A 57671-nucleotide genomic window follows, 5' to 3' on the forward strand; every position below is an offset into this window, starting at 1 on the left:
GTGCTTGATTTTAATAAAAATGTGACGCCCTATTTTGATATAGAGGCGGAACAAGGCCAAACCGTACATATCGATTCGAATATGCGACTTAACACCATAGAGACCGAGTACACGACAAAAGAAGGTCGGCAGCAGTTTGAGTCGTATTCATGGTTTAACGCCCGCACCATAGAATATAGCTTTCCAAAAGGTGTGACAGTGCATGGCTTAAAATACCGCTGGACTGGGGTTGGCTCAACGCCTGGACATTTTGAAGCAGATGATACTTGGTTTACGCGTATTTGGCAGATGGCTGAAAATACCTTGTACATTTGTGCCCGCGATAACTTTATGGATACCCCTGACAGAGAACGTGGTTTATGGATTGGCGATGTAGCTGACCAAGCAAGCTACCTATTTTATTCAATGGATAAACCTGGCCGAGACTTACTTAAAAAGGCGATTAAAGTAACACTTGCCTTCAGCGATAGTGAAACCGGTATTTTCGCAGGTTTAGGGCCTGGTCGATTTAGAGAATTGCCTGCACAGAGTTTACAGTTTATTGAGCAAGGAATTTGGCACTACTACTATAATACCGGCGATCGTGAGACGCTTGAGTTTGCCTATCCTTATGTGCTTAAGTACCTCACATTGTGGGGCACCCGTGAAAACGGCCTCGCCACATTCAGAAGTGGCGCCTGGAAATGGACAGACTGGGGACCACAAGACACCATAGATTATGACGTTATTCAAAATGCACTGTATTACAGTGCGCTGGTATCTGCGCGCAAGATGGCCAGGGCGATAGGTAACGATACTCACCTTAGTTTCTATGATAGCCGCATTGCCGCGCTAAAAAACGCGTTTAGGGCTACATTTTGGCAAAACGGCTTTTACAGCAGTAACCCCCAACAGTTTAAAGATGACCGAGCTAATGCGGTTGCAATCTTGTTCGGTTTAGCCGAGGAGTCGCAATACAACTCAATAGTCGACAACGTATTAGTACCCAACCACTTTGCCAGCCCTCATTTTGAATGGATGGTTTATAACGCCATGGCAATGGCCGGGCGTTACGATGAAGCGCTCTCTAGAATGAAAGAACGATATGGCAAGCAGGTAGCTAACCCAGTTAGGTCTACGTTAACCGAATACATGAACGGCGGAGGTACTGAAAATCATGCATGGAACGCACCTAGCACGGTACTGAGCAAATATATTGCCGGCATAGCGCCAACTTCTGTGGCCTGGAAGACATATCAGATTATGCCTAACATGGCGCACATGAAACGCATTGAACAACGCGTGCCTAGTGTGCAAGGCGATATTGATTTTGTAATCAGTCGCACCTCGGAAAACCTTACGCTTGAACTCACCTCCCCAGTTAATACAGTGGCTATGGTCGGAGTGCCCAAAGAGTATTTTGATATCAGTAAAATATCCGTTAACGGCAAAGTAGTGTGGCAAAACGGGCAAGCTAGAAACAATGTGAGCGGTGTGAAGTTTGTGTCAGAGACTTCAAAATACATCAATTTTGAAGTTGACCCAGGCACCTGGGAAATAAATGCAACTTAAGTTTTAGAGGTAGAAATGAGATTAATATTTAACTACTTAGCTGCGCTTATGCTTGTGTTTTCAGGTGTATTATTCAGCGTAATGACTCATGCCAGTCAATCTGAGCAATCTCCTAACATTGTGGTGTTCTTGATTGATGATCTTCGACCTGACTTGGGCGTTTATGGTCACAATCAGGTGCATAGCCCCAATATCGATCAGCTGGCCAGCGAGGGCGTGACGTTTACTCGGGCCTATGCGCAACAAGCGATATGCGGCCCTTCTCGGGTAAGCATTATGACAGGCTTGAGACCAGAGACTACGGGCCTGTATACCATTAGAAAAAATGGGCGACTTAGACCTAATCAGCCAAATGTGGTGTCGATGCCCCAATTGTTTAAAGCCAATGGCTACAAAACCATTAGTATTGGTAAGGTTTACCACAGTACAGTCGACGATGCGGAAAACTGGTCTACTCATATTAAAAAGCTCGATAATTTTTACGCCATTGACGGTAATAAAGAGAAACGATTTGCTTATGAGGCTGGTGAAGTAGAAGACGACTTTTATAAAGATGGAAAAGTAGCCAGCGATGCCATACGTGCGTTAAAAGAGCTGAAAGACGATAAGTTTTTAATGTTCGTTGGCCTCAGTAAGCCGCATTTGCCTTTTAACGCCCCCAAACGTTATTGGGACCTTTATGACAGCGACGAGTTTGCTGTGCCAAGTCGAAATAAGCCAAAGGACATGTATCGCCTTGCGCTCACAAACTGGGGCGAGCTTCGAATGTATGGCGGTATTCCCAAAGAAGGCGACGTTGATGATGAACTTACCAAAAAGCTCAGGCATGGATATTACGCATCGGTAAGCTACATGGACGCGCAAATGGGCAGAGTAATGCAGGCACTGAACGAAATGGACCTGCGAGAAAATACCATGGTTGTGTTGATGAGCGATCATGGTTACAAGCTTGGTGAGTACGGTGCGTGGAACAAGCATACCAATATGGAGCTAGATACTCGGGTGCCTTTGATTGTCAGTCGAGAGCTTTCTCATAGCGCGCGCGTAGCGAATCGAACTTCGTCTGCACTGGTTGAAAATATCGATATTTTCCCGACACTCGCCGAGGCGGCAGGCCTCACTATGCCTGAAGTAGATGGCGAAAGTATGCTGTCTCTTGTCGACAGTCCCGACCATTCATTCAAACAGGCTGCCTATAGCTTGTTTAATCGCGGCAAGATTATGGGCGTAACAGTAACAGACGGGCAGTGGCGATATACACAATGGCGAGATGCGGCCACGCAGGAAATAAAGTTTACAGAATTATACAATCACACAGTATCTGATATTGCACGGATCAATGAGTCTGGAAAGCCCGCTTTGCAAAACATGGAAGAAAAGTTACGTAAACTTCTGCATGCAAAATTCCCCCTTGATGCTCCCTCTTTTTATCAACAGCGAAACGTCAATAACAAGCAAATGCCGGTCACACTGGTTTCAGATTTTACGGATAATCATGCTCAAATAGGCGAGGTATATGATTTTTTCGACGTTGCGGTGAGAACAGAAAGAGGCAGCCCAAAATCTATACCCGCGACGTTCGGACGAAGGCCTAAGGTAAATACAGTTAGATTGTTAGGGGGTTGGTTTAATCGGGATTTATCGGGCGATACCTATTTATGGGACGGTGAGCAGTATATCTATAACTTTGAGGCTGCATTCGCCAAGCTTGATAGTTGGTTAAAGGGCGACTGGGATATATTTCAGATCGTATTAGATAATCCACCCTGGGCCTTTCAGCGAGGCTATAAATTAGTAGAAGAGCCCGATGGTGAGCACTATTTATTGAAGGATAAAGTGGGCGTGTATGGAAATGGGCTACCGCCGAACGACGCAACAGCATGGAACAATTACATTCGCGCCTTTATTACCGAACTGGTTGAACGTTATGGCAAAGAGCGAGTGCTTAAATGGCGATTTAGAGTGGGATCTGAAATAGATACCCGGCCACAGCACTGGGCGGCCACGCGAGAGGAATTTTTTGATCACTACAGCAATACAGTAGCAGCAATTAAGACTGTGCTACCTCGTGCAAAGGTAGGCGCTCACTTCAGAGAAGCCTCTCATAAAAGCCGGTATATTGATTACACTGGTAACAAAGAAGATGCCTATGCACCGCATTTTGTCTCCTGGGCAAAAGAAAATAACGTGCCCTATGATTTCTTAGCGATTTCTTACTACCCCCATATAACCCATCCTCACGAAATGGATATGGAAAAGGTTTATGCTAATCAGATAGCCCCGATTTTGGAGCATGCAGATTATAACCCGGAAGCTAGCTTTGAAATTCATGAGTATAAATTCATTGTGAAAATGAAGCGAGCAGGTTTTGTGAGTGTTGCGACTTCACATAATTCAGCATTTTTTGCCATGCTCGGTAAAATGATGCTAACCCACAACATTAAAGAAGTTTTTCAATGGGGTAACGTTCAAGAAGGGTCTTACAGTCCTGAAGCAATGACACAGCTAGCACTGTTTTCAATGGTGGGTAACACGCTCTACGAAAATACCTCGAGTGTTTCTAAAACGCTTAAGGGAAACACGGTGAACGGAATATTTACGAAAAGAGAAGCTGATGAGGGAATTGACGTGCTTACCTTCAGCTTTAATAACAAAAACGTGGAAGCTCTCGAACCAGAATTACTTCAAATACAAGTTCGTGTTGATAAACCTGCTGGCACTCAGTTTCAATATCGCATGGCACAAATTGATAGCGAAACAAATATTGAGCAGCAATTCTTCAATGGCTTTCCTAAAGCCATGATTATTGAGAGTGAAGGCGGGTGGCGAAAAGCCGATGCTCATCTTACAGCATCTGTTCGCGATGCGTTAAACCAAACAGGGCAGGACACGTTTCGTGTGCATAGAGAAAAATATGGAAAAGTGACCTCCTTGAAATGGCGTGGCTGGATTGAGGGACGCACTCAACAAGCAAGTAGTGAAGCGTCGACAGTGTCAATTGAAGCGTCTATTCCTTCTTTCTCGGTGCAGAAGTACGAAGTGCGATGGGTGAAGGAATAAATATAAGAATCGTGTCGCACGTTTTACGCACGGTATTATGGAAATGTTAACAGCTTCTCAATCAGTACAAATAAAGCAGCAAGTTTAATAGTTGTTAGAGACGGGCTTGTAGTTTGAAATGGCTAAACTGGGCTAGATAGCATGTAAAGGTTGCCGTATTTTCTTTAGAAAGCATTTTTTTTGGATTACTAATGACCTAATATGATTGTTTTTGATGAAATTGGGTGGGTTATTGTTTATCCTGTAAAACTAAATTAGTTACAACGGTATGTATTGGATGAACAAAAAACAGCAAACTATTACCTCCATTTTAGCGGCTTGTATTTTATCTGCTTGCAGCGCGACAGATGAGCAAGCTAGCGCTCCGGTAGCAAAAGAAACAGTACCTAACACAGTCACTTATTCAAAGAAAATTGATTGGCCGGAAAATAATGCTAAGTTTTGTGCAGCAGTATTAGATCACGCGACGATTCAGTACGACGGTTTTAGAAAAGCTTATACCGACACTAAAAATGTGCCCAGATCGTATAGCCAAGGAAAAGCAAGGCTAGAACCAATGCTAGGTTGGACTACCGGTTTTGTTGCTGGGAGTTTTTGGAATTTGTATGAACATAATCAAAATCAAAGTTGGTTAGACACGGCAACTGAATGGACAACTGCGCTAGAGAAGAATCAATACAATCGCAAAACCCATGATATTGGTTTTATCATCTATGACAGCTTTGGAAATGGCCTGCGATTAACCGACAATAAAGAGTACGAGGCGGTTATTGTAAATGCGGCTAAAACCTTGATGGAACGTTACAACCCTAAAATTGGTGTTACCTATTCTTGGAGTTGGGGAACATGGGAATTTCCGGTTATTATCGACAACATGATGAATCTAGAGTTGTTGTATCGCGCATCTGAAATAACTGGTGACCCAGTTTACCGCGATGCTGCTATCAGCCATGCAACTATCACGATGGAACACCATTTCCGTGATGACTACAGTTCATTTCACTTAGTTAATTACGACAGAGAAACGGGTAAGCCTAACTGGAAACAAACATTCCAAGGTATTGCTGACGATTCGTCATGGTCTCGGGGACAAGGTTGGGGACTGTATGGTTACACCATGTCATATCGATTTACTCAAGATGAAAAGTTCTTAGAACATGCAAAGGGTATCGCAAACTATATTCTTAACCACCCGAATATGCCCGATGATTTAGTGCCTTATTTTGACTACGATGCGCCAAAACACGAGGGAACAACGTTGTACCGAGATTCGTCGGCAGCGTCGTTGGTTGCAAGTGCGTTGCTTGAGCTATCAACGTTTGTTGAAGGAGCCGAGTCAGAGCGTTATTACGATGCTGCTATGAAAATGCTGCGGACACTATCGTCACCAGCCTATCTTGCCAATATAGGTGAAAACGGCCACTTCTTGTTGAAACAGGCAACGGGTAATTTTCCTGCCAATGATGAGTTAAATTCAGCATTAAATTATGGAGATTACTATTACCTTCAGGCATTGAACCGCTGTAAGGCGATTTAAGACAAAGAGTTTTGATTAATGCTACCCAACCCGTGCATTTAGCACGGGTTGTACAATGCCTATTTAGTTTAACCAGCCTTGATTAAAAGAGCTCTATCAAAGCAGAGCGTCCATTAGTGCCAGTAGCTGCCGTTCACGCGCTGGCATTGAAATGGCAGCAGTGTACGCAGGCCGTGTGAAAACTATTGGTCACCTTTTGGTCTAAGCAGATTTTTTATATGATTAATCGGTCTTAGGTATCGATCCTCAATTGATATCTGAATTGGTACAATAATACTAACAAAAAATTTATATTTTTCAATCATATGCCTTGATTTATCGAAGGCCAAAGCCGAACACAAAGCACGCTATTCCCCGAAGTTTTAGATGACTACATCCATGGAGATAATCCGATTCGTGCAGTCGATATGTTTATCAATTCATTGGATTTATTTGAGTTGGGTTTTGCACGTTGCCAACCAGCCAAAATAGGTAGGCCAAGCTATTCTCCGGCAACCATGCTCAAGATTTACCTTTATGGTTATCTTAATCGCATTCAATCAAGTAGACGCTTAGAAAAAGAAACGCAGCGTAATGTCGAGTTGATGTGGCTGGTTGAGCGTCTTACCCCAGAATTTAGAACGATTGCTGGATTTCAGACGTGACAACGGCAACGCGATACAACAAGTCTGTAGGCGCTTTGTGTTGATATGCCGTGAACTCAATACGTTTACGGATGCCATCGTGGCTATTGACGGCACCAAGTTCAAAGCGGTTAACAATATCGCTAAGAACTACTCACGTGGTTTGATAAAGACGTGTATCGAAATGACCGAAAAAGATATTGCCAATTATCTTATGGAGCTCGATAGAGCAGGTCGCCAGTCCCGCACTGAAGACGCAGAAAAAGTGAAAGGCAAGCTCGCTAAACTGCAAGCGCGTCTGGTAAGCGAAAAAACAATAAAGCAAGAATTGGAAACCTTACCCGACAATCAAATCTTCTATACCGACCCCGACAGCAGGCGAATGGCACTCAAGCATAAAGGCGTATTAGTTGACTGTAATATTCAAGCGGCTGTCGACACCAAACACCACTTGATACTTGCCCATTACGTGACGAATACCCCAAGTGACAGACATCAGCTTGTCCCGATGAGCCAGCATGTGCAACAAGCGTTAGGTAAACAAGACATTACCATTCTTGCTGATAGAGATTATGACGACAGCACGAGCTTTAAGACTGTTCATCAGGCAGGCGCTACTGCAATTGTTCCGAAGATCCGTACTTCGGCTAATCGAAAAAAAGGACTGTTTACCAAAGAAGACTCTGTCTATAACAAAGAAAAAGACGTCTACGAATGTCCTGCTGGCAAAGATATCCCGTTTAGCTTTGTTTCAACGGATAAAGGAAAACCGCTACGCGCTTACATGTCGGTCATGACCTGCAAAGGTTGTACTATGAAATCGCGGTGCACAACATCACCAGCAGGAAGACGGATCCGAAGACTCGATGATGAAGAGCATGTTGAACGCGTGGCACAAGCTTATAAAAACATGCCAAACGCAATGACATTGAGGCATCAAACCGTCGAGCATCCCTTTGGCACAATAAAGCAATGGGCAAGAACGCAACAACTACTGACAAGAACATTAAAACATGTAAAAACAGAGGTAAGCTTGCAGGTTTTGGCATACAACTTCAAAAGAATGATGAATATCATGGGCGTTAGCGGTCTCATATCTGCAATGAAGACATGAGAGTTGTGGAAACACTCATTCAAAAACGATAGTGGCCTCAGAATTACTGTATTATTCAATTTAAAACAGCAACCATAAGTATGAGTTTTCACACGGCCTGCGTAGTCTTCTGCCGTTTAATTACAAATGTTTGAACGGCAGCTTCTGGCACAACTCGGAAGTTTGAAGCCTAACCCTGAGTGACTATATCTTGTCTCATTGGGCCGTTGGGGCTCAAAATGCGTAAGCGGCTATTGGAACGACGGATTTACCTAGGTCTATTCTGGATTTGGTAGCTGGCTTTATTAGGGCGAATTGCTTTCCGTTTTAACGGAATTATCCAGTGTCATTTAATTGCGGGGTGATTAAAGTGAAGCCTTGTATCGCAGGTAAGTGAAACGACTGACTCGGTTAATATAATTTCGCCAATTTCTTGCCATTTAGCTCCGTCTATCCCAGCGTCACTAAAAGCAGCGGCAGATATAACCCAAGACAGTTTATGGTTTGGGTAGTGTTGTAATGACAGCTCATCCCGAAAGTCATCTTTATTTACCAGTGATGTATCTGGTTTTAAAGATGCTTTCAGCAAACGAGGGCCTTGTTTTACGGTTTTTATTTCAGCTCCGCTTTTTTTATCAGCTTCGCGCTCTATTTCGATTTCTTTCGAAGTAATTGGCGCTGAAATGCTCTGTTCTAACATACTTTCTTCTGTATGCCGTGTCAGTCTTGGGTGTGCATCACCAACCTTTACCGCGGCTAAATGAGAAACGGGTCTAAACCGCGCATTGGCTTTTTTGCCGCTCAACGCTTTATCGGCTTTCTTAAGGTCGCTTTCCAATCGATAGGCGGTAAGCAATTGACTAAAGGGCGGCAGTTCACCAAGCGCTGGTTCGTTAGTCATAGGCAAGTTTGCAACATGCTGGGTTTTAGTTCCCCCCAGCGAGTGCATTAAAAATATGTTCTCAGTAAGTGCACTATGGGCATTGGGGAAGAGCTTAATTGCCATACCAAAAGCACGCTTATCTCGCTGCTTTGTTCCGCTTAAACTGACCGAAGCCCTAACAATAATAGGTACCTCCGTACCCGGTTGAAACAGCCCAGAGTAGGAGCTGCTTTGATTTATCTTCCATGTACCAGCAAAGCATATTCCGTTGGCTTGAAGTAGCTTATGTTTGGTACCTAATTCGATAAAATTTGCATCAGATGAAAGGGTTCTTTGAGCGTGTTTTAGCAGTATGTTTTCGCCGTTAACATCAAAGTGTTTGCGCGACACTTCATATTGCGGAAGGCTTGAGTAAGGGTCAGAAAAAACAAGACTTTTCACTTGCTCGAACGGGCTCAACGGCGTAGCTAAACCCAACTGGTTTCCACCAGTTTCAGCATAAGCTGTTACACAATTAAATAATGTGGTCAGTGCAAAAAAACGGCATGCCTTGAAAGTATTTTTAAATTTAAAAGGTCTTTGTTGATACTGAGTAGTTTGAAAAAGGCACATTAAAATGTCATGCTCCCCTGGTACCACAAGAAATCAACAACTTGCCTCAACACGAAAGCGAATGGGCGAACATTTTACTCCCAATCAACTTTTGGGGCGAACACATACCATTGGCTGTGTTGCTGTTGAAATCACGCAAAAATGTAATCTTGATTGTACCTTATGCTATTTGTCAGAGCATTCGCAAGCAGTTCGTGATATTCCCATCCAAGAAGTCTTCAAGCGATTAGACAACGTGCTTAAACACTATGGGCCCGGAACCAGTGTGCAAATTACTGGAGGCGACCCTACGTTAAGGAAGCGCAGCGAATTGATTGAAATTGTCGCTTATGCAAATCAACTTGGCTTACATACGGCGCTATTTACTAACGGTATTGCTGCTACTAGAGACCTGCTCACTGAGCTTGCCGAAGCTGGGCTTAACGACGTCGCGTTTCATGTAGATACCACCCAAGAGCGCAAAGAGTACGATGATGAACAGTCGTTAAACGCTATTCGTGAAGAGTATATAGAGCGCGCCAAAGGTCTGGGCCTTATGGTTATCTTTAACACCACAGTACACACCGACAACTTTAAAGAACTGCCCATGCTGGTGGATTTTTTTGTACAACACGCCGATGTGGTTAGTTTTGCATCGTTTCAGCTACAAGCTGAAACCGGTCGAGGCGAGTGGGGCGCACGAACTGATGTGGTTGACCCGCTTACCGTAAAAGCGGCCATTGAGAAAACCATTTCTAAAGCTTTGCCATGGGAAAAGGTACGTATAGGCCATAGTGATTGCCACAGCTATATGCCCACTTTAGTTGCCGATAATCAGGTCTATTCGTTAGTTGACGATAGTGCACTATTCGCCGAGTTCATCGAAGATTTCAAGCATATTCAAACTACCCGCCAACACGGTAGGGCGAAAATAGTGAAAGATTACATTCAAGCTTTACTTATGCAGCCTCACTGGATTTGGCGGTTAGCAAAAGCAACATCGGCAAAGCTGTTAGAAATGCGCAGTAGTTTAATTAATAGTCGCGGGCGAATGCACAAGCTGTCGTTTTTCGTTCAAAACTTTATGGATGCCAGTGCGCTGCAGCAAGACAGAATAGATGCGTGCTCTTTTATGGTAATGACAGCAGACGGCCCAGTATCAATGTGTAAACACAACGCCGAACGCGACGAGCACATATTAAAGCCTCTTTCTTACACCAATCATCGCGGGCAGGTTAAACAATACCAACCCTTAGGTAAGCGCTATCAAGAAGATAAGGTGATCCCTATTCAACTGCTTGCTGATGACTCGTCGGTTTGCGAACCCAACGAAAGGCCATCAAATGAATTAACCAATAAGCCAGCCACCGCACAAGTTCAGGAGCCAGCGCACGAGCCTAGCAGCGGTCCGGTAAATCAAAAAATTTCAGAAATAGGATAAGGAAAAGCCATGCAGTATTTTAATTCGCTCAAGTTTAACAGCGCATTCGGTGACGCTTTGTGGGTGTTTGCGTCATGGGTTTTAGCATCTTTCTTGTTGTTTTTCGTACAAAGTGTAAGTGCAAGCGAAAAGCCAAATGAAGTAAATTCATTGAGTGCTAACGCTGAAAATCAAGCGCTTGTTACGCTGAAGCAAGCTTACAAACAAGCGACCCAAGACTGGGAGTATGTATTAGCAAATTATGTTGATGAAGAAGGGCGAACTAATTTTAAGGCCTTGTCTGAGGATATTACACCACTAGAAAATGTTGTGACGTTTATTGGCTTTGCTAGCCCAACAGCAACTCCTGAATTATTCACTTCGCCAGAAGAAGTGATGAGCTATCACATCAATAGCTACAACGCATTGGCAATGTTTGGCGTGATTGAAAAAGGTATTCCAGATGGCTTTACAAGTTTCTTCTCTCGAGCCGCTTTTTTTAAGTTTCGGGATGTGGTAATTGGCGGGAAAGTCACTAATCTATACGACTATGAAAATGACGTGATAAGGCGGCTTAACGAGCCAAGGGCACACTTCGCACTTAACTGTATGGTGAAAGATTGTCCACGACTACCCAAAACGCCATTTTACCCAGAGTCATTAAATGAAACGCTAGAGCAACTTACTCACGAATTTTTCAACAAGCAAAAGCACTTCTACTTGGATCATAAACGCAAGCGAGCGTATGTGTCAGAAATATTAGATTTTTACACTGAGGATTTTGTAGCGTCGGGAAGAGCCAAAGATTTACCCCAATATATTAACCAATATATTGAGCAAGCCATACCTTCGAACTATAAGCTTCGCTTTATTGATTACGACTGGCGTATTAATGCACAGTCGGAACAAATCAATACCACAAAAATCCATGAAAGCGGTTTAAATAAGGTGCCTAGCCAAGCTTCGAAGAATCCCCTAGTGGAAGCTGCTTTTGCGCTTCATTCTCGGGAAAGTAATACTTATGAACCTGAGCAGGTAACACCATCAGTTGCTCCTTTTTCACTTACCAGTACGCCTAATCAAACAACCGTCTTGGAGCTATATACATCTCAAGGCTGTAGCAGTTGCCCACCTGCAGAGAAGTGGGTTTCGGGCTTTGTAGATAGCGAGAAATTATGGACAGAGTTGGTTCCCATTAACTTTCATGTGGACTACTGGGATTATCTGGGTTGGAAAGATCCGTTTGCTGATAGCACTTTTAGTCAACGACAGCGAGACTACAAGCGGGTAGGCAAAGCCAACACTATTGCCACGCCAGGTTTTGCCTTAAATGGTCGCGCTTGGAATGGGTGGTTTCGCGGGCAGCCATTACCGAACAAAACCGCCCCGTTGTCTGGCTTACTCCATGCTTCGGTAGACAACGACACCATAGACGTGACGTTCAATAAAATAGACGCCAGCAAGGATAACCCTTCGCTAACGGTTCACGCGGCATTACTTGGTTTTGGCATAGAAACATCGGTAAAGCGAGGTGAGAACGCAGGGCAGAAACTCGTTCATGATTTCGTCGTTATCGACTATGAACAGGATACGTTGAGCATCGGTACTCAATATTATCAAGGGCATTTACCGTTTCCAGAAAATAGTCAAACTAGTACAGCTCGAAAGGCTATTGTGGTTTGGGTATCGCAAAAAAGCGACCCTTCGCCACTTCAAATCGCAGCATCTTGGTTGAATTGAATTTCCACTTTAAACCTATGTCTTTTGCCAGAAAATATAGTTAATTGGTCTAGTTCCTAGATGTTTAAGAAATTTTTATTGTCTTACAGCTATCTTTTAAGACGTATACCTAAAGTTTAAGAAGAACAGCATGGAGTTTGTTACATCAATTCAGCACGGGCTTTTAAATGGTTCGCACTCTACAGCCTTGTTGATGGTTGGAATTGTAATTCTGTCCTATTTATTAGAGGACGTCGCTATCGTCACAGCAGCAGCTATGTCTTCAAACGACTTGTTGCCCACGCATTTAGCGCTTTTAGCTATTTTTCTAGGTATTGCCACTGGTGATTTAGGGCTTTAATGGAGTCAATCATTCAGTCGTTATCTGGGAGGCCCTGTTTCGCTACGACTCGTGAGGATAATGCTTCTATGCATCATTTGTTCAGTCGGTTTGGTTTTTCGAAACTTGGAAAGTCATATGAAAGTAAGAATGGTGGCTATTCTCTTGTCCTCTACGCAAAGCCATAACAAGGCCAGGTACAGCGACGGCTTTTCTAGCGGCTTCGCCTTCACTGCAAAGCCGAGCGTGCTGGCGGCGTTGAATCTCCGCTCCTTGTTTTCAGCGGACTTCCATTAGCCACGTAAGAAACGTCCGCTTTGTATCTTATAGCTAACTGACAGCTGAAAAAGAGGCCTATTCATTTAGACCTAAATAATCAGATATTTGCAACTAAGCCTAATTCTTTGCAGCAGGATCTGGCTCTCTGTAAATCCCTGGTTCGATCCTTACATTTATTATTGCCTCGTCTTTAGGCCATGCTAATACAACAAGTTGTTGTCTATCAGCATCCCAGATAATATCGCTAGGCTTAGTATTGGCTTTAGATGAATGCACGCGAAAACCAGTTTTAATCGGACTGTGCGTAAGAATTAAATCATCGCCGATGTGAATGGAGAATCCATCAGGGTAGTGGCGGTCTGCTCCCACAAAAATTCTTGATGCACCTTTGCTGTTATCTGTTTTGATATTGAGGTTTAGCGTGCGGGTGGCGAAATGAAACATAAAGTTTTTAATATCGCCGGCAATGTACTGCGGATAGGGGCGGGCGATAATATCGGTAATATATTTTCTTTCTACAGTACCGTCGGCTTGTTTATCAGAGAAAATCGCCCATGTCGATTCTCCGCCTGGCAAGAAATTTTGGTAGCTACGGTTGCCTAGAAACCAAGCTTTAATTGAACCAATACCCATTTTGTCGAATATTTCTGCTGTGCGAATATAAAACTCAATGTAATGTAGCTGTTCCTCTACAGATTTGTCGGTAGTAAGTAACGTGGGGAACCCCCATTCGCCTACTAAGATTGGCGCTTGAAGTAAGTCTGCTTCTTTATCAAACCGTTCCATAGTCGGTGCAATATAATCGATGTATTCTTGATATATGTGTGGTGCAAAAACAATGTTTTTGCGGTTTACCCTTTCCTTAATTTCCGCGTACTGATTTTTGTTTATTGCCTCACCCTTGTTCATAAAAATAGTTTGAATTAAGAACAACTTTTCATCGTTGTAGGGCAGTGCGGCATCGATAATTTTTTCGTAAAGTGGAATTAAATAATCGCTAGTTAGCTCGTCATAAGACTGCGCTAGCTCCTTTTTTCTTGGCTCGTTTACTAAGTCATAGCCGATAACTGCATCATTGTCTTTAAACGCATTCCAAATATGTCGCCAAGCGCTAATGTACTTCTCTTGAGCATTATTTTGGTTGAAGTATAAGTCTGGCCATGAAAAGCCCTTGGCGCCATACACGGTCAGTTTAAACATAGTGTTAATGCCCGCCTCTCGCCCCAGGCGAACTGCTCGTTTCAAACGCGCTAAATATTCTGGCTGAAATTCTGAGTGGCCAAAGGTACTCAATTTACCTAATTCCAACCTTACAACTTGCACGTTGGCGCCCAGTCGCACCATGCGTACATAATCTTCTTGCGTGAAGTTAACTTCTCCACCCGCATCGTTGGTATTTACGACAAAGCCGCGCGGGATCATGTGTCGGCCTGCGTCGTCGCGTAGGCCATGTTTTATGTCTTGTGCGAGTACAACATTGTCTGCAAAAAGTGAAAGCAGCAAAGTAAATAGTAGTGTTCTAAACAGTGATTGTGTCATCTAAAAAACCTTTTGTTGTTCATATTAGTTTCACAACGGCAGAGCGCAAATGAACGAGTTGTATATGTGCGATGCTGTGTACTGAATAATTATTTCTTACTCCAAAAAAGTCTGTAATCTCTAGTACTCATAAGCATCTCGGGCGCTCCCTGAGACGAGCTAACTGTGCACTACCTCAACGAAAATACCTGTAGATATAAACTGCGGTTATCGTCTGACCCATCTGCCTTTTTTAGGTAATAGTAAGCCTTGTTGTCTTTAAAAAAGACCACGGCTTTATCGAATACCGGACCTCGCTTGTGTTCGAAGATAGTAGTGAAGGTTTCTGAGTTATCCTCAGCCTTTGCGATTGCCACATGGCCATTTTTCAACCCAGTAAGGTAGACATCATCCCCGTTACTAAACAGTTGCCCACCAAACGGTACCTGAACGGTAGTGAAGTCCTTTTGCCCGAATTTGCGGAATGTGTGCAGGTTTATCTCTTCATTGAATTCAAGGTCTATTACTTTACTTATGAAGTGCTCATCGCCACTGTTTGTCACTGTGAAGTCAAATCCGTGAACAATGGAAACGTGGTTCTCTTTCTTTGTTTTAGCCCAGTCTCCAGGCTCTTCAATTTGGATTTGCTCAGAAATAGCTAATGGAATTTCAATTGGTTCAGCGTACGCATTTTTCCAGTCAGAGACGCCATGAGGATCTTCAGAATAAGCGTAGTAGATACCGTTTTGGTAAAGGTATTTATCTGACGTGTTTTTAGATCGTCGTTGAAACGCTATGCGAAATTTACCGCCGGTGTATTTGAAGTCCCCGTATAAACCCCAGTTGTATTCGCTACCATGCTCTGAAGCTAAAACCTGGTTGAAGTCATAATATCCATGCCACTTTTTGCCATCGTATCGGGCAAAAAGCATTTTCCCATTTGCTGAAAACCCGTAGCGCATTTTCATAAACAAATCTCCATCCTTTCCTGTGAAAAAAGCAGGGTAGGTAAGAAGTTTTGTGGTATCGATGTCGTCTATGCCATCGAAGGCTAAATGCTTGTAGTGACCAGCACCGGAGTTGACAAATTGTGCCAAAGTAAACTTGTTGTCTGGCACTGAAGCCGCGCCTTCTAGAGAATAAGAGTAACGAAGATAGTCTTGTGCGAACGCTTCCACTCTGCCGTTGCGATGCATGTCGTAAAGCAAGTGAATAGTATCGTTTACGGGGCTTATGCCCACCGCAATAGTATTGTGTGTTTCGCCTAACCACCATTTGCCTCTAAACCCTGTGTGCTGGTGGGGAAACTGAATAGTTTTGAGCACACCGGTTTTAGTATTCAGGCGTGAAAGCATCACATGCCGATTGTTTTTGCCGCCTTTATACCACGTCATAAATACAAAATGCTTGTACACTTTAATGCAGTCGCCGTGAGGGGATAGCGCATTGCCAAAAATATAATCGTAGCCATCTGGGTTATTGTCAGTATGAGAGCCTTTAACTTTATTTCCGTTGAAAAAAAGCGCGTTGGGGGTCACTAGCACTTCCGTTTCTAATCCTACGGATGCATGGGCACTGAAATTGATTGATAAGCAACATAAGAGAGATAGCGAAACAAGATTGCTCTTAAACAAAATACCTAAATTTTGTAATTTTTCAGCTGAATATAGTAACAATTTCGAACCCTCTTATTTGAGTTTGCGCACGTTTTACACCCAACAATCTGGCGACATCTGAACTAATATCAGCCTATCTGTAATCGTTTGTTTGACAGTTTCGTTGATTGTATTTGGTTATTATTGAGTGAAAATGGTTTTAAATAAATGTACACTGCTTGTAAATGTATAGCGAGTAAATCCGATGAAATTAAATCTAAAAGTGAGTGGTATAGCCCGTCAATTAACAACGTTAGTAAAAACTGTGGCGGTGTTCTCAGTGTTAACAGGCTGCGCTTCGAGCGATACCGCAACGGTATCCTCAGGCATGAGCAAAGCTAGTGGGGTGTTTTTAGAAAGCCAGACAAAAATAACCAATGGCGCGCTTCATTTTGATGGCAAAAAGCTTAACCACAACACCTTTGAAAAGCCTTCGCTGGGGCCAGAGTATGATTATTTCTTTGGCAAGAATATTTCGGCTCACGGCGATGCCGTTAAACCCTATAAACACTACGTTTTCATGACGTGGTATAAGGGGGGTAAAGAACAGCGCAATGTTATGCTTTCTAGGTTCAACACAAAAACTGGCGTTGTAAAAACTATTCAGTTTCCCCACCGACACACAGGCTTTCGAGGAAATCCACTGGTAGGGGAGTCGCACAACACCATAGGTTTAGCCGTGAGCCCTAAAAATGGCACCATTCATATGGTTTACGACATGCATGCCTATGTTGACGATGATGAGAGCGGCCGATTTAAAGGGCGGTTTGTTGATGACTTTTTCCGCTACTCTTTTTCCGTGCCTGGTGCTGCGGATGTACCGGATAACGAATTTACACTAGAAAAGTTTGTTAAAGACACCAGTGAAGTGAGTCAGGGAACTGATGATTACAAGCACTTAACCATGACAGGGAATTTAAAAGACAAAGATAATTTCTCTGCACTAACCTATCCCAAATTTTACAAAAGCAAAGAAGGCGAACTCTTGCATTACATGCGATGGGGCGGCAATAACAACGGCGCTTACTATTTCAATAAATACGATGCAGAAAAACAAGTGTGGACTCGCTTTACACCTTTTAATCACAAAGACCAAGAAACTCATGGCAATGCTTACAACTGGGGTTTATATGGTCAGATGAAGTATATAAACGGTAAGTTGCGCGTAGGGTTTCAACAGCGTAGCGCGAATAATAACGACCGTTATAAATACCAAAATGGCGTTTACTACGCATACTCAGACCACCCAGATGGTTTAGGAGATTGGAAAAATGTAGATGGTGAAAACATGACATGGCCGTTGGTTGACTCTGATGAGATTAAGATCTTTGAGCCGGGCGATTACATTGATCACCAAGAGCCCAATTCTGTTCATATAGTTGGTGGGTTTGATTGGACGGTTACGGAAAACGAAGACCTTCATTTTATTACTCACGTAAGGTCTACAAATACTAAGCGAAGTGATTACAAAGAGGTGTCGATACACGCCTTTAAGCTAGCCAACGCTAAAGACTTCACGGTTACGACTGACTTTACTGGTGCCGACTCTATTTACACATCGGGTGATAGTATTTTCATTATTGGGCTTAAAAATGGCTACCCATTTGTTGAAAAAGCGAAAGGTGGTACGAACGAGTTTGAGGTGGTTTATCAGCAAACCTCGGGAGTGAAATTTGACCACGGCACTATTCATATTGAAAACGGCAAAGCGTACTATTATTTGATGGAGAAAGGGGCTGGAAACTCGCTGCCGCTTCATCTACAAGTTATTGATTTGGGTGTTTCTAGGTAATTTGAAGCTTAATCAATGTGTCATGGCATTACCTAGAATAGTGTAGCGCCAAACGTTACACAAACGGAGAATCAGTATGAGTTGCTTTAAAAAATGCTTGGCCGCTTTATTGGCGGGTGCTCTGAGCTTCAATAGTTTTGCTGTGAATGTGTTAAAAGCTAATACAGAGTTTAAAAAAGGGAATTACGCGGTTGCGTTACCTTTATATGAAGAAGGCGCGAAGCTAGGAAATGCTCATGCTCAGTATCAATTAGGTATTATGCATTTAAAAGGTTTAGGTGTTGAACCTAATGCCGCTTCATCTCTCATTTATTTGTCTTTGGCGGCTGAGCAGCGCTACCACAATGCTCAAAGTATTATCGAGCAAATGCGCTCATCTTTAAATGAACAGGACCAGTCCCTTCTTGAAAATACCATAGAGGAAGAGCGAGTTGTTCATCAAAGCTATCAGCGCCAATTTCTACCTGTACTGAATCAACAGAACCTTAATGAGAAAGTAACATTTGACGGGGATAAGGCTTTAACACAAAAAGTGTACTTTGAAGAGTTAGTAGAATTTCAGAACTTTGATGATGAGCTACAAAACTCGGGTGGTTTTGACGATTTAGACGGCGGTGAATCACTAGATGTAGCAATTGTGGTGAACAACCCTGGCTTCTTGGTGGTAGAAAATGATGTGGCAAGCGACGGCTCTGTGCGATACATACGCGCTATTCAAAAATCTGGAAACACTAGACGTTTTCTTGATGCATATAAGCTATTCCCATTAGGGCAACCTGAAGTAAGTGATAAGCCGACGGAGTTTGTGCACCGCGCATACATGGCCGCAGCGATAGACGATCAGTTTTATCTGAATGACAACTTACCACAATTATATAAAGAGACTCGACGCATTCTACGAGCTGCTAAAAATAAACCTTCGTTAGAAACACTGTATCAATATGCAATGGCTATGGTTATTTTTCCTTGGATGCAAAGTAATGAAAACGAGGCTGAAAGCTTACTCAAAAACCTTGCAGAGAAAGGGCATCCAGGAGCCATGTACGAGTATGGCTTACAGCTATATATACAGCAAAAAGAAATATCAGAAGCCGTTAGGTGGATAACTAACGCGAGTAAGTATGGCCTATCAAGGGCTGAATATCGATTGGGTAAACTTCTACAGATGAGTCCGTGGGTTGTAAGCGACGAGAAGAAAGCGCTTTTCTGGTTTGAATCTGCTGCAGCGAAGGGTGATGAAGCTGCCAGCCTGCACGTCGCTAAGATAAAACTTACCGCTAATGATAAATCGCTAGTGGATGTTTCTGGTGCAATACAGCATTTGGAAGACATTGCGAGTTCTCAAAACCTCAATCCTGAATACCAATACTTACTTTCTATATCCTACCGACTTCGTCCAGAGCGTGACTTTAAGAAATCAGTAGCGCTATTAGAAAAAGCTATCTCCATGGGAATGCGGACTAACTGGGATACATCGGAGTGGCAGGCACTACTAGCTAAAATGCTACAAGGTAATATCACAGTAACAGACTTTTAACTGAAGTAAGGTAAGTGGAAATCTATCCGCCATGAAAAAGGTAGGTAAACACAGGCAGCCCTCACAGCGCGGACACCCCCTATATTAATCACGCTGTTGGACGCGTGGTGTTTACTATTTTGCGTTTTCGTTTAAATCAACGTGAAGGAATTGTGTTGGCATAGCATTTTCATATTACAGAGCATAATCTCAGCCACGTGCTACGGATATCGTTTCAAAAATTGATACCTAAAAAATGAAGAAATATGATTATTTTTTCTGTAAAGATGTGATTGTGCTTTTCAAGTAAGCTGAATGATGTGACTACTTAGAGGGGAGTTGGCTAGTCAGCCGTCATTTTATTGATTAGCTGCTGGTTTAATGCCGGATTATATTCAGAGTTGAGTTTGGTCGGAATATCGGCACCGTTTGCTATTGCCATGCAGTCAGTTTTGCTTTTAATTCAGCAAGCTTCTGTGGATTCCTGCTCGCTAAATTATTCTTCTCTGCTAAATCACTTGCCAAGTTGTACAATTTTATCTCAACGAGAGTCACCACCGTTCCTTTATTCTTGTATTTCAAGACAATGACGTTGAGCTATTTAGCTAAATGTAATCACAATGAAAAAAAGCAATCATAAAGAATCAAAATAAATTTCATAAATCTTTAAAAAATGTTTTTACTTCAAACTTAAATTTTAATAATTATATATTTATTAATAGTATAGAGGTACTGCTTAGTCGGTCTCAAAGTAATAATCTGCTTTGTCTAGCCCTTTCTATCTCTCACTTAAAATGTTTAAATTTTGTATATTATGTTAATTTTTTGTTGATATTTCCATTTTTAATGATATTTTGTGATTGGTCGTGCGCGTTATTGATCTTAAATGCTTATTGTGGCTGGCTACGATCACGTTTGGGATGAGACGATTGCTTTTAATCAGTTTTTTATTAGAGGTAATGCTCTGGCTAAACTCGTTCATTTTTCATGAATAACGGATTAGCAGAATCAAAACGTTCGCAATTTTACGCAGTTTGGATTTTATCCTTAGATTCTTTCTTGATTGAGTAAGACGGTAAACACACAAAAAGAGATTACCATAAATGAAAACACCAAAAATATTAGGCTACACCACTGCCATATTTACTACGGCAATTTCCTTGTCCCTGACTACACCTGCAGCATTCGCTCAAGAGTCTTTTAAAAACTGGGATCCCCAATGGTCGGTTCTATCGTCGGGTATCTCTCGCCCGCAAACCAATGAAGAGAGAGATGACCTAAAAGAAGCTGTAGAAGACGGCACAATTGATACGCAAGGCACTCGTATTGATGTGAATAATTCAGACGTTGAGCGGACAGGTACTGGGACTCGCTCTCCAATGTCAAATAGCAAACTTCGCTGGCACAATCCTTTTAGTACTGGTTTTGACAACCCGACGAGTAGTCGTTGGTATCAAAAAGATGGGAATACGCAGGTTTTTCGTGTTTTTCCTGGCGACGAGAACTTTGCTACGTCTCGTGAGGGTGCAGGCCGTAGTGAAGCGTTCGCTCCAAACGACGGTATCCGATTTAGCGACAATAAGACGATGACATTCTCTGCACGCTACCGAGTTCATGCTCACAATGGCAGTAAAGACGTCAAAATTTATCAGTCAAAGGCAACCGCTGCAGGAGGTTTTGACCCTGCATGGGGAGTAGCGCTCTGGGTAGAGGCTGACGGTGACGTGGTGATTGTTAAACGCAGACAAAGAAAGTCGGACTGGGTTAAGATCGATACAGGCAAAGATGTTGGCGATAGCTTCAATTTCCGCGTGACCGATGATGGTCGCAACTACAAGGTGTTTGTTGATAACGTTGAGATGGCTGATGACTCTTGGGAACGCGGTGACTTAAAGTCTGTGTCACGCTGGGGCGCTTATGTTCAGGGCGGAAAAGAAGGCGTACTTGACGGGCTCGTTAGTGACGCACAAATCATATTCGTTAGTGGGGCAAGCGTGACCGTTAATTAATTCCGTCCAATTTACATGCACCCTTGTCGTGCCATGCACCAAGGGTGCACTATGTAGACGTTAAGGCTGGAACATTAACAACCTACTCGGTCAAGATATGAAGTGGTCTCGTGAAAAATTAATACCTACTTTACTAGTCGCGTGCATTGGTATGGCGGTAACCTTTTTATGGTTCATACCTAATAATATTCAGCAAGCGGTAGACCAAGTCAGTCCCCTTGCTCCTCTTGACCCTGCATATGACTCCAGTATTGACGCAGCCAAAGATATAGGACCAAAGTACGTTTCATTAACTGCGCAAACAGAACCGTCCGATAATAAAACGATATCAGAAAAATTGTATCAGCTTATTGAGTCTGATCCTCAACAAGCAGCTGCCCTGTTAGACAGCATTAAACTGACTTCAAAAGGTGCGCCTACTTTATCTTTGATTAAGAATTGGAGCTTAATAGAGCCGGAAAAAGCATTTAGTTGGTATCAAACTCAACAGGATGTGCTGTCTGAGTCAGAATATGAGACTGGTATGCGAGCCTTGCTCCTGCGCTACGCTCGACACTCACCTCAAACAGTATTTTACGATCTTCAGGAGCATATCTCCCCTGAACATAACTCAGAGATAATTGTGGCAGTGGCTGAAGGTTGGGCAAATAAAGATCCTGGACAAGCCATAGTCTGGCTGCGAGAAATAGCAGCCCTAGGCTCAGCGCCTCAAGCCGCACTCGATGATGCTTATGCAACAATAATATCGCACTATCTCAATCATGCACCCAATTCAGTTTCCATTGTTCTAATGGAGTCGGAAGGAATTTTTAACAATGAACAGGTTATTCCAGAACTCGCAGTCAAACAAGCTGAAGAGGACTTGGCTGCTGCAATTGATTGGCTGGCGACTACTCAACCTGTACATGTTCAAAATACAAGTTATATCGCAATGGCAAACGCAAGAGTGGAGAAAGATCCAGAAGGTGCTTTAACGTTGTTGGCCGAAGTTAGAGAAGTCCCGATAGATGATGAGCAAAGTTTTACAGAAGCGGTAGTTCGTTTAGTAAAGCACGCCGACAGTTGGATATGGAGTAATTTTGATCAAATTCCGCTAAATATGCATTATGCCGCATCTGCTGCACTCGCTGAGAGAGCATTAAGAGGGAAGTTATCTCTGGAAAAGTATCGACTATGGCTTAGAAATTCTCCGAGTAGACAGGCCCTAGACGGAGGTGAAGAAACGATTAGGAATTATCAGGATGCCGAATCTTTAAACGTACCTTGAGACAAAATCAATTCGCTGTTAGGGGGCGTTCGTTTTGTCGATTTTTTGTGTCGCGATAGTCTAGAGCGGCGATTTTTTTCACAAAGTATTTTTCTAGCGGCTGGTTTCTTTTTATTGAAGGCTGAATAGGACTAGGAATAGATTTTAGGCTATGGAAAGCCTAGGTTTTCTCTAAATAAAAATAATTATAAAAAGAACAGTAATTTCTTTAGTGCGAAGGGTATCAACAATGTTCTTTATTACCTCATAGATAACAGCATTAGTAGGCCAGCTAAATCAAGACTAAAACAATGAAGAGCAATGGTATACTGACGAGTACTACGTAGCACACCTCCAGCTGTTATCATTAGACGCCTGCAAAACAAAGTTATAGGCACATTATCCTTGCCTCGGGTATATCGGACGGACACGATGAACTTGACGCTACCACTGGTTTCAGTGTTAGCTTTTTCTATGTTTAAGTATTTATAATCTCAATAAATTTGATGCTTTGTAGATTGGGAGTCAATGACTTCACCGTTTTTCAAAAGCGCTAGGTTCAAGCTATAAAGATTAGCATCATGCGGATTCCAGCGTTTTGCATCTGATAAGTTGGAAGATAAACTAAGCTCTAAGCTTTTGACTACATCACTAAAGTAAGGTTTTGAGTACTATCCCCCAGACTTCTGATTGTGGCGATCATTTCATGACACATAAAACGCCAAAGCACTTCTTACATCAGAAAATACAAAATACACTTCTCGCCGGCTGTCACTAAATATATCTTTCAATATTCGTCAAATTATGTCAAATTTCATCATCTAGGTTAAATTAATAATCAAGTAATAACGTAGCTTTGTTTGGGATACTACGATGCTGAAATCTTCACAATATTCTTTTTCACTCATAACAGCTGTATTTACTTTATCTGGATGTGAGAGCGAAAGCGATAGTATCCCTTCTCAGAAACAAGCGGTTGAGGCAGATACTGGTGCGTATTTCACTAACACAGGCCTGAGTAGTCCCGTCTTTCATTCGCAATGCATATTCAGAAGCTTTAATGCTTGTTTCTGAAAGGGTAAAGGAGCTCACCCGAGAAAAATGTATTTAGTGGACGAGAAAGGTCCCATCATTCGAGAAAGGGGCGAAGCACCTCATGCAAGTTATGCAATGTAAGAGCGCTCCACTCTTGGTAAACATAGGGGTGTTAACTTGAATAAATTAAAAAGCTTACTATTGCCCGCCGCAGGGGTAATTATCGTATTTAGTCTTACTGCTTGCTTCCACTATTCTGAAAATAATCAGCGGGCTTCTATTGATGAAATGATGAAAATTACCCAAGCCGACAATACACAGTTTGAAAAATTACAGAGCCTTAATTGGCAGCAAGTGTTTTTTGATTCAGGTCAGGTAAATTGGCAAGAAAATTGGTTAAAAGACGGTTTAATTGGAACCGTTGAAAATTCGCCCGATGGTATGCATGTTAAGGCTGGACCTGAGGCGGATAATCATGCACACCACATGGTGTTATGGACCAAACGCACATTTGAAGGTGATGTAAAAGTAAGTTTCGAATACACCCGCACCGACAGTGCCGAGTTATACGTCACCATACTGTATTTACTAGCTTCTGGGGAAGATACAACAGAGTTTCCTGCTGACATAATGGAGTGGGCTGAATACCGCAACGAACCCTACATGCGTCACTATTTCGACAATATGGACGCTTACCACATCAGTTATGCAGCATTTGGATTAGGTGAAGAAGACGCGCCCGATGACTACATTCGTGCCCGCAGGTATCTTCCACTTGCCAACAAACGCCTAATGGGCACAGCACTCAACGGGGATTATACCAACACGGGTTTCTTTGAGACTGGAGTTCCACACCAAATAACGGTTATCAAACGCGACGACATACTATGGATGAACGTGTCTAATGAAGTGCACACCCAACTTTATAAATGGTCAACCACTAGCCATCCCAATATACAGAAGGGGCATATAGGCCTGCGTCACATGTTCACGCGAAGTGCGATTTATAAAAACTTTCAAGTTTCAGTTCTGTCTTCATAAAAACACATTTCATAAATTGTATGAGCCTTACTTCAGGAGTTGGAACTAATGTTAAGTAACGAAAGCTACAGCGCTAAAAAATGTTTGATTGAGAACTAACCCTATGTTCAAACTTTCACTATTTAAAAACTCAACATCTTTTCTCAATGACTGGCGAATTTTTTCATTTTTATGTTTAGCAACTACATTATTGTTTGCCTGTGCTAATAAAGACAAAAACGTTCAAACAATGGCGCAACCGGAACAATTATCGGTAAGTGAAGGTTTCGTAGAGCCAATTGGCTTCTATGATGCTCAGCCTACATTTTCATGGACACTTCCTGTTGAGAGTGCTGTAAAAGCGCAATCGCAATATCGAATTGTTGTTGCGTCATCTCCAAACCTTTTACCCGACAAACCAGACTTATGGGATAGCGGCATCATTAATAGTGACACAACGAACTTCATCCGTTACGAAGGCACTGATTTGAAGTCTCGGCAACGGGTTTTCTGGCGGGTTAAGTATTGGAATGAGCATGGCATCGACTCTGATTGGAGCGCATTAGCATCTTTTGAACTCGGATTGCTATCTAATAACGACTGGAGCGCAAAATGGATTGAAATAGATCAATCCACACCGCTTGTGCTAGATAAATTTGATACGCCTATCCATATTCCACAATATTTGCGAACGACGTTCACGGCAGATAAGAGTATTAAATCGGCACGCTTGTATATTACTGCTAAAGGGCTATTCGAATCATTCATTAACGGCAACCGCGTTGGAAACGATGTACTGACACCCGGTTATACTCCTTATCATAAACGTATCGAGACCCTCACTTACGACGTAACCAAGTTGCTTATTTTCGGTGAAAACGCTATCGGCATTACACTCGCCGAAGGGTGGTATGCAGGGCGTTTCGGTCCAAAACGTCACTGGCACAAAAAACGGGACATCACCCCAAAAGTTCTAGCCCAGTTAGAGATTGAATATACAGACGGCACGCGCAACGTTGTAGTGACTAATAACAGTTGGCAAGCGACTCAGGAAGGTCCATTAAGACGTTCGAGTTTGTACGATGGTGAGATATTCGATGCTAACTTCTTACTTGAAAGAGACAACGCGAGTTGGAATGAGCCCGAATATGAAACGGAAGGCGCTGTTAAAAAATGGTATCCGGTACAATCTTCAAATATAGATAGCGTTGTTATGTTGGAGCCCAAGCGTCATTTTACCTCTAAGAATAAGCAAGTATTAACCCCCAATTCTTTTCACATAGTAGATGGCAAGATTATATTTGATTTAGGGCAAAACATGGTGGGTGTCGCGCGTGTCAATCTGCCGATGATTAAAGGAGAAAAGCTCAAAATACGATTTGCAGAGGGCATTAACAGTGACGGTAGCTTATACACCAAAAACTTGGGAAGTGCTGCTCAGGAAGATACCTATGTTGCGGCTAAAAGCGGCGTTATTGACTGGCAACCTGAATTCACCTTTCATGGCTTCCGATATGTTGAAGTAAGTGGTTTTGATGAGAAAGAAGCGCCCCAACTTGATTGGATAGAAGGCATTGTTCAGTACACAGATTTTGAATTAACTGGTCACTTCACCTCGTCAGATCCCGAATTAAACCAGCTACAGTCAAACATAGAATGGGGTCTTAAAGGTAACTTTTTGGATATTCCCACTGATTGTCCACAGCGTTCTGAAAGGTTGGGGTGGACTGGTGACGCGCTTGCTTTTGCGCCCACATCACTATTTATTGCCGATAGCCACGCATTTTGGAGCGCTTGGTTACAGTCGATAAGAGAAGAGCAGTTTGATAACCATGGTATTCCTGTCGTGGTACCTAACGAAGTAGGCGAGATTGTGCAGGCGGGTTGGTCAGACGCCGCAGTGACTATCCCATGGGACGTATACTGGCGCACGGGAGACGAACGCGTTCTCAGAGAAAACTACACGATGATGAAACGTTGGATCCTTTATCATCAAAGCCAACTTGAGAATGGCGTAAGCAAAATGTGGACAGTGGGGGACTGGTTACAACCCTATTCAACGCGCGAGGATTCGCGGCGTGGCGAAACTGATCATGGGCTTATTTCGACAGCTTTTTATGCCCGCTCTCTCGATATTGCTGCTCGCACGGCTGAGGTATTACATGAGGCGGATGACGCAAAGCGTTACGCTTCTCTATTTGAAGAGGCTAAAGCGAACTTCCAAGCAGCCTTCTTCGACCAACAAGGAAATATCAAACAAGGTCAACCCACGCAAACCTCCTATTTGTTAGCCATAGGCTTTGACTTACTTTCTGATGATCTTTTACAAGCTGCTGAAGCTCATCTCATGGAGCAATTTAAAATTTCCGGCGGGCACCTTAGAACCGGTTTTTTAGGTACACCCCTAATAGCGCCAGTGTTAGAAAAAATTGGCCGACAAGGTTTTGCATTAGAACTTTTATTCAAAGATTCATATCCCTCTTGGCTTTTTCCGGTATCTCAGGGGGCTACAACGATGTGGGAACGATGGGATGGATATACGCACGATAATGGCTATGCGAAAAAGGCCGGGTCTTTAAATCACTACGCTTATGGTGCTATTGGTCAATGGATGTACGACCGGTTGGCAGGTATAACTCCGCTAAGTGCCGGTTACAAAAAAGTTCGTATTGCCCCTGTTGTGACGACTCATTTGTCATACGCTGGTGCGACGTATCAATCACCTCACGGCGAGATTAAGTCTTTTTGGTTTTTGAGCCAAGATGAGCTTCGCATGGAAATAACAATACCGCCCAATGTCACTGCTGCAGTTGAGGTGCCGTCTGTTATCTACGTCAAAAATACAGTGGGAGGTATAGAAAAAACCGAGAGTCTCGACAGTGAATTAATGGTGTTCGGCCCCACAGTGGCTAAAAAATCACAAGATGATTTACAACTACTAAAATCTCTTGAGTTACTCCCTGGCGAGTACGTAATAAAAGTAAAGAGAAAAAGTTAATAGCACATATAAGTTAATTAAAAAGCATACTTTTTATTGGTTAATACTGTTTGGTAAAAAAGTGAGCAATATGACATGTTTTAAGCATTATTTTTCAATTTTTGTCGAGGCTGCTTTTAGTGGATTTGTTCCAATAAAATTGATGTTTCACAGGTTGGCGAGAAATTAACGGCCATTTATTCCGGTCTGTATTGTTGTGTAGCAATACAGTTTTTACAAATAGTGACATGTGTGCTGTCCAAAGGGGACGTATTATTGTTGCTTTTAGACTTGCTAAACGACCATTGGGTCGGAATCTAGGTTGTTATAAGTATTACTTTACATCACCGTTTGTAACGCTTTACTGGAGATAGAAAATGGTTGGGTTGATCATAACACTGAGTAGTCCAGCCTTAGGACTAATGTCACAACTTAAATTTTCAGCAAAGTTTACACTCGTCAGTATCATTTTTGTAATCCCATTATTATTGAGTTTGTCATTACTCCAACGAGAATATCGCCAAGATATCGAGTTTTCAGAAACCGAGAAAGTCGGTTTGTCGTTAATAGCTGAAGCGCAAAAAGAGCAACTTCAATTAGCGACTTCCTTAATTCAGGGAAAGGCCCATTCAGGAAGTTTCCGCTTAGAGTTGAATGGTCTACCTGAGCACCAACAGTCAATTATTAACGCTTCACTTACAACGTACAAATCGCAACTGAATGCCGAGCCTATGTCTGGTTTGGGGGCGTTAAGTGCAGTTCTACAAACCGTTGCCGACCGCACCAACCTCGAATTGGATACATCGTTGGATAGCCGTTATCTGGTAACATCGCTAGTAGATTCACTGCCAAAATTACAAGAGCAGCTGGTTATGACAGCAGCTCTAGCACGACAAGTATTAGAGAATGGTAATTTCACACCTGATACATACATTGCTCTATCCAACGCTAATCAAAAATTGCCGCTATTAATTGATAATTTGAGTCGTAATGTTCTGGTGTCAGCTAATGAAAACGAGTTGGTGAATCGATCACTAACCTCTGCATGGCAAACGCTTGAAAAAGACTTAATGAGTTATAGGCAACTTATTCAGCAATCGATTCTTGACTCCGACAGTTTTGAAGTGTCGCGTTCGCGATTAATTGATGTCAGCTTAACCATGGACAATGCCTTGGTAGAATTCGCTGAGCTTACTGCCCCTGTGCTGTCAACTCTTTTGGAAGAACGAATAGATGATAAGCGGTTTAAAAGTCGTCTAGTGTTCTCAGTCGCGATTATCGCTGTTTTACTCGCATTTTATATGTTCATTGGGATGTATTTGTCAGTTAAAGACAATGTTGACCGAGTTGTGACCGCCGTCCACGCGATAGCGGGCGGCGATTTATCTACACGCGTAAAAGTCCGTACTAAAGATGAAATGCGTGTTATTGCCGAATATATGAATGCCATGGCGCACAACTTAGAACAATTAGTTCAGCGGTTGAGCGAAGCCGCGGGCACATTGAGCGAATCAGCCGCAAACTTGAAGTCTATTACGACGCAAACTATCAAAGGTGTACATCAGCAACAACAAGAAACATCTCGAATCGAAAACTCTATGGATGTACTCACCGCAATTGCCTCAAAAGTTGATAACAACTCGGAAACTGCTTCGCAGTTGTCAGTTGAAGCTAAAAATGAAGCCGGCCAGAGTCTGCGGTTACTGGAGCGACTTCAATCGGTGATGAAGGATATGGAAACAGAATCTACCCATTCACAGACTGCATTGAATCGCTTAGTTGAGGACAGTAAAGATATCGGCCAAGTCTCTAGTGCTATCAATGGAATCGCTGAGCAAACCAATTTACTCGCGTTGAATGCCGCAATTGAGGCTGCACGAGCAGGAGAACAAGGAAGAGGTTTTGCTGTTGTAGCTGACGAAGTAAGAACTCTAGCGCAAAGAACGCAGGCACAAACTGAGCAGATCCATGGCATCATTACCCGCTTACAACAAGCAACAAGCGAAACCTATCAAAGCATGGCGCAGAGCCGTGAGCAGATGGTTCTTAGCGTTAATGAAGTTGAGGTCGTTGGCAAAGCGCTTTGGCGAATCAGCGACGTAATTGGTACGATTAGTAAGATGAACACTGAAATTTCACAATCGGCAACCGAACAAAGTAACGTCACTTTAGAAGTCGCGGACCAAGTGAAAGCAATTGCCTCTATTTCCGAAGCAGCTAAGAGTGGCGCAGCGCAAACTGATATTTCTACTGAACGTTTGCTCGATGTGGTTAAGGCTCTCGAACAACAATTATCAACGCTTCAAAAGGGGCAGCGATAAGTTCTTGTTTGTAGCAATTCTTGAGCGTTTTACAACTTTAATACTGTATACTTCAAGCTTTGAATTGATAATCACTTCTGGACATAAGAGCAGTATGCAGTTGCTTCAAAAATAGTATTGCTTCGACTAGCACAAATAAATTGAGATAAGTCTAAAGTAAATTTGAAAAACATAGCAACGGCTGTTTTCAATGCATCTTTACAATACTTAGGTTCAAGGCGCGATGTAAAAAAGAAGGAGACATTGCTGGTCACTCTTTCAACAATTCATTTGGTGTGTCTACTTGCCAATACTCTCCTCCAATCTAAGCCCAATCTATTCAAGCGTAAACTGGTCGATATTAGGGCCACTTTCACCTACTGTTCTAAATTGTATATGATTGGCGCCTTTTACTAGCGTGAAGCTTACGGCTTGCTCGTCCCATTTACTGTCCCAACTCCCGGTAGGCTCAAATTCAACCATAGCCGCCTTCTTATCATTTACATAGATAGCGAGAGGCCGTTTTGAGCTTTTGTCGTTGTGCGTGTAGCGGAAAACAGCTGTGTACACACCCTCGGCGCCGTCGTTTTCGTGGTACCAATACATCGTGCCTTCTTCGTTATTAAAGGTTCCATAACCGCCACCGTGGACCCCGTGAGCGCCGCGAACTGCTGCGGCACCTTGGCCATATTCAGCGTCTTCGCCTTGTAATGACAAGCCGCGACCAATCCATATGTTGGCTGAGTTTTCATCGCCCCAAAAGAGGCCAACACCCTGTCCGAATTCTTGTTTCATTTGCAAGGCAAGTCGGTTATTGATAAAGACATTAGCGTACACCGTGTCACCATCGTTTACAGTGAAAGGGGTAAGATAAGGTTTCATCTTTACTTCATTGGGGTGGTTCACGCTATAAAAAACGTCTACTTGTTGTGAGGCGATGTTCGCAGTGTCAGTAATGGCGATAGTTTGCACATCAATTGCCACTCTATTTGATAGCCTTAACGCTTCATCACCCACTATGGCGCCTATAGTGACGAATTCTTGAGCGTCTGGGTAAGTCACTTCACTAAACGCTCTATTTTTTCCCATAAATAAATGTCGATAATTAGATTTTACACGGTTGGTATGCTCGTAAGGAGAGCCATTTTCTAGAGCTTTTGCTTTCAAACCTTCGCTAAAATGGTAATAGGTTCTATGACTGCCATAGGGGTAAAAATTGTTGTCCTTATCTACGGTTTCAGTAGTGATTACTTTCGCAGTATTGAAACCATTCTCGGCGGCATAAGTGTCGATGCTGTGTCTTAGACCAACAGGGGAGTCAGCGGTTTTAATTTCTTTCTCTAGAACCTTTATACCGTCCTTATAACCCACTGCCCGTATTGAGCCAGGTTTCCAAGGTACGAACCATTCTGCTTGCATCTCATCGGCTTGTTTTCCCGGTTTATCACGGCCAAGTGATTTGTCATTTAGAAACAATTCGACTTCATCAAGATTAGAGTAAACCCATACTGGCACCAACGTACCTTCTTTCATCGTTGGATGTGTCCAACTAGGGAGAATATGTAATGAAGGTTCATCTAGCCATTGGCTTCGATAAAAATGGAAAAGGTCTTTTTTAAAGCCGGCTAAATCCAATGCGCCACCCATAAACGCAATATAAGGCCAGCCACCGTGTGCTAACCCAGCTTCTCCATGATAGTCAAAACCTGTCCAACGAAAATGCCCCGCGTGGTGAGGCAAGTCACGTGCAAGCTCCCAGTTTTTACGAGCATTAATCCGAACTGTTGCGTTATCGTAAGATGAGTTGAGGTGCTGTTTTTGATTCGACCATTCTTTGGGATCTTTCCAGTCGTAAAAGAATATCTCCTTTTCTGTGATCTCAGGTAATTCGAAGGTATCGCTTTTGGGGCCGTCTCGCCACCATGTCTGAGTGCGATAATACCCTCGGGTTTGCCACGTGTGAGGTGCTTCCGTTGATATAAAAGGTCGGTCGAACCGTCGTTCGAAAAAGCTTTTGTTCTCTGAACCACCGTTAATACCTATTACATCTAGTCCTTCTTCATTGGTAGAGCCAGAGGTAACAAGTCGAGTTGGGTCATGTTTTTTTACTGCTGCCGCGAGCTCTGTAACAATGTCACCGTGCGTCTCATTACCTACACTGTAAATGATTATTGAGGGGTGATTTCTATTGCGTGTAACCCACTCGGTTAAGTCTTTCTCCCACCACTCATTGAAATGATACCGGCCGTAGTCGTGACGAGCTTTTTGTTTCCATCCGTCAAATACTTCGTCCATCACCATTATGCCTAGCTCGTCACAAAGCTCATAAAACATGGTGGGGTAGGGGGTATGCCCGGTACGAATGGCGTTGACTCCCATTTCTTTTAGAAGGTTTAGTTTCCATCTTAGAAGTGGCTTCGTCCAAGCGCCTCCAACAGGCCCTCCTTCATAGTGTTCGGCCACGCCCTGAATCTTCACATTTTCGCCGTTTATCCAAAAGCCCGTATCTGTTTTCCACTCGATATCTCGAACGCCAAATTTTGCAGTTTGAGAGTCAATGACTTTTCCGTTATCTAAAATAGTTAGCGCTAACCCATACAGATAAGCATTATGTGGATTCCAGCGTTTTGCATCTGATAAGTTGAATGATAGGGCATACGCCGTCTTATCATTTACGACTCTGCTCACGTTTTTAAGCGGGGTGAGGTGCGTTAATATCTGTTTATTATCTTGATCGTATAGAGCGTACCGAAGCTCATACTCAGAAATATTCTGGGCGTTGTCATTTACTTCAAAGCTAACGGCGACCTCTGTTTCTTGGCCGACGCTGGCAGTATGGATAAATAACGAGTTATGTTTAACATGAACAGGGTTGAGGATTGCTAGTTTGACTGGTGCATAGATACCGCCTGGGTGATACCACCTGGCTGATGGTTGCAGTTCGTTATCTACTCGCAAGCTAATAACATTGTCTCCCTGCTTTAAATACTTGCTTAATTCATATTGAAAACTGATGTAACCATACGGTCTATTCCCAAGATGGTGCCCGTTAATCCACACCTCACTGTTCATATACACGCCATCGAACTGAAGCCAGATTTGTTTACCTTGCCAGCTTGCGTCATACGAGAAATGCTTTCTATACCAAGCCGTCTCGCCTCCGTGATAGCCACCTGACTGCCCTTGAGAACCCGACTTATTCACACCTTCCTCAAATATATAGTCATGAGGTACGTCTAGCTTTTTCCAACCGCTATCGTTGAATTTTTCATTTTTATAGATTTCATTGTCATCAAGCTTAAACAGCCAGTCTTTATTGAAGCTTATGGTTTGTCTTGCTGCGTTTGCAGCAAATTCTTCGGCTGATAGTAGTGCGCTAAATAAGGTCAGGGCCAAAAACAAAAAGCATGTTAGGCGGGGATTATTTGAAACATTGCGCGTCATTGTTATGGCCCTTGTTTAATCTATACAGAAATTATGTTGCTACCTAAAATGCTTACTTAGCTTATCGAGGCGCTACATCTTGATAAGTCGCTTCAGTCGCATCAGTCATACGTACTTCGTCGAGATACAAATAGTGGTCGCTCTTCATATCGCTCAGGTCACCATTAAAATACATCCCCCATGATGGGTAGATTCCTTTGTCATCGTTATAGCCAAATCGAATGTTGTGCTTATCCAGTACCTTTTTACCATCAATCCATAGTTCTAAAATTCCGGTGCTATCCTCTGAATAGTCAACTCTCGCACGAAGGACGAAATCGACCCAGCGGTCTAAATAATCTTGTTTACTTCCAGGAATTTCGAAACGGGTGGTGCCGTCACCTTGTCGCGTAGGGCTGAGTTCATACGGATCCCATTTCCAAGCGCCACGCATGCCCTCTGGCGTGAGTGTTAAGCTAAAAGGTGGATTGCGGGAGTGCTCTTTGAGGCGCTTATCTGCGCTTCCGTGAATTTGGAAAAATAACCAGTCGTTTGGTTCATCTTGCGTACCTTCGCTTGGGAAGTAGAAGCTGAAGCCGTACCATGCTTCGGCACCTAAAACTTTGCTGGTCTTAAAACCGTGAAACATCGCTTTTCTATCTACGTTATCTAACTTTTGAGGGTCTCCGTTATAAGAGGCGGGCGCTTTGTGCTTCCAATATAATTTCGCTGAGTAATCACCACTGCGTACAATATTCTGCTCCAGCGAAAACGCGGAGTTAGTTTGTAGCTGATTAAACATGAAGTTTTTCGCAAGCGAATTGTCTAGCCCTGGTGTAAAGCCTCGAGGCGAGGCCGCATTCCAGCCTCCGTTTTCGAAAGATTCGTAAAACGATGGGGCGTCAGTAGAAGTCTGAGCACCTGCAGAGGTAACCTGACTCGGTGACTGAAACGCACCGTCATGCCAAAGGTATAAACGTTGGGCGGCCCCTTTTTTAATATTTAAAATAACACCTTTGCTAAGTCCAGCATCATCTTTGATTGGTTCCATCTGTATACGCGCATTATCAAGTGCTAAATGCGCCTTAATGACTTTCCAGTTAGTACCGTTTGTACTTTCCACAGTTGAAAAATAAGTTGTGCCATCTGCGTCTCGATACACAGTAACAGCGGTGTGCTTACCTGATGGCTTACCTAACACTACCAAATCGAGGAGATTAGAAATTGGCTTATTTTCTTCATCTTTTAGCGTTCTGTTTACCGTATCTGGCATAGGTAAACTATGTTGCCATTGACCATTGTTAAAGGCTGCCATTCGCCACTCGCGGTAATCCTTAGTACGAGCCTCGTAAGCCACTGCTGGCTGACCACTTTCTAAAATGACTGGAGAAGTGCCAAATGGCGTTTCCTCTTTATCTGTTGAATCGAACGCCAGCATTTTGTCGTTCGCCACATCAATTGTGATCGGAAGGTCAATGTTTTCACCTTGCGCGTTAAAGAATAGCCCGCTTGTTGTATCTAAACGCATGTAATAGGCGTTAATGCGGGCATAAGTCTCTTTATTGTGAACTTCCAGAAAGTTACATTCATGCCATAAAAAGCTAATGGCAATTTCAGTATCTGAAATCTTAAGTGGGTTTATATAAAACGTATTAACGTTAATGGGCTCATCTGATTGCGGAGTAGGCCAGGTAATTACCACAGGCGCTTCAAATTGCTTCGAGCCTGCTGGCATTTTGTAGTATACCCACGGCGATTTATGCGTACCCGCTCGAGTGAAAAGGTAAATATCCCCGTTCCCCATTTTGTAGCTTTTGGTATAAGACGCAAAAGGAGATATATCGTCAACGTACTCAAACTCGCTAATATCATAGGGCTTTTTAGAGACGACATGCAGCATTCTACCGCCAGCATGAGGGGTATCTATCGACAATGGATTCAACCCGTCTTCTCTTTCGCCACCATGCCCGCCGTAGACAATATGAAGGTAGCCGTTGCTATCCATTTCTATAATTGGGCGGCCGTGACTGTCTATCTTTCTATCTCCCTTTGATAGGGTACTTTCAGCGGCTTTGAAAGGTCCTTTCCATTCTTGGGTTACAACATTATAGCTGGCGACGTATGGGTCAGTTAACTTCCCTTGATAGGTGATATATAGCGTATCCCCATCAAGGTATTGCCATCCGCGATGAGGGTTTCCAGGCAAGTTTTCAGTAAAGTGACCGTCTGGTAATTTTAAAAGGTCATTAGGAGTCGCTTTCTTCGGACCTAAGTCTTCTTTTACTAATGGATAAATGTCTTCGAACTGGTTTTTGTCTCTGAATTCGTCATAAATTTGTTGATATTCCGGATACTGTCCATAGAGGTACTGATCAACTCGCCACTGCCAGTATTGTTTACTTGCCGGATCCGAAGGTGCTATTTGTGCTGTTAAGGCTGAAAAAACGTTGTCGGTTTTAGAGTATTTGGCAATCAGAGCTGTTCTTTGAGTGTAGAAGTCATTTTCCGAAGTCGTTTTTTCGGGGCTCTGTGTTGGGGCGCAAGCCGCGGTTAAAAAGCTTAACGCCAGCCCCATAGCTATGCTTTTGAACAAACCAGTGCTTGGTAAGCGAGCTGTTGGGGTATTCTTCTTAATCTTCATTTTATTTTTCTCGATGAGAGTCATCATCGTTGCCCTATTCTTCTGTTTCAAAGACAGCGATACTGAGTTATATTCAATCATATGTAATCACAATGTAACAAAAATAGTCACCATGAATCAAAATCAATTTATTTTTTTGTTAAAAAATGCCGTTATCTTAAAATTTTTCATAGCAATTGCTTTTATCGCCACTCCGTTGAAAACGATGGCGCAATCTGCTTTAGAGTCGGACTTCGCTTCGCCTGCGCCATCATATCTTCCGAAAACGTGGATGCATGCGATGAACGGCAATATAAGTAAAGAAGGGTTTAACGAAGACTTTAAAGCTATGCGAGATGCGGGCATTGGTGGGGCAATTTTTTTTCATGTTCACAGGCGTAACAGACCATACTCATCGCACGGCCCTGTTCGATTCGGTACTGATGAGTTTTACGAGCACCTTCTTCACGCTGCGACTCAAGCCGACAAACAAGGTATTGAGTTTGGTATTCATAATTCTGATGGATGGACATCTAGCGGCGGCCCGTGGGTAACACCAGAGCAATCAATGAAGCGAATAACGTGGTCAGAGCTAACGGTAAGCGGTAAACAAACCCTAGTTCCCCCTCAACCTGGCTATGCGGAACAGCTTTATCGTGATGTTGCCGTAATCGCCATACCCAAAGATAAATATGTAACAGAAAATCGTTTTAAAAACGCCAAGATCACTACTTCTGATAAAACTCTCGATGCTAATGTTTTAAAAGATAGCGACTGGGATACTGAACTGACCTTTTCAAAAAATGAAGATGACGTCTATTGGGTACAAGTAGAATTGGACAAGCCATCTACACTCAGAAGCCTGCAGATTGAAACCCCTAATCGACATGGCGATGCTTCTCTCTGGGTATCTGATGATGGAGAGAACTTTCACAGCGTTGTAGAAAAACTACGTAGACCAAGAACTGGCGCTAGAATGTGGGCTTTCAGCCCACAACTGGTTACTGATAAAAATGATGGTTATAACGCCAAGTATTTTCGCGTTGTATTTGATAAACCTATTGCCATCAAGCGCTTTGACTTGTGGTCAACACCGCGCATAAACCATTGGCTTTCAATGAACTCGATGGAGCGAGGAAGACTGAGTTTAACACCGAGCATAGCGCAAGATGCCATAGTAAAGCGTGATGACATTGTGGTGCTAAACACAGGAGAATTGTCGCCAGATGGTGTAAATGTACCTGATGGCGACTGGCAAATTTTACGTTTTGGCTACACCAGCACGGGTGCTTTCAATGTGCCAGCGACGGTGGAAGGAGAAGGTTTAGAAGTTGATAAATTTGACGCTGAAGCGTTGCGTTTTCACTTTGAACAATTTGTTGGGAAAGTGATGAAAGGAGCCAAAGACGCCGGTATCGAATCATTCAAAACAGTAGAAATTGATAGCTATGAAGTAGGTGGCCAAAACTGGACTGATGAAATAGCAGAGAGTTTTCAACAAAAGTTTGGTTATGACCTTATCCCATGGCTACCGGCCATGACTGGAAGGGTGATCGAGTCTCCTGAGCATACGGGCGGCGTATTACAAGAACTTAGACAGCATCAGTCAGACCTAATGGTAGAAAACTATTTTGGTGAATTTACCCGTTTAGCAAATGAATACGGGCTTGAAACCTATATTGAGCCCTATGGCTGGGGGCCGTTTGATGAACTCGCCGCGGGTGGAAAAGCAGACCGCTTAATGGGTGAATTCTGGGTACGCGAGCAAGAGTTCAATGGTCGCATTATGGCTGCCATTTCGTCAGCGCATATCTATGGTAAGAAAGTGGTATCGGCTGAGTCGTTCACATCCATCAATACGGTAAATTGGTATGGTCATCCGTATTTCTACAAGCATTATGGTGATGAAATGTGGGCGCGAGGCATCAACGAAACTATGTTCCATCGATTCGCTCACCAGCCCAATAATTATATAAAGCCCGGCATGACCATGGATTCTATCGGTTCTCATATCGATAGAACGCAAACATGGTGGAATAATGGCGGCAAAGCGTGGTTCAAATATTTAGCCAGAGGCTCTTATTTACTTCAACAAGGCGTACCAGCGGCAGACTTCCTTGTGCATTTAGGGGATGTGGCGCCGCTCAGAGTGGGTAACGCTAACAATACTTCTGTGCCCAATGGCTACGGCTACGATTACACCAATACAGATGTTTTAGTTAACCGCGTAAGTGTTAAAGATGGCATGTTAGTACTTCCCGAGGGTACCAGCTACAAAGCGTTACATTTGTACAAAACCGAGTATTTACACTTTAAAACGCTGCAGCGCATTAAAGAGCTAGTCGCTGCAGGTGCAACTGTTATTGGCGACAGGCCCAAACATGTTATTGGTTATAGTGAGTGGGCGCACCTAAATGAGTTCGACCAGATTGCAACGTTGCTTTGGGGCAGTAAAGAGAATGAAGCGCCTCGATTGAATCGCTATAAAAAAGGGATAGTCAGCAGCTACTCCTTAGATGAATCAATCGACGTGTTGGAAATGAAGCCTGATTTGGAAATTAACGGCGAACCAGCACAGTTTTTCGCTCACAGACGCATTGGGCCAAACGATCTTTATTATTTCTACAATGACGATCCTGAATTCAAATATGTCGAAATAAGTCTACGCGAGGGGAAGGGGAGGCCGGAAATATGGAACGTAGATGATGGCACCATAGAAAAAATTAAAGACTACGAATTAGACAATTCACGGCTGACAACAGCACTACCTCTAGAGCCGTTTGCATCCCGGTTTATTCTTATTCGACGTGATGATAACGAACCGGAGTACAACGGTGTTCACAGTAGCGTAGTCGATGATTTTTACGCACAACGAAGCCGCCACAATATTATGAGTACGTTTACCAAGCCATGGGTTGTGGAATTTGACCCAGCGTGGGCTGGGCCGGGCGAGATCACGTTTAATTCACTTATAGATTGGAAAGACAGTGATATAGAAGGTGTAAAGCACTATTCAGGTACTGCTAACTATCAAACTACTTTTCAATTAGACAGCACTCAACTAGCAGAAAGAGGGCCTGTTTACCTCGACTTGGGTGATGTGCAACAAATTGCAGAGGTAACGGTGAATGGCCAATCGTTTGATACATTATGGAAGCCGCCATTTGTGATGGACATTCGAAATGTACTTAAACCTGGTGAAAACACTTTGCACGTGTCTATAACAAATACATGGGTTAATCGACTGATAGGTGATGAAGCACTTCCCGACACCAGCGGTTATTCTATGACAGGCGACACGGTGCCATGGCTCGTTGAGAACAGACCACCCCCAAAGAGTCAGCGCGTCACTTTCACTGGTTTCAATTTCTTTGATAAACAACCGAAAAAGCTGCAGTCATCTGGTTTGATTGGACCTGTGATCCTCTTCAAAGTGCAAGAGGAGACCATCGAAATGCAAGATTAAATGGTCACTTTATGTCGTTCTTCTGTTCTATAACGTTGATTATTGTCCCGTCGCCAAGTGTTTGAATGCGTGAAGCGAAGGCTGAAATATAAGCTGGAAACCGAGAAAAATGAAAATTTCAAAAAAGGTGGTTACGTTCCTTTCCGTTATGTACGTGTATGTAAGTAGCGGTGTTGTTGTGGCATCTATTGTTAATGAGGCAGAAAAATCTCAGCAAAACTTAGTTATGATTGTTATCGACGACCTTCGCCCCGTCATTGGTGCCTACGGAGATACACGGGCGCATACACCCAATATAGATGAATTGGCTAGTAAGGGAGTTGTTTTTAATCATGCTTACGCTAATGTTCCTGTTTGCGGAGCGTCAAGAGCAAGTCTTTTGACTAGTTTAAGGCCAACAAAAACGCGCTTTCTTAATTACAAATCAAAGGCCGAAGAGGATGTACCAGGCGCGAAGTCACTCCCTCAAGTTTTACGTGAGTCGGGTTATTATACTATGGCCATTGGCAAAATATTTCACCATAGCAGAGACCTTGACGATGAAAGTTGGAGTGAGGGGCCTTTATCTGGAGGTATATCGCATTCAACAACGTTAAACCCTGAATCAGATAAATTTAAAAAGATTAACCAAAAACGCCCTAACAGACCAAATGGACCGTGGTATGAATCTGCTGACGTTGATGACGAGGACTACGGAGATGGTAAGGCAAAAGAAATAGCGCTCACGGCACTTGAAAAATTAGCAAAGCAAAAGCGTCCTTTTTTTCTTAGCGTAGGCTTTATTCGCCCACATCTGCCATTTAATGCACCGAAGCGTTACTACGATTTACATCCTAAAGATAAATTCGAACCATTTTTTCATCGTGAAAAGCCTAACCTTTCACCAGACGGGCTAAAAGGGTCTAATGAAATACACACATATCATTTTAAAGACTATGAGTACAACAGTGATGATTTTCACGTTGCATCACAGCGTGGCTACTACGCTTCTGTAAGTTATGTAGATGCTCTGGTTGGCGACATAATGAGACAGATCAGCGCTCTTGGCCTTGAGGAAAATACTACAGTCATTCTATTGAGTGACCACGGTTTTAACCTTGGTGAGCATAACTTTTGGGGCAAACATAATATGCTGAATACTGCGCTGAAGATTCCTTTAGTTATTGCTGGGCCAGGTATCGCTAAAAACCAAAAAACAAATGCGCTGGTGGAATTAATTGATATTTTTCCAACCGTAACTGATATTGCTAACGTTAGTGACGAAAATGAAATTGCTGGTGAAAGTTTTATGCACGTTCTTAAAAATCCTGCTTTGGAACACAAAAACCAAATTTATAGCCGATTTAAAGAGGGCGATTCAGTGGTAAGTAAGGAATACATTTACACATTGTATGCAACTGAAACTCAAGGCCGCGAGGAGATGCTGTTCGACCTAAACAAAGACCCAAGTGAAACTCAAAACGCTGTCAATCAACCGATGTACTCAGCTGTCAAAAGCAAGCTTCGCAGCCTGCTCGTGACTTGTATTGAAGAGTTTAAATGCGAAACTCAATAAACAAACTCCTAATTTGCCCACCGAAACTAGGGCTCGTTTGAAGGATGATGTGAGGAGTTCTTTTGCGTCTAGCTTTTGGCAATTAGACATAGAAGCTAGGTTAAGGGGCTTCAATTTCCACGTTACTGGATAAGGTTCACATTTACGTGAACCCAATGAACGTGTTTATAGTTGTAATCAATAATAGCCAAATCAAGTATGTTAAGTTTTACCAAGATTAAGGACTACCTTTAACGCTTTAGTCCATTTGTTTGTTTAGAAAAGTGTGTGTTTATAGGGCATGTGGTCGGGAAATATAGCGTTTAGTTGATTTTTGCTAAGCCCTAAATGTTGTTGTAACGCTGCCGAAATCCAAGAGAACGTATTTGTTGTGGGGCGTAAGTCTCGGTCTTCGAATAAATCTTTTTTTGATAGCCCGGGCCATTTTCCATGAACTGTTCCACCTAAGTGGGAGCCTCCCGCAATAAACATACTACCAGCTGTACCATGATCGGTGCCTCCGGTTCCGTTTTGACGCACAGTTCGCCCGAATTCTGATGTGACTAAAACAAGTGTATTTTTCCAGTCGTTGCCCAGTCCTTTCTTTAGTTGCGCAATGCCTTCATCTAGTTGACCTAACTCTCTTGAAAGTTTTCCGACCTGTGATTTATGGGTGTCCCAACCTCCCGACTCTAACATCATAAATTGAACATTCGGTTTTGCTTTCATTATGTCAACACATTCGCCGCACAATCGGGAAAAAGAAGTTTGTAGACGTTTCTGTTTATCACCCATCAATGCGTCTTTTATTTCAGTACCCGCAACAAGTGCTTTCTCTAACTTTTCATCATATTGGTATAGCGCGGCAAGGTCATCAGTTAAGCTGTCTACTGCGCTAGTAAAATTAGACGGATAGAAATTGCTTCCTCGTAATGAATCTCTGAAGGCAAGAGGTGTCATTTTTGAAATTGCTATGCCTTCAGTACCAAGTACATCCATGGCTCGCCCTACCCAGCCAGACTGCAGGTTAGCAGCTCCTAACCCGCTTTCTAGGAAATCTTGGCCATCAAAGTGAGAGCGCCCCTTATACCCCGTAGATGTCGCCACAACACACGATAGTTCTTTTCGTTCAAATAACTTATGGATATGTGAAAGAGACGGATGAAGTTTGTATTGATGCTTTATTGGAAATGCATCCGCAAGTCCCGACATTAAATCGGGGCGCAATGATGCAAGGCGACTTTCAAACGCGGGAATAACAGTGTGCAAGCTATCTACCGCGCCTCGTTGTAGGATCCAAATTACCCGTTTCAGCGGCTGTGTTTTATTGGCATGCTGAGTTGCCAACAGCGCTGGTGAGTGAAGCATAACTGCACCGCTCGCCAAGAGTTTTAATAAAGTACGTCGATGCATTGTTATCTCCTCATAAACTCTGGGCTCATGAATAATAGCGCAAAAGCGCGTTCACGACTTTCTGCTCTTGCTACTAGCTGTCGTGTATTTTCGGACAGTGTTGTGCCTAGCAGTTTTTCTGCAAGTACTTGAATTTCAATTTGATCGTTCACGTGCAAATTTGACACCCAGTTCGCTCGTGCCATTAGCCCATAACCACTATTCCAGAAATCTTCTGAGTCTTCAAAGCCAGCAGGGCTGCCAGCTTTAAAAGGGGGTTGTCCCATTTCTTTCAAGCTACGTATTGCAAAACTTTCTTTGACTGAGCTAAGACCAAGGCCCCTGCATGCTGAGATAAAAAACTCCCTCGGTGTCTTAAATTTGTCAAAAGTTTTTTGCCAGGCGTGGGGGTGAGTAATAAGTGCCACATAAACAGCCTTTAAATCGCCATCTGTCTTTATCCACGCTTGCTCAACATGTTCTAACAATGCTGTTGTTGGAGTGTCACTCACAACATGCCTGACTAATTTGTTGCTAACGAACTTAGCGGTCTCAGGCAAAGAGGCTATGTAGCTAAGCATAGTCTTGCCTTGCTGTTCGCCCAGTTGGGGAAATGCGTGCCCTAGCAACTCTTGTTTACCGGGCTCATGACCGGCTTTTCTAAAGAAGAACAGATCGCCATCGGTTTTTTCAGGGCTTTGGATGCCCCATCCCGTGATACCATTAGCCAGAGCGATGATATCACTTTGTGTATAGCCGCTTGTTGCGCCCATCGTATGCAATTCAAGTATTTCCCGGGCGAGATTTTCGTTGAGCCCTTTGCCTTTTTTTCCTAAGCGTGAGTTGGGGCCAAATGATCTTTCATTATTTAAATAGGTAAGCATAACGGGATGACGACAAACAGAAAGCAGCATGTCTGAAAACTTGCCTAACAGATGTGGTGCTATTGCCTCACGCTCTAAAGTAGGTGACAGCGCATTTAAGTATGGCCCTTGAGCAGTGACACTAAAGTGGTTAGAGAAGAAATCTAGTATTCTCCACATAAACGGTTGGGTGGTGCTAATCGCGTTGTTTAATGTTTCTGCTGAAAGCCGCCGATATGTCGCCTGTCTAAACTTTTGAGCTTTTTTCTTAGATTCTTCGGAAGCGTCTTTACGAAACCGTTGCAGTGTTGAAGCAATTGAGTGAGAGGAATCTGAACTTTGAAAAGATATGGGGGTTAGTTGAGCGAGCACGTGTTTCGCTGGGTCAGCAGACGCTGTTTCAATCTCTCCCGGGAGTGCTCCCAAACCAAACCGATTTGTTGCGATTACATTATTCATTTATAAGTTCATCAATACAGGTAAAGCTGTGTAACGCTAACAATAATATGTATTGTGCAAAATGTCTTCGCACAGACACTGAATTTACACGATGTTTACATTTGTGAAGCAGTGAATGAGTTTTATGAACGCATTTTTGAGGGCCAAATTCAGATAATAAGTACACTACCTTTGGTTAGATGTGCGAAGAGATCAATTGTCTGTTGGTGATACTCTGTACTCGCCAAAAAACACACGTGACAATGATGAACTGCAAGCATTTTGCCCTACGTAACAAAATTTTGATGGGCATAGTAAAACGCTGCAGACTAAGTATTCAAAGGGTTATGCGATAGGTAACAAACGGGACCATGAAATTTTCGTCCATTTTCTTGTTATTCACTTTAGAATCAGCCAAAACGTGCATTTTGCCCTACGTAACAAATTTTTGATGGGCATGGTAAAACGCTGCAGACTATGTATTTAAAGGGTTATGCGATAGGTAACAAACGGGACCATGAATCGACGTCCCATTTTCTTGTTATTCGCTTGATGATAAGCCAAAACGTGCATTTTGCCCTACGTAACAAAATTTTGATGGGCATGGTAAAACGCTGCAGGCTATGTATTTAAAGGGTTATGCGATAGGTAACAAACGGGACCATGAAATTTTCGCCTATATTTTGTTTAGTTTAAACGTAACCGAAAACGTACATGATTTGTCAGCAAGTATACCAAGTGCCAGCGGCAGCACAGTCAATGAAATTTGCCCTGGCATTTCCTCTGAACGTGGTCATCTGACTGTATCAACTATTGACGATAATGTGGTGTGTTGCCATATCAGTGAAAACCAATGGCTAGTACCTTTCAAAGAAGCCGACGGTAAGCGACATTACCTATGTGGTGCGTGGCCTTTTGAGCAACATGTCACACAAAATTTAGAAAATGTTGCTTTAAAGTTTACTTCTCGATAAAACCTTATTATCTTAATGCTGTTCAGTAATTGAACAGTTTCAGTGCCAACCATATTGTTGATACTGCCAAAATTATAAAACTATAATGCACCCGTGAAGTAATCGTGCCCCCTTTCCTTGCGCTGATTACTTCAATCATCATTGTTAAGTGAAGGGTTTTAATAAGAAAAAGGAAAGGTACTCATGTCTTATAAATTTCTAATCATTCTACCCCTCATTTTGCTAACTGCGTGTCAAAACTTACATCCTCTTCCTGTTGATGAAGTTGATATAGAAAATAAGTTAAAAGAAGATGATGACGGGAAGAAAGTTGGGTTAGCGGAAGCTTCAAAACTCGTTGATGCCATCGATAATATGAAGACATATTCCCGATGGTATTTCAAAAAAGCCAATGATTTACGCGAATATGCTTATAATGCTGATGATAGATCTTTGGGGTTCGCCATGGCTGGCCTAGTTGCTGGGGTGACAAAATCACCAGAGGGTGCTGCTGCAGGCGCTTTATTATCGTCAGTTGTCGGCATGCCGGTGGACCGCTATCAGCTTGGTGTTCAAGCAGCTAATTACGAGAAAGCGTCAGATGTTATGCACTGTATGTATCGTATACTGAGCCCAAACCTACAAGGGAGCTTGCCCGATGTACGATTTCTTAATGATAAAATTTATGAAGTGAGACGAAAGCTTAGGAAGGCTCAAACATCGGTAACACTTGTTGCTCCTGACCTCAGTGAATTAGAAGAGCGTATGAAAGAAATAGTGAACAAAGAAAAAGAGATAGCCGAAAACGAAGAAGCAATAGCAAAGGCAAAGAATGCCAAATCCAATACAAGCCAATTAGAGTCAGCGCACGATGCGTTAGAACGTAAGCGGTTTGAAGAGGAAGTTGGTGCTTGTGTCGCCCAAATGTAGAATACATAAAGCCCATTGTTCTTCTCAATGGGCTTTATGAAAAGCTAGAAGAATTCAAACGAAAATCTGTCTAGCGGCGTTTTTCAAGGTAGTTGTCGCCTAAGCTGTTAAGCTGCTTCTTTTTTGTTCTCTGGGTTTAACCCCACATCACCGATTTCATCCCAGTTTCTGATACCCTTTGACCAACGGTTAGGGTTCTGCTCTTTCGCTTTACTATATAGCTCATGGCGCTTTGCCAATATCCCTTTATCTTCACCATTATGGCGTTGCGCTGGTGTCACGAACTTGATGCGACTATGCCTGTGCTCGTTGTTGTACCATTGCGCGAAACCTTTCACCCAAGCTCTTGCATCTTCAAGGCTTTCAAAACCTTCGCTTGGCCAGCGGTGACTGCATTTGACTGTGCGGAATAATGATTCTGAGTACGGGTTGTCATTACTTACACCGGGGCGGCTACGAGAGCCTATTACGCCCATATCAATCATTTTGGCCTGCATCGTCAGGCACTTCATCGGGCTGCCGTTATCTGAGTGCAATACCACGTTTTATTTTACACATTTTTCAGCCCAGAGAGTACGCTCAAGCAATTCAGCTGCATGTTCACCAGACTCGCTTTCATGAACTTCCCAGCCAACAATCTTACGGCTGAAGATGTCGATTATCATGTAGAGATAAAAGAACCGTCCAATGACCGCTGACGGACAGTAACTGATATCCCAAGTCCACACTTAGTTTGGCGCTGTTGCTGTGTACCCCTTAGGTTTAGCTCGGCTACCTTTGGGTTTTGCTTTTCCTCGATGGGTTAGCTGGTCATTGGCTTTCAACACACGATAAAAGCTCGATTCAGACGCTAGGTATTGCCCGTTATCTGCCAGCATTGGCACTATCTGGCTTGGCACTAAATTAGCGTATTCGTCTTGGTTACAGGTCACTAATATCGCTTGCTGCTCTTCCTCTGTGAGCTTATTGCTCGGCGCTGGCCTAACTTTTATCACCGCTGATTTCACCACTTACCTGCCAGCGTTGTAATGTGCGTACAGACATACCAACTTCTTCACAGGCTTTCTCTTTTCTTGCACCGGAGGAGACTGCTTCATCAATCAGAGGTGCGTAATACTGCCTATCTGCGAGTGAGGTTAATTGTCCTCGTCTTCCCCCCAGTAGGCATTTAACTTTTTTCTCAGCACCAATAAGGCTGCTGTTTCAGCAAGCGCCGCATCTTTACGCTTTAGCTCCCTTTCTAACTCTTTAATTCGCTTACGATCTTCCTTTCGCTCTTGGGTTAATTGCTTGCGTTGCAGGGCTTTAGTTTGATTGCCTGCAATGCAGCTTTGCTTCCATTCTTTAACTTGCTCAGGGTAAAGCCCTTTTTCACGGCAATACTCACTTAACTCTATTTCGCTTAATGAAGCCGTTTCTAAAACAATTGAGAACTTTTGCTCTGGTGACCAACCATCTGAACTATTGCTATCTGCCAAACTAGAACCTGCTTTTAAATACTTATCTCGCCATGAATACAAAGTAGATAAGTTGATACTTTCTAGCTTTGCGAATTGGCGTAATGATAAGCCACTTTCAACAAGCTTTCTAATGACGGCTTTCTTATGGTCTTCTGGATAATGCTTCACTCATAACTAACTTACCGCTCCCTGTTCTATTATTATAAAAACTGAGGCGACAACTATTCTGACACAGGGGGCTAGTAAAGTCTGGTCGATTCACAGTTAAGTAACCGTGTCATGCTCAAAGGAAGTAAATCAGAATGGATTGTGAGTCCGAATATGTTATCAAGGTTCGCTGGTTTTCTACCGCTAACAAATATTAAAGGTTTTGAGTCGGAAAAAATTGCGTCACTACTAAACTCAGCGTCACTAAATGGAGTCGATAATTAGTTCCAGATTTTAAGAAGACACATTAATTACTATGAACGGCCCGTTACAAGCGGAACCAATTCGAAGCGATGGAATGCATATTCAGGATACAATCCAAAATGGATGGCAAAGCTAATGGAAGTTAAAAGGATATACCACAATTATTGCTCTACCAATGAACGTAGCTTGAGAGAAGAATACAAGGGTAAACGCCAGTTAATGCCAAAACCAACAAGTCCAGCAATGAGGCTAAATTTGACTACTGATTTATTTACTGCGGAAGACATCATTTCTTTCAGTTTCAATAAAGAAATGTTTAACAAATAAATCAATGATAAATAAACCAAAATCATAAGGGTGCAAAGTGGGCCTTTCGTGTGTGCTGCATCCATTCTCGAAAAGTCAGCTTTCTAGCGAGGCTATCCAGCTTCATAATTTTAAACATCAACAGTTAACCATCAAGCTTGATCATTAAATCTAAGCTATTAAGCTTTATGACCCTAAGGTCACTTTAACCGGTGTCTTAGGATGTCAGGCTTGTAACGTTACCAAACCCTACACCTATGGCCCGTTTCTGACGCATCTTACTACAGACAAAGCTATAAGCATCGTGTAAACCCAAATATACTCAACCTATCAATCTTAGTTTATTGATAAACTAATCACGATAGGTATCATCTATTTAGATCTCTAGGCACGGCTCAAATTTACAGCCTGCCACTTTGCAATTACGATGTTATTATATCAATATGCTGTACGCAACTCTTTGCGCATCAATAATTTTTGAATATCTTCGGGATTGCTCTTCCAAGCATAGAACCACTCTTTTTCTGAGCTAAAGTAACTTGTAAGAGCTGAAGCTTTTTGACCGATTTGTTCAGTTTTAAGTGATGTATTCTCTTTTTGATATGCGATTAAATAAGCTTTTGCGATAGCTTTTTTCTCTGCTTTGGAGATATAAGGGGAAGATAATAGGTCACATATCAACAAAAAGGCTTCTGTTGATTTTTCAATCATATCGAAATCGTCAAACTTAGTGTCTATTACAAAGTTTATGATCTGCTTCTTTATCCCTTTTAATTTACGCTTATTCCCACAGTAATCTATACAGCAAACAATTCGAAAGTAATCTAAGCTTTTTATGTCAGCATCTAACCCAAAAGCTTGCTGTAGAAGCTCTTCAGATAGCATAAATGACCGTCCAAGAGACTCTGAGGTAGTAACAAGATTAAAAAGCTCAATATTCGGTGCTTTAGTTTGATGTGAACTAGATTGAATTAAAGAAGTGATTTCATCAAAAATAGCTTTATTTATATTAGAATCATCTGAATCATCTTTAGGCTCTTCTTTTAACAGATTAATTAACCGACAAATCAAATAGCTACTTCGTGATTTTGGACTCATAGCAAAAATAAAGAAGGTCGTTTCTAATACAAAAATTTTTAATTTTTCTAATTCCTTTATATCCACCGCTGCTTTGTGATTCTTAATAGCGTTAAGAACCTTCTTAAGTAGCTTAATTAAAATTGATATTGAGAAACTAATCACAGCATCAAAACTTACCTCATTTTTCTTTACAATAGCTTTAACATCTCTGATAAAAGAATTAGACAATGAACTCTTATTCCAAATCTTTTTCAAAAGCTCTTCTTCTGAATAGTCATTATCTTGTTTAAAGTTTACTAGTTGAGAGAAGTAATGATCAATTGTCTTACCTATTTCAATTTTAGCTATAGTTTCGCCAGTCATGAATGGGCGGTTGACAGATATTGTTTTGGACTCATTAATGTAGAGCTTAAATTCTGACAAATTCTTCTCTAATATTTGTGCTATCGTTTCAGAAACAGATTTGTTATTAGAAAATATAAAATAGTCATCAATATAACGTCTAATTTCATAATCAACTCCACGAGTAAGCTCATTACAAGATAAAGCATTATCAACTTTAGTATCAATAGACTGTAGGATAATCTCCGCAAAAACTCTAGATATTTCGGGACCAATCAAAATGCCATTTGTTTCATTGTAATTCAGCAGTTGCATCAACTTGTCAAACCCACCGTCAAATGTATCTGCATTGACGTAGTTTTTTGAAAAGCTTTTCCCCTTAACAGCCCACGACATACTATGGGTATAAATATGGTGAAAACACTTGGATATATCCATTCTCAAAAGGTTTTGAAATTTTCTTTCGAGTCGATGAAACTCATAAGATTCATAAAACTTATACATAAAATTGTATTTTTCATAAGAAAAATATGAACTAGAAGTCAACTTAGATTCAGAGTTATTGTCTACAGCTCCCCATTCAACGTCTGTATCTTCAGTCTTTCTGTTCTTTTCATAATAATACGAACCTACATCGCTAGGGTATCTGAGTGAATTTTTGTTGTTTGCCGTTAGGTTTAAAATTACTTGTTCAAAGTTTGAATAGAATTTTGAACACTCAATTTGATGTAATGGATGAATAACAGATAATGTTCTATATGAATTCTCATCCTTTTTAATTTTGTAATTATAAGGAATGCTATACACCTTCTTCTTAACGCTATTAAGCGGAAAAGGGAAGTTCAACTTATCGTCATTATCCCTTAAAGCCCTATAAAACCCTGAGTTGGAGAACTTAAGAGGGACTTCGTATGGGAGCGTATCGGTGAGCAAAGCCCGGTAAGCGTCATTTTTATTAATAAACTGTTTTTTAGATTTACGTGACATGCTTCCAAGCCTTTCTTATTAATATGATTTTCTCTGGGGTGAATTTGAAAGTTTTTTTATTTTTAAAGCCCGTTGCAAACTTAAGTCGAATCAACTTTTTCCTTTGATAGTTTGATAACATACCAGTCAATTTACTTCCTAAACTACCACGCTTAGAAAGTACACTCCTAGCAAGAAAAATATCGAGTTGTCTTAGGTCTTCCTCTCCTAATTGATGTTTTTCTATCAATGGATAATTATAGTAAATTCCTGATTTCAGTCCCTTTCTGTTGCTATTAATTGTATAGTTTCCAGTTAGGAACTTAATTCGCTCAAAAAGCAAATCATAATCACCGTCTATACAGAATCGCTTCAATGAACAAATAACTCTAGACTTGATTTTTTTCAATTTAGATTCAGCTATTCCAATATTTACTTGCTTATTTTTATCACTCTTGATTACAAACTTATATCCTAAGTACTCTAATGTTTGTTCAACGGCAGTAGCACCTTTCGGGGGCAATTCTTTTTTAATATGGTCTGATTTTTTGTTAAATTTCAATCCACTAGGTAAGGAGCTTTCTGCGAGACGTTCTATGTCTTGTTTGGGTTTTGTAGTAAAGATTATTATATCGTCAACAAATCTAGCGTAGTAATAAATCGAGTGATGTGCAGCCATCGTCCGATCAAACTTTTGTAGAAATAATTCAGATAAAGTTGAACTAATAGCTTGCCCCCTATGCAAGCCAGAGCGTGAGTTACTATAAAAAGTGTTTACTATTGTTTTTGTTTGGCTGCTTGGCACAGGATTGCCATTGATTTTCTTTAGAACTGTCTCTAGTGATATGTTTTCATAGAACTTTTCGATATCTAACTTTAAAACGGTAAACGGTACAGGTTCTTTCAGTAGAGCCTCTACTTGCTTAACAATTTGCTCTCGGTTTTTAGGTTTTATTTTGAATATTCGTTTTAAGTTATCATTTGCTTTCCTGAGTGCAAATTCAGATACAGGGTGATGTGTACCTAGTATAACCATTTCACCTTTTTTTGTTTTTCTCGGACGAACTGGAGTTATTGTGAAGTTAGAGCTAATAAGCTCATCTGTCAGTCCTTGATGAAATGCTAGATAATCTTCTTTTTTACCCCCCATTTTATAATTTCGAGGATCTACTTTTTTGGTTAAACGGAGATAGTTTTTAGGTGTAAAAGCTTGATTAAGCATTTTTGACTAATCCTTCAGATACCATATCAGTAAATAATTGAACGGAAATTTAGTAAAATCCGTGATTTTTACGCTATTGTATAAAAACATACACTATCCATATGAATTATAATATCTAATTGTGGTTTTTTTAAGAAGGTGAGTGGCGCTATATTGTTGATTTATAGGTGTTATATAAAAGTAACTTGGAGTCATCATAGATAATAACTCCAAGTTCATTCAGTAGCCCGGTTGAATATACCCCTTGAGTTATATCTCAATAGCCCGTTAAAACAATGCCTATTAAGATATAGGAGCAATAACGCTCGCTCAGTATTGTCCTGTGATTGGTTAAACTTTTCTCTCACCGAATAATAGAATTCAGGGTTATTGGTCGTCGTATTAAATAGCTTTCTACTTTCAATGATAAACGTGTTTACATCATGTTGTATGAACCGATACAGTGAAATAAGGTCTGTGTTGGCATCATTGAGGTGATACTCCTTATATTCGGTATTTAGTGGTACCGATGCGTTGCCGGTAAACACATCAATAAGCACATCACCTTTCTTGGGTAAGTGTCTCAGCAGTCTTTTCATCATCAGCTGCTTAGAGCTTGAAGATTTTAGCGGGCCAGGTTGATTCATAGTATTTACATTAGAATTCTTTCTATCATTAAGTGTGCTAGTTTTTACTCTTCGATATTATCGTCAACGGTGTGAGTATTGACGATCCTAGCCGCAGTATTGAAAAGTTCGAAATCAACGAGAGCTTCCGTCTTCGGATCGCCCTTCCGCTTTTTACTTTTCTTGGCGTCGTCCCATCCTGCATTGTAGGAGAGTTCTATGAGCATCTTGACTCGATTTCTATCATTGGGATTAAGGCGTAATAGAAAATGCTCTAAAAAAAGGTTTGTTGACGGCGGGAGCTCGTCTGAGAGGCGTTGCTTAGCTGCGCCAACCTCTTCATCCGTCCTGACGGCGTAATCCTTAGAGAATAACATCTCGAAAACTTCATCATAGTTTTCGGCGTATGTTTCTCCCTTAGCTATGTCAATTAATTGCTTAGTCTTTGGTGACACCTCGATCGTTTCTATATTTTTAAGACCTCGGTGTTTGAAAGCACGATATCGATTTTGAAATTGCTTAATGACGGGTTGTGAAAACCACGGCCGCATCGCCTTATATAGGGGTCTGGGCTCAAGCGTTAGCCATGTATTGAGTATGTTGGTGTCAGTGGCCAAAAGGGTTTCTTTATCCTGCAGATACTCTGACTCTGGCACTGATTTTAAGAACTTAATGAGGTGTTTGTGGAGGTATGACGTCCAAAGGCTTGCGCGGGATTGCGCTTTGAATTCCTCAAAGGTTTTCTCGAAGGCAGTAATTTTGGCAGGTCTTATATGTTTACGCATCGCGATGAAACATCTGGTTTTACCCAGTCCTCTCCACTCGGGCATTTTTGCTTCTATACTAAAGGGGGTTTGAATGTCCTTTTCACGTAATGAACTTAAAAAAGACGTTAATTTTTCGTCCAAAAATGCCTGCCAAAGACTGTCTTCTGTCATGGTATGTGCTCGCTATCAAATTTGTTCCATCATATAGTAAATTGGCGCCAAAATAAAAAACGTTATTTGTAACGCTTTTTATTTTTCCTATAACTCCCCTGCCCCGCATATTAGAATAAAGCGTTACATGTAATGTTTGATAAAAGATCTTGATCACCTCACTCCCCTGCTCTATTATTCAATATAACTCGAATTATCTTAAATAATGAAAAAGAGCGAATTTATGTCCTCCATGCTAATTCATGTCGATAATGTACCGATGGCGATCGCAGAGTCAGATCGCGAACGAGTCATAGAGAATCTACGTGAATTAAAAGACGATGTATGGGAGCTGAAATCAGAAAATACGAAACGGGCCTATCAGTTCGATTTCAATCAATACCTGGGGTTTTGCAAAGATAACGCGCTGCCGGCCATGGCCAGCAATGTTAATGTAACTAAAGCATCGTGTCGGGCTTATCTAGACTACTTGATGTCGACCAAGCTGAAGCATCATACCATACGCCGTAAAATTGCTTCAGTGCGCTATTTCATTGGTGTAAGCGAATTGCCGGACCCGTGGAAACAGTCAAAACTCTTTGCCGAATACACCAACCATAAGATAAATCAAAAGCCCAGCCGACAGTCTCAAGCCGCGCCCATGCGCCTTGAAAATATTGACGCCATCAATGCAAAACTCGATACGGATTCACTGATTGGGTTACGTGACGCCGTCATCTTTAACACAGCGATAGACACGATTTTCCGGGCGTCAAATTTGTTAGCAATTGAGCTGCATCACATCGATTTTGCCAAACAACGGATCTTCGCCCCGCGCTCTAAAACCGATAAATCAGGTAAAGGCCAGTATGGCTATATATCAACAACCACTATCAATCTTATCGATAAATGGCTCACGCGAACGGGCATTTCTGATGGCCCTTTATTGAGAAAACTATCCCCAAAGCAAACGGTGCAAGATACCGCGATGCAATACCATGCACTACTGGCTAGATACAAGAATTTAGCGGGATTACTCAATCTAACGTTTAAACCAAGCTGCCATAGTACCCGGGTCGGAGGTGTAGTAACCATGTTTGAACGTGGTATCTCATTAGATCAGATTCAAAAAGCCGGCGGATGGACAAGTTCAGCGATGCCGATGCATTACGGTGAAGAATTTGATGTAACGAAAACAGGTATGGCGAACGTAAGGTAACCTTCGTTATTCTTATATTAAATGTATTTATATATGTACATTGTTACTAAGAAATGTTATTTGTATATATATAGATACAAATATAGTGTGAATAATGAGCAGAGAATCTATCGGCAATCAGCTAAAGGCAAAACGAAAACATCACCGCATGAGTCAGGATGATGTTGCCAAAAAACTCAAGACAGGCCGTCCCCGAATATCTCAAATTGAGAACGGCCGTTATCAGGGATCACTGCAACTGCTTGAGCGCTACTTAACTCTAATGGACTTAGAGTTAACAGCCATCCCCATTAATCACCGCCCGAAATTTGATGAACTTGGGGCCATTTACGATGACGACTAATTTAATTCTCGCAAGCTTACCCGAACGGGTTCTCCGACTGAGCGTTCATGTGGCCGGACAATCGTCTGGTATCTTAAATCGGACGGCCCAGTTTAGTTATACATATACTAATGAAGATTTACCAGTATCGCTAACGATGCCTTACCAACCTGAGTCGTATACGCATGGTACACTGCATCCAATATTCACGCAGAATCTGCCTGAAGGTTATCTGCGACGGTATATTTCTGAGAAGCTCATACGCTATGCTAACGTCGATGATATGTACTTACTGGCGCTCATGGGGGAGAAAGGCATAGGTCACTTATCTTACGATGCCGGCATTACCTTGCCAGAGCCTAATCCAATCACCATCGATGACATACTGCACTGGTCTGGCAAAGAAAGTTTATTCCCTCAACTACTGGACCGTTACTACTTAAATGGTATGGCATCCGGCGTTCAGCCTAAGGTAATGGTATCCCGTTCGACTCTCTTACAACAAGACGTTATTGTTAAAACCTTTGATGACGAATTCCCGTTGCTGACAGTCAACGAGTTTGTTTGCATGAAATGCGCTGAGTACTGTGGTCTGGATACCCCCAAGGTATGGCTATCAGATGATTTGCAGCACTATGTGGTAGAGCGTTTTGACGTAGATAATGACGGCAATAAAATGGGTATCGAGGATTATGCTACGCTTATGGGGCGCACTGGAGACCAGAAATATTTAGGTAGTTATGAAAATGTGATGAAGGCAACACACCGCAATACACACTCCCCTGAAGAAGTAGACAAGATGTTTACGCTGATTGCATTTAACTGCTTGATTGGAAACGGTGACGCGCACCTTAAAAACTTTTCATTGCAATATTCCACTAATCAGTCAGACATACGACTTAGCCCAGTGTATGACGTCACTCACACGCTCATCTATCCAACTATAGACAACACAATGGCGCTTAAATTGCGCAAAAGCAGGTCTTTCCCTACGAGGCGGGATTTAATCGAGTTTGCTTTTAATGCAGGAATGACACGATCTTTTGCTGCCGATACAGTCGATAGCATGGCGCAGGGTATCCTTGAATGCCTTTCATCGCTGAACGAGGTTTTACTTATGGACGGATTACGGGAGTCGATAGAAAAGCATGTAAACTCCACTATGGCTAAGCAGAGTGTATATAGCGTTTATCGGCATGATAAGAAGAAAAAGTACCAGTAAATCAGAAACGGGCCTATCAGTACGGCTTCAATCAGTACCTGGGGTTTTGCAAAGATAACGCACTGCCTGCTATGGCCAGCGATGTTAATGTGACTAAAGCATCGTGTCGTGCCTATCTGAATCACTTGATGTCGACCAAACTTAAGCATCACACCATACGCCGTAAAATTGCTTCAGTGCGCTATTTCATTGGAGTAAGCGAATTGCCGGACCCGTGGAAACAGTCAAAACTCTTTGCCGAATACACCAACCATAAGATAAATCAAAAGCCCAGCCGACAGTCTCAAGCCGCGCCTATGCGCCTTGAAAATATTGACGCCATCAATGCAAAACTCGATACGGATTCACTGATTGGGTTACGTGACGCTGTCATCTTCAATACAGCGATAAACACGATTTTCCGGGCTTCAAATTTGTTAGCAATTGAGCTTCATCACATCGATTTTGCCAAACAACGGATCTTCGCCCCGCGCTCCAAGACTGATAAATCAGGTAAAGGCCAGTACGGCTATATATCAACAACCACTATCAATCTTATCGACATATGGCTCACGAGAACGAGCATTGCTGATGGCCCTTTATTGAGAAAACTTTCTCCAAAGCAAACGGTGCAAGATATAGTGATGCAATAGCATGCAATTTTGGCTAGTGTCGTCGGACATTAAAGATTAGAACTATGACACTAACGTTTGAAACTGTAACATCTAAGTTCGCGGTTTTTACGTAGCCTGCATTTCGCTCTAGCAAGGTTTATCCAAAAAGGAGTTTCGTCGACAGTCGTAAATGAGCGATAACCAAACATTAGCAATTTGGCAGGCAGGCAACTGCTTTAGACAAACTATAGACCTTCAGAGTTTAGGTTTTTAACTTCCCAATTGTGCCAGCATGCGCTCAGGGTTTAAATGCTTGCTGTGTGCAATAAGCAGACATTGGTTTTTTCGTATTACTAATCTGAAATGAGTAGAGTAAGTCTGCTATAAATTGAGTAGGTACTTTTGGTGCCAAAGCGGTCAATAGTGTTAATACACCATTAAAATAAACGACTCAAAGGACTTACTACACCATTAGCGCCTTGCTGAAGAACATGAGTATATATTTGAGTGGTTTTTACATCGGAATGTCCCAGTTGGGCCTGAACCGTCCGGATATCTGCGCCAGACTGCAGTAAGTGGGTAGCAAATGAGTGCCTTAAAGTATGAGGCGTGATTGCTTTCGTTAAACCCGACACCAATACCGCTTTTTTTACCGCTTTGCGAACGCAAGTAGGATGAAAATGATGTCTTCTTATCTCACCAGTTTCTGGGTCTGCGCTAAGTTTATGAGAGGGAAACAGGAACTGCCAAGCAAGCGATTTATTCGCTGAAGGGTATTTTTTAGCAAGTGCATGAGGCATCCAAACACCGGCGTATTGCTCATTCTGTATATCGAGCCTTAGATATTCATCAACCTGCGCGATTTGATTTCTAAGTAATGGAATTAGCTCCGTTGCCAAAGTAACGACTCGGTGTTTTTGGCCTTTACCATTCCAGACCCTTAAACACTTGTAATCGAAATCGATATCTTGCACGCGCAGTTGCACGGCTTCCATGCTCCTTAGGCCACTGCCATACATCAAGCCAGCAATAAGATAGTAACGTTTATCCAATCTTGACATAAGCAGCTTCACTTCATCGTGCGTCATAACAATGGGTAGTTTGGGTTGGCGTTTACTTCTGGCAAAATTCAAATTGAGAGACAGTTCATTCTTGATAATGTGCTTGTAAAGAAACGATATCGAGTTTAATGCAGTGGCTTGCGTGCGCGGTGACACATTTGC

The 57671-nt window shown here is 42.2% G+C and carries 33 protein-coding genes and 3 pseudogenes (2 of these 36 cut by a window edge); 22 read left to right on the plus strand and 14 right to left on the minus strand.

All coding sequences use genetic code 11. From position 1 onward, the window contains the following. The 4 genes and pseudogenes from AC27EZ_RS13435 to AC27EZ_RS13450 form a co-directional block, all read left to right on the plus strand. A protein-coding gene (locus tag AC27EZ_RS13435; RefSeq protein ID WP_487135806.1) for an alpha-L-rhamnosidase-related protein crosses the window boundary here: on the plus strand, positions 1-1551 show its 3' portion. Its footprint begins 807 nt before the window's first position; 1551 of the gene's 2358 nt are visible here — the last part of the coding sequence; its start codon lies beyond the left edge, outside the window; its stop codon occupies positions 1549-1551. 15 nt (positions 1552-1566) lie between these two features. Beyond that, positions 1567-4611 carry a sulfatase gene (locus AC27EZ_RS13440; protein ID WP_487135807.1) on the plus strand — a complete coding sequence of 1015 codons (3045 nt, stop codon included), beginning with the start codon at positions 1567-1569 and terminating at the stop codon, positions 4609-4611. Positions 4612-4888: 277 nt separating this feature from the next. Further along, entirely contained in the window at positions 4889-6148 is a 1260-nt protein-coding gene (locus AC27EZ_RS13445; RefSeq protein WP_487135808.1) for a glycoside hydrolase family 88 protein, read from the plus strand. 317 nt (positions 6149-6465) lie between these two features. Beyond that, positions 6466-7885 (plus strand): annotated as a pseudogene (locus AC27EZ_RS13450) (IS1182 family transposase). 325 nt (positions 7886-8210) lie between these two features. On the opposite strand, the gene AC27EZ_RS13455 reads toward AC27EZ_RS13450, so the two are convergent. Next, positions 8211-9224 (minus strand): hypothetical protein, encoded by a 1014-nt coding sequence (locus AC27EZ_RS13455; RefSeq protein ID WP_487135809.1) that lies wholly within the window; start codon positions 9222-9224, stop codon positions 8211-8213. A 139-nt stretch (positions 9225-9363) separates the two neighbouring features. Here AC27EZ_RS13455 and AC27EZ_RS13460 point away from each other — a divergent pair, with 139 nt between their 5' ends. The 3 genes from AC27EZ_RS13460 (at position 9364) to AC27EZ_RS13470 (ending at position 12838) form a co-directional block, all read left to right on the plus strand. Continuing rightward, complete coding sequence (locus tag AC27EZ_RS13460; RefSeq protein WP_487135810.1) at positions 9364-10779, plus strand: radical SAM protein; 1416 nt, start codon at positions 9364-9366, stop codon at positions 10777-10779. A gap of 9 nt (positions 10780-10788) precedes the next feature. Next, positions 10789-12498: a DUF1223 domain-containing protein gene (locus tag AC27EZ_RS13465; protein ID WP_487135811.1), complete on the plus strand. Its 1710-nt coding sequence runs from the start codon at positions 10789-10791 to the stop codon at positions 12496-12498. Between the two features lie 130 nt (positions 12499-12628). Beyond that, positions 12629-12838 (plus strand): hypothetical protein, encoded by a 210-nt coding sequence (locus AC27EZ_RS13470; RefSeq protein ID WP_487135812.1) that lies wholly within the window; start codon positions 12629-12631, stop codon positions 12836-12838. A 375-nt stretch (positions 12839-13213) separates the two neighbouring features. Here the strand turns inward: AC27EZ_RS13470 and AC27EZ_RS13475 are convergent, their stop codons facing one another. Continuing rightward, entirely contained in the window at positions 13214-14635 is a 1422-nt protein-coding gene (locus AC27EZ_RS13475) for a cellulase family glycosylhydrolase (RefSeq protein WP_487135813.1), read from the minus strand. A gap of 170 nt (positions 14636-14805) precedes the next feature. After that, complete coding sequence (locus AC27EZ_RS13480; protein ID WP_487135814.1) at positions 14806-16152, minus strand: BNR-4 repeat-containing protein; 1347 nt, start codon at positions 16150-16152, stop codon at positions 14806-14808. Between the two features lie 322 nt (positions 16153-16474). Here AC27EZ_RS13480 and AC27EZ_RS13485 point away from each other — a divergent pair, with 322 nt between their 5' ends. The 4 genes from AC27EZ_RS13485 (at position 16475) to AC27EZ_RS13500 (ending at position 22853) form a co-directional block, all read left to right on the plus strand. Continuing rightward, positions 16475-18061, plus strand: coding sequence for a BNR-4 repeat-containing protein (locus tag AC27EZ_RS13485; RefSeq protein WP_487135815.1), 1587 nt, complete (start codon positions 16475-16477; stop codon positions 18059-18061). Between the two features lie 76 nt (positions 18062-18137). Then, a complete protein-coding gene (locus tag AC27EZ_RS13490; RefSeq protein WP_487135816.1) occupies positions 18138-19598 on the plus strand; it encodes a tetratricopeptide repeat protein in 1461 nt (486 codons plus the stop codon). Between the two features lie 1082 nt (positions 19599-20680). Next, on the plus strand, positions 20681-21586 hold the full coding sequence (locus AC27EZ_RS13495) for a hypothetical protein (RefSeq protein WP_487135817.1): 906 nt from the start codon (positions 20681-20683) through the stop codon (positions 21584-21586). Between the two features lie 97 nt (positions 21587-21683). Continuing rightward, positions 21684-22853: a hypothetical protein gene (locus AC27EZ_RS13500; protein WP_487135818.1), complete on the plus strand. Its 1170-nt coding sequence runs from the start codon at positions 21684-21686 to the stop codon at positions 22851-22853. A 473-nt stretch (positions 22854-23326) separates the two neighbouring features. On the opposite strand, the pseudogene AC27EZ_RS13505 reads toward AC27EZ_RS13500, so the two are convergent. After that, positions 23327-23440, minus strand: a pseudogene (locus AC27EZ_RS13505) (hypothetical protein); the annotation flags it as partial. Positions 23441-24044: 604 nt separating this feature from the next. Here AC27EZ_RS13505 and AC27EZ_RS13510 point away from each other — a divergent pair. The 3 genes from AC27EZ_RS13510 (at position 24045) to AC27EZ_RS13520 (ending at position 30185) form a co-directional block, all read left to right on the plus strand. Further along, complete coding sequence (locus AC27EZ_RS13510; RefSeq protein ID WP_487135819.1) at positions 24045-24908, plus strand: DUF1961 family protein; 864 nt, start codon at positions 24045-24047, stop codon at positions 24906-24908. A 229-nt stretch (positions 24909-25137) separates the two neighbouring features. Further along, the gene (locus AC27EZ_RS13515) at positions 25138-27885 is read left to right on the plus strand and encodes an alpha-L-rhamnosidase (protein WP_487135820.1); all 2748 of its coding nucleotides are present in this window, start codon (positions 25138-25140) and stop codon (positions 27883-27885) included. A 401-nt stretch (positions 27886-28286) separates the two neighbouring features. Then, complete coding sequence (locus AC27EZ_RS13520) at positions 28287-30185, plus strand: methyl-accepting chemotaxis protein (protein WP_487135821.1); 1899 nt, start codon at positions 28287-28289, stop codon at positions 30183-30185. A 315-nt stretch (positions 30186-30500) separates the two neighbouring features. Here the strand turns inward: AC27EZ_RS13520 and AC27EZ_RS13525 are convergent, their stop codons facing one another. Together AC27EZ_RS13525 and AC27EZ_RS13530 are read right to left on the minus strand one after the other, a co-directional pair. Continuing rightward, entirely contained in the window at positions 30501-33608 is a 3108-nt protein-coding gene (locus AC27EZ_RS13525; protein WP_487135822.1) for a glycoside hydrolase family 2 TIM barrel-domain containing protein, read from the minus strand. A 61-nt stretch (positions 33609-33669) separates the two neighbouring features. After that, positions 33670-36309: a heparin lyase I family protein gene (locus AC27EZ_RS13530; protein WP_487135823.1), complete on the minus strand. Its 2640-nt coding sequence runs from the start codon at positions 36307-36309 to the stop codon at positions 33670-33672. 124 nt (positions 36310-36433) lie between these two features. On the opposite strand from AC27EZ_RS13530, the gene AC27EZ_RS13535 reads away from it, so the two are divergent. Further along, positions 36434-39673 carry a glycosyl hydrolase gene (locus AC27EZ_RS13535; protein WP_487135824.1) on the plus strand — a complete coding sequence of 1080 codons (3240 nt, stop codon included), beginning with the start codon at positions 36434-36436 and terminating at the stop codon, positions 39671-39673. A 178-nt stretch (positions 39674-39851) separates the two neighbouring features. Continuing rightward, positions 39852-41228: a sulfatase gene (locus AC27EZ_RS13540; protein WP_487135825.1), complete on the plus strand. Its 1377-nt coding sequence runs from the start codon at positions 39852-39854 to the stop codon at positions 41226-41228. 255 nt (positions 41229-41483) lie between these two features. Here AC27EZ_RS13540 and AC27EZ_RS13545 read toward each other — a convergent pair whose 3' ends face one another. Both AC27EZ_RS13545 and AC27EZ_RS13550 read right to left on the minus strand, forming a co-directional pair. Next, entirely contained in the window at positions 41484-42620 is a 1137-nt protein-coding gene (locus AC27EZ_RS13545; protein WP_487135826.1) for a DUF1501 domain-containing protein, read from the minus strand. A gap of 2 nt (positions 42621-42622) precedes the next feature. After that, entirely contained in the window at positions 42623-43921 is a 1299-nt protein-coding gene (locus AC27EZ_RS13550; RefSeq protein WP_487135827.1) for a DUF1800 domain-containing protein, read from the minus strand. 602 nt (positions 43922-44523) lie between these two features. Between AC27EZ_RS13550 and AC27EZ_RS13555 the strand changes: the two genes are divergently transcribed. Both AC27EZ_RS13555 and AC27EZ_RS13560 read left to right on the plus strand, forming a co-directional pair. Further along, positions 44524-44874, plus strand: a complete 351-nt coding sequence (locus AC27EZ_RS13555) for a hypothetical protein (protein ID WP_487135828.1) — start codon at positions 44524-44526, stop codon at positions 44872-44874. Positions 44875-45057: 183 nt separating this feature from the next. Further along, positions 45058-45783 carry a hypothetical protein gene (locus AC27EZ_RS13560; RefSeq protein ID WP_487135829.1) on the plus strand — a complete coding sequence of 242 codons (726 nt, stop codon included), beginning with the start codon at positions 45058-45060 and terminating at the stop codon, positions 45781-45783. Between the two features lie 107 nt (positions 45784-45890). Here AC27EZ_RS13560 and AC27EZ_RS13565 read toward each other — a convergent pair. The 5 genes and pseudogenes from AC27EZ_RS13565 to AC27EZ_RS13585 all read right to left on the minus strand — a co-directional run bounded on the left by AC27EZ_RS13565 (position 45891) and on the right by AC27EZ_RS13585 (position 53113). Beyond that, positions 45891-47411, minus strand: a pseudogene (locus tag AC27EZ_RS13565) (IS3 family transposase). Between the two features lie 987 nt (positions 47412-48398). After that, positions 48399-50369, minus strand: a complete 1971-nt coding sequence (drt3b, locus tag AC27EZ_RS13570) for an antiviral reverse transcriptase Drt3b (protein ID WP_487135830.1) — start codon at positions 50367-50369, stop codon at positions 48399-48401. Then, complete coding sequence (gene drt3a, locus AC27EZ_RS13575) at positions 50359-51570, minus strand: antiviral reverse transcriptase Drt3a (RefSeq protein WP_487135831.1); 1212 nt, start codon at positions 51568-51570, stop codon at positions 50359-50361. The genes drt3b and drt3a overlap by 11 nt, the downstream gene beginning before the upstream one ends. 215 nt (positions 51571-51785) lie before the next feature. Continuing rightward, positions 51786-52196 (minus strand): Dam family site-specific DNA-(adenine-N6)-methyltransferase, encoded by a 411-nt coding sequence (locus AC27EZ_RS13580; RefSeq protein ID WP_487135832.1) that lies wholly within the window; start codon positions 52194-52196, stop codon positions 51786-51788. Positions 52197-52240: 44 nt separating this feature from the next. Continuing rightward, the gene (locus AC27EZ_RS13585) at positions 52241-53113 is read right to left on the minus strand and encodes a hypothetical protein (RefSeq protein WP_487135833.1); all 873 of its coding nucleotides are present in this window, start codon (positions 53111-53113) and stop codon (positions 52241-52243) included. Positions 53114-53336: 223 nt separating this feature from the next. Between AC27EZ_RS13585 and AC27EZ_RS13590 the strand changes: the two genes are divergently transcribed. The 4 genes from AC27EZ_RS13590 to AC27EZ_RS13605 all read left to right on the plus strand — a co-directional run bounded on the left by AC27EZ_RS13590 (position 53337) and on the right by AC27EZ_RS13605 (position 56487). Beyond that, on the plus strand, positions 53337-54311 hold the full coding sequence (locus AC27EZ_RS13590) for a tyrosine-type recombinase/integrase (protein WP_487135834.1): 975 nt from the start codon (positions 53337-53339) through the stop codon (positions 54309-54311). A 94-nt stretch (positions 54312-54405) separates the two neighbouring features. Next, positions 54406-54654 (plus strand): helix-turn-helix transcriptional regulator, encoded by a 249-nt coding sequence (locus tag AC27EZ_RS13595; RefSeq protein ID WP_487135835.1) that lies wholly within the window; start codon positions 54406-54408, stop codon positions 54652-54654. After that, a complete protein-coding gene (locus AC27EZ_RS13600) occupies positions 54644-55855 on the plus strand; it encodes a type II toxin-antitoxin system HipA family toxin (protein ID WP_487135836.1) in 1212 nt (403 codons plus the stop codon). The genes AC27EZ_RS13595 and AC27EZ_RS13600 overlap by 11 nt, the downstream gene beginning before the upstream one ends. Positions 55856-55983: 128 nt before the next feature. Further along, positions 55984-56487 (plus strand): tyrosine-type recombinase/integrase, encoded by a 504-nt coding sequence (locus tag AC27EZ_RS13605; protein ID WP_487135837.1) that lies wholly within the window; start codon positions 55984-55986, stop codon positions 56485-56487. A gap of 398 nt (positions 56488-56885) precedes the next feature. On the opposite strand, the gene AC27EZ_RS13610 is transcribed toward AC27EZ_RS13605, so the two are convergent. Further along, positions 56886-57671 carry the 3' portion of an integron integrase gene (locus tag AC27EZ_RS13610; RefSeq protein WP_487135838.1) on the minus strand. 186 nt of this gene lie beyond the right edge of the window, so only the last 786 of its 972 coding nucleotides appear in the window; its start codon lies beyond the right edge, outside the window; its stop codon occupies positions 56886-56888.

Source organism: Alteromonas sp. 4NH20-0056, from assembly GCF_057539655.1.

Coding starts and splice junctions, on each gene's coding strand:
- drt3a (WP_487135831.1), bottom strand. CDS start 51,570: ATGCTTAATCAAGCTTTTACACCTAAAAACTATCTCCGTTTAACCAAA.
- AC27EZ_RS13525 (WP_487135822.1), bottom strand. CDS start 33,608: ATGACGCGCAATGTTTCAAATAATCCCCGCCTAACATGCTTTTTGTTT.
- AC27EZ_RS13470 (WP_487135812.1), top strand. CDS start 12,629: ATGGAGTTTGTTACATCAATTCAGCACGGGCTTTTAAATGGTTCGCAC.
- AC27EZ_RS13605 (WP_487135837.1), top strand. CDS start 55,984: ATGTCGACCAAACTTAAGCATCACACCATACGCCGTAAAATTGCTTCA.
- AC27EZ_RS13535 (WP_487135824.1), top strand. CDS start 36,434: ATGGCGCAATCTGCTTTAGAGTCGGACTTCGCTTCGCCTGCGCCATCA.
- AC27EZ_RS13490 (WP_487135816.1), top strand. CDS start 18,138: ATGAGTTGCTTTAAAAAATGCTTGGCCGCTTTATTGGCGGGTGCTCTG.
- AC27EZ_RS13515 (WP_487135820.1), top strand. CDS start 25,138: ATGGCGCAACCGGAACAATTATCGGTAAGTGAAGGTTTCGTAGAGCCA.
- AC27EZ_RS13580 (WP_487135832.1), bottom strand. CDS start 52,196: ATGAATCAACCTGGCCCGCTAAAATCTTCAAGCTCTAAGCAGCTGATG.
- AC27EZ_RS13485 (WP_487135815.1), top strand. CDS start 16,475: ATGAAATTAAATCTAAAAGTGAGTGGTATAGCCCGTCAATTAACAACG.
- AC27EZ_RS13560 (WP_487135829.1), top strand. CDS start 45,058: ATGTCTTATAAATTTCTAATCATTCTACCCCTCATTTTGCTAACTGCG.
- AC27EZ_RS13595 (WP_487135835.1), top strand. CDS start 54,406: ATGAGCAGAGAATCTATCGGCAATCAGCTAAAGGCAAAACGAAAACAT.
- AC27EZ_RS13445 (WP_487135808.1), top strand. CDS start 4,889: ATGAACAAAAAACAGCAAACTATTACCTCCATTTTAGCGGCTTGTATT.
- AC27EZ_RS13600 (WP_487135836.1), top strand. CDS start 54,644: ATGACGACTAATTTAATTCTCGCAAGCTTACCCGAACGGGTTCTCCGA.
- AC27EZ_RS13550 (WP_487135827.1), bottom strand. CDS start 43,921: ATGAATAATGTAATCGCAACAAATCGGTTTGGTTTGGGAGCACTCCCG.
- AC27EZ_RS13475 (WP_487135813.1), bottom strand. CDS start 14,635: ATGACACAATCACTGTTTAGAACACTACTATTTACTTTGCTGCTTTCA.
- AC27EZ_RS13500 (WP_487135818.1), top strand. CDS start 21,684: ATGAAGTGGTCTCGTGAAAAATTAATACCTACTTTACTAGTCGCGTGC.
- AC27EZ_RS13520 (WP_487135821.1), top strand. CDS start 28,287: ATGTCACAACTTAAATTTTCAGCAAAGTTTACACTCGTCAGTATCATT.
- AC27EZ_RS13585 (WP_487135833.1), bottom strand. CDS start 53,113: ATGACAGAAGACAGTCTTTGGCAGGCATTTTTGGACGAAAAATTAACG.
- AC27EZ_RS13530 (WP_487135823.1), bottom strand. CDS start 36,309: ATGATTGAATATAACTCAGTATCGCTGTCTTTGAAACAGAAGAATAGG.
- AC27EZ_RS13590 (WP_487135834.1), top strand. CDS start 53,337: ATGTCCTCCATGCTAATTCATGTCGATAATGTACCGATGGCGATCGCA.
- drt3b (WP_487135830.1), bottom strand. CDS start 50,369: ATGTCACGTAAATCTAAAAAACAGTTTATTAATAAAAATGACGCTTAC.
- AC27EZ_RS13545 (WP_487135826.1), bottom strand. CDS start 42,620: ATGCATCGACGTACTTTATTAAAACTCTTGGCGAGCGGTGCAGTTATG.
- AC27EZ_RS13495 (WP_487135817.1), top strand. CDS start 20,681: ATGAAAACACCAAAAATATTAGGCTACACCACTGCCATATTTACTACG.
- AC27EZ_RS13555 (WP_487135828.1), top strand. CDS start 44,524: ATGTATTTAAAGGGTTATGCGATAGGTAACAAACGGGACCATGAAATT.
- AC27EZ_RS13465 (WP_487135811.1), top strand. CDS start 10,789: ATGCAGTATTTTAATTCGCTCAAGTTTAACAGCGCATTCGGTGACGCT.
- AC27EZ_RS13440 (WP_487135807.1), top strand. CDS start 1,567: ATGAGATTAATATTTAACTACTTAGCTGCGCTTATGCTTGTGTTTTCA.
- AC27EZ_RS13460 (WP_487135810.1), top strand. CDS start 9,364: ATGTCATGCTCCCCTGGTACCACAAGAAATCAACAACTTGCCTCAACA.